The sequence below is a fragment of the bacterium genome, from assembly GCA_018814885.1.
Classification (GTDB): Bacteria; Krumholzibacteriota; Krumholzibacteriia; order LZORAL124-64-63; family LZORAL124-64-63; genus JAHIYU01.
Genome location: JAHIYU010000072.1, coordinates 1 through 57,671 on the forward strand (window position 1 = coordinate 1; position 57,671 = coordinate 57,671).

Genomic DNA, 57,671 nt, shown 5'->3' on the forward strand with positions numbered 1-57,671 from the left:
CCTGCTGGTGGCCCTGCCGCCGGACGCCTCCGCCTGCGACGTGCGCGTGACAGCGGGCGCCGGCGAGATCGCGGACAGCCGCGTCGCCCATCTGCGCGGCCTGCCCGTGGTCTCGGTGCTGGCGCGGGGGCTCTCCCCTGACGCTGTCGTAACGGTCGCGCACGACGGAAACTGGTCCCGCGCCGCGAAGTCGCCCGTCCGCGCCCATTCCCGCGGCTTCGACGCGGCCCTCGGCGGACAGATCGCGGGCCTGCCGGCAGGTGAGAAGGCGACCGATGACGGCGTCTACCTCGTCGTCACAACGCCGGAATACGTCGACGCCTGCGCGCCGCTGCTGGACTGGAAGCGGGAGAAGGGCCTGCAGGTCCGGCTGGCCACCACCGACGAGACCGGCTCCGACAACGTCGCGATCCAGGCCTGGCTCCGCGAGGCCTACGCCACCTGGGAAGTGCCCCCCGAATACCTGCTCATATTCGGCGACGTGGACGACATCCCCGCCTGGAGCTTCAGCGCGAATGTCACCGACCTGCCCTACGCCCTGATGGACGGGGACGACTGGCTGCCGGATCTCCTGCTCGGCCGCATCCCCGTGGAATCGGTCTACGAGGCCCAGGTGGTGATCAACAAGACCGTCGCCTACGAGCGTGCGCCGTACCGCGTGGACGAGGGCTGGTTCACCCGGCAGCTGATGGTGGGCGGAAATTTCAGCTCGAGCACGCCCGTCAGCACGGTCACTTGGTGCGGCGAGCAGCTCCAGGAGCTGGGCTTCGAGCCCGCTACGCAGGTCTTGTTCCCGCCGCTGTTCAACGGCGTCTATCCCATCACCCAGGCCCTCGAGGCGGGCGTGTCGATCGTTGCCTACCGGGGCTGGGCCTACGGCATCGAGGGCTGGGAGCCGCCCCATTTCGTGATCGCGAACATCCCCGGCGTGAACAACGGCGCGATGCTGCCGGTGGTGATGAGCTTCGTCTGCCTCAACGGCGATTTCTCCAACGACGAGGACTGCTTCGGCGAGGTGTTCCTGCGCCAAGGCACGCCGACGGAGCCCCGCGGCGCGGTGGCCTTCATCGGCAACGGCGAGCACTGGTCGCACACCCGCTACAACGACGCCATGGCCATCTCCTTCTTCGAGCGCATCGTCGATCCCGGCGTGACCGACCTGGGCGCCCTGATGCTCGCGGGCAAGCTGCGCTTCATGGACTTCTTCCCCCACGAGATGAGCTTCGCTGAGCACGGCGAGGAGTCGGTGGAGTTCTACTTCCACATCTACAACCTGCTCGGCGATCCCGAACTCGAGTACTGGCGCGGCGCACCGGCGGAGATGACGGTCGCCCACGACGCCGGCTGCTCGCCCGACGCCTCCCGCTTCGTCGTCACCGTCGCCGAGGCCGACGGCACGACGCCATTGGCCGGTGCCCGCGTCGGCGTGACGCAGGACGGCGTGCTGGTCGGCTCCGTCTTCAGCGACGCCGACGGCTTCGCCCACGTGCCCCTGTCGGGCCTCGCGGACGCGGCCCCGCTGACCGTGACCGTGACCCGCACGAACCGCTTCGCCCGTCAGTCCGCGGTGCTCGTGCAGCAGCCGGAGGCCTACCTGACGGTCACCGGCCTGACCTGGACCAGCGAGCCGCCCTACGGCAACGGCGACCAGGTGGTCAACCCCTCCGAGGTGCTCACCGTCTACCCCGAGATCACCAACGCCAGCACCCTGACCTCACACGTCGCGACCCTGACCCTCGCGATCGACGGCCCGGCCGGCGTCGACCAGGCCTCCTTCGCCCTGCCCGCACTCGCCGGCGGCGAGGTGTACCAGACCGGCGGCGACGAATACTTCTTGTTCGGCCTGCTGTCCCAGGCCGACGACGGCGCCAAGCTCCGCCTGCGGATCGACGCCGCCCACGACGGCCGGGTCGACACATCCGAGTGGGTCCTGACCGTGGGCGGTCCGACGATCTCGGCCGAGGCGCTCGCCGTCGGCGGCGACGGCTACCTGCGCCAGGGCCGGGACAACGAGGTGGTACTCACCGTCCGCAACGCCGGAGGCCTGTCCCTGGTCGGCGGCCACGCCCGGTTGAACCTGCTGACGCCCGACGTCGGTAGCGTCGTCACCGGGCTGGTCGACCTGCCCGACGTGGCGCCGGGCGCGACCGCCGCGGTCGTCGCGCCCTTCGTCCTGGCCATCGACGGCGACGTGCCCACCGGCAAAGGCGTCACCGTCGAGTTCGTGGTCTCCGACGACGCGGAGGCGTACCAGGCGGAGCTCCACGGCGAGCTGATCGTGGGCGACGTGGATCCCGGCGCGCCCGTCGGCCCCGACGCCTACGGCTACTACGCCCTCGACAGCGCCGACATCGACTACCCGGCGGTGGTGCCGGCGTACCGCTGGACGCACCTTAATCCCGCCTACGGCGGCGCGGGCGTCGAGGTGCCCTTCGCGAGCGACAACGCCTTCGCGGCGGTGGGCCTGCCCTTCGCCTTCCGGTACTACGGCCAGACCTACTCGGGGCAGATCAGGATCAGCGAGAACGGCTGGATCAGCTTCGACACCAGCGACGAATTCGAGTTCTACAACTGGCCGCTGCCCAGCAGCCACGGCAACCATTCGGTCGTCGCGCCCTTCTGGGACAACTTCGATCCCACGCTGGAGGGCACCGGCGGCGTCTTCACGCGTCACGACGCCGCGGCGGGGACCTTCACTGTGGAGTGGAGCAACATGCTGCACTACCTCTCGACGGTGGACGACGTCGATCCGCCCGTGGACGACGCGCAAACCTTCCAGCTCGTGCTGTTCGACCCCGCCGTCCACGCCACCCCGACCGGCGACGGCGAGATCGAGTTCCTGTACCGGCAGGTGATCAACGCCGACCATCTGCGCCAGTTCGCGACGGTCGGCCTGGAGAGCCCCGACGAGACGGACGGCCTGGAGCTGACCTACGCGGGCCTCTATGCGCCGGGCGTGGCGCCCATCGGGCCCGGCCTGGCCGTCAAGCTGACCACCAAGCCGCCCGTATACGATCCCTTCGCGGTAGAGACGTTCACGGCCGAGCGGTCTGCCGCGGGCGCTACCCTCGCCTGGAGCGTCGTCGACACGCGGCCGGTCACGGGCTGGATCGTGACGCGGCGCGACGCCACCGGCGAGACCGTGCTGACCGCCGAACCGCTGGCGCCGGGCGCGCGCGAGTTCCTCGACGCCGGCGGCACCGGCGAGGGGGAGACCGCCTACCGGCTGATCTCGCTGCACCCCTACGGGCACCGCACCGACGCCGGCACGACGACCCTCGAGGCCACCGCCGGCGGCGAGGGCCGGGTGCGCTTCTCGCTGTTCCCGGTACAGCCCAATCCGGCGCGGGGTGACGCGCGCATCGGCTTCGCCCTGCCGCAGGGCGGACCCGTGATGCTGCGCGTATACGACGTGGCCGGACGCCTGGTGCGCGTGCTGCTCGACGGCGAGATGCCCTCGGGCCCCTCGCAGCTCACCTGGGACGGCCGCACGGCAGACGGCCAGGAGGCCGCGGCCGGCGTGTACTTCACCAGGCTCGAGAGCGCCGGACGCGTGCAGACCCAGAAGCTGCTGCTGGTGAGATAGGAGCGCGAGACGTGAGGTTCATCCTGTTCTTGCTGGCCGTGATCACGATCCTCGGGCTGTGGGAGATGGCGCGGCACCGCTACATGCGTCGTCGCATACCCCTGCGCATCCACGTGAACGGCAGCCGGGGCAAATCCTCCGTTACGCGCCTGATCGCCGCGGGCCTGCATGCTGGAGGACTGCGCACGTGCGCCAAGACCACCGGTTCGGCGGCGCGCTTCATCCACGTCGACGGCAGCGAATCCCCGATCGTGAGGCACGGTTCGCCCAACATCCGCGAGCAGCTGCGCGTCTTCCGGCAGGCGGTGTCGGAGAAGGCCGAGGCGCTGGTGATCGAGTGCATGGCGGTCAGGCCGGACCTGCAGTGGACCTGCGAGCACCGCATCGTCGGCAGCACCCACGGCGTGGTCACCAACGTGCGTTCCGACCACCTGGAAGTGCAGGGCCCCCGGCTCGAGGACGTGGCGCGCGGCCTGGCGGGCACCATCCCATGCAACGCCGCCTTCTTCACGGGGGAGGAGACCTTTGCGCCCTATCTCGAGCAGCAGGCGCGGCGGCGCGGCTCCCGCTTCCAGCGGACCGTCCCCTCCACGGTGAGCGAGGAGGATCTGGCTCCCTTCACCTATGTCGAGTTCGCGGAGAACGTGAGCCTGGCTCTCGACGTCTGCGAGGCGGCCGGCGTGCAGCGGTGCAAGGCGCTGGAGGGCATGTGGAAGGTGCGCCCCGACGTGGGCGCCCTCGACCGCGTGCGCATCGACGTGCCGGGCAAGGAGGTCCACTTCGTCAACGCCTTCGCGGCCAACGATCCCGAATCCACGGCGCGGATCTGGGAGCACCTGGGCCTGTCGAAGAGCCCCGAAGCGGCGATCGTGCTCTACAACAACCGGGCGGACCGCATGCGGCGCGCCCGCGACCTGGCTCCCCTCTTCGGCGACACGATAACCGCCCGCCGCTACGTGCTGGTGGGCGAATCGACGGCGCAACTCTCCGATCTCTTCGGCCGGCGCGTGCCGCGCGACAGCGTCGTGGACCTGGGCGGGCTGGACGCGGCCGAGGCCTGGCGCAGACTCGTCGAGATCTGCGGCGAGCGGGCCACCGTGGTGGGCGTCGGGAACATCGGCGGGGCGGGCATGGCCCTGCTCGATCTGCTGAGGGAGAAGGAGGTGGCGCCGTGATCATCCAGGCCATCGGCTTGGGGCTCGTGGTCAGCCTCGTCTTCTCTGAGATCATGGGCGTGGCGGCGGGCGGTCTCATCGTGCCGGGGTACATCGCCCTTCACCTGCACCAGCCGCTGCGCGTGGCGGGCACCATCGTCGCTGCCATGCTCACCTACGGCACCGTCCAGCTGCTGAGCCGGTTCATCCTGCTCTACGGCCGGCGCACCCTGGTCTTCAGCGTGCTGGTGGGCTTCGTCTTCGGCTATCTGACGCGCTACGTGCTGGTCTTCAACGCCATGCTCGATACGGGGCTGGACGTGTCGATCGTGCAGTCCATCGGCTACATCATCCCCGGCCTGATCGCCTACTGGATGCATCGCCAGGGCGTGATCGAGACGATCAGCACGATGATCATGGCGGCTTTCCTGGTCCGGCTGGCGCTGGTCCTGGCACACGGAGGCAGGCTTGTTGACATGGCTATCGGCTAGCCGCCGCCCCCTGATCCTGGGCGGCCTCGCGGTGCTGGCGCTCCTGCTGCAGGGGGTGCTCGAAAGGACGCGTACGCCCGTCAAGCAACGAGACTATGAGCTCAAGATGGCCGCGGCCGAGAAGGCGTATGCGGCCTATCTTGCCGTCAGACGCGACCGGCAGATGGATAACGCGACGGTGGAGCTGGAAAGCGATCCGGCCGGTACTGGGCTGATTGGCCCCGAGGAAAGCAAAATCACCAACTCGCCAGGTGATCTGGTTGCCAAGCAGACATGCCTGAATCCTAACTGGGCGGCGGTGATCGTGGACATGTTCCGACACGCCGGCCTGAAGGCGGGCGACTCCGTGGTCATCGCCGTCACGGGCTCGTTTCCCGGCCTCAACATCGCCGTCTACGCTGCGGTGGAGGCCATGGAGCTCCTGCCGGTCGTCATCACATCGGTGAGCGCGTCCCATTGGGGTGCCAGTGATCCCTTGTTCACCTGGCTCGACATGGAAAAACTCTTCATCAAGGAGGGGGTCTTTGACGTGCGATCCGCCGCTGCGACACTCGGCGCCAGCGACGACATGGGGCGGGGCCTCACCCCGACAGGGTGCCAAATGGTCCGCGCCGCCATCGACCGCAACGATATTCCCTTACTTGCCTCGAGAGATATCGAGGATGCTATAACGGTCCGCATGGCCTTCATCGAGGAGTGCTTGGATGGACGCCGCTGTCGGGCCTATGTCAACGTGGGTGGCGGTGTGGCAAGCCTGGGTGCCACACGGAACAAGCATCTTATTAAACGCGGGTTGTCCACGACTCTCGGAGTGAAAAACTGGCCGCGAAAGGGGTGCATGGTCCGGATGTCGGACAAGGGTGTGCCGGTGATTCACCTACTGAATATCAGCGACCTGGCCCATGATTATGGACTGCCGCAGCCACCGGACTATGATTACTTGGCGACCCCCGGCGAGGGGGACATATTCAAGCGCGACAGCTACCGCTACTCGCTGGTGGCCGTGTTCTTCCTGGTCTATGCCGGACTATGCGCCGTTGTTCTGGCGCCGGAGGTCCGCCGCAAATTGCTTCCCCCCTTTGGCTTCGTCAGACGTGTAGGAGATGTGAAATGACCTCTCGCCTTGTTATTGCGAGCCGTCTATCCGCCGCCGTGGCTTGCTTTACGCTGCTCTGCCTTTCGGGACCCGCAACGGCTGCCATGCGTTGGCGCACCTTGGAAACCACGGTCGACCTGGGCGAGACGTGCCTGACAGTGGATGGGCGACAAGTGAACTACAAGCGTCTGGATCCTGAGGAACCTGTCGTCATTAGAATTCGCGGACCGCGGAAGGTGAAGATCATCTGCCGCTACCTCTTCGAACCGAACGAACAGGGGCGTCGCGGCTTCACCCTGCACGTGGCGATAGACGGCGCTCAGATATTGAGCAAGGTGTTCCGCGGCTCGCGGCAGAACGATGTGTTCCTTTGCGGCGAGGAAGCGACCCCCGCCGGCGACTTGCGGCGCGCCTATGTTACGGTTGGCGATGGGTGGCACGAACTGGGGGTCACCGCCATCGCCACGGAGCAACAGGGAGCGGTCGTCGCGCGGTTCTTTCGCGAGACCAAGACCCCGCCTGCAAAATTGGTCTCGTATGCTCCTGAGCAATACGCCGGCGTGACGCAAATACAGTTCGAAAGCGGCAACAGCTTCTCCTATTACACCTTCACGCCCGAGCTCCCGCTGACTTGTGAGGTGACTGGCCCCACCAAGCTCACCGTCTGGACGAGGCTCGATTTCGACCACACCATGCATAAAAGTCAGCCCTACACCTTGGAGGCCGTGATCGACGGTGACCCGTGGCAGACCTTCCACTACAACGCGAAGAAGGAGGAAGCCGCCGTGTACACGGACCGTCCGGACGTCCTGCCTGGCAAGCGCATGACAATGGAACTGCCGCTGGGCAAGGGCCGGCACCGCGTGGAGATCCGCTGTGTGCGGCCCGAGGGCTGCTGCGTGACCGCCATGATCCGCATACCCGCGAAGGACGTCAGGTAGGATAGACATGCACTTAATCACCAACAGGGGGATGATCCCGGGACTGCTGCTGTTGGCGGTGCTGCTGCTCGAGACGTCCCCGTCCGTCGCCCAACAGCCGCCGGCCGGGACCAGCGCCCGGGGCCAGGGACTGGCCGCCCCCGAGTCGTTGCAGAAGAGCCCGGGCCGGAAGTCGTCGGGCGAGAAGAAGAAATCCAAGTGGAAGACCAGCGTGACCGTCGGTCTGGAGACGATCTACGACGACAACTTCCTGCGCTATTCGGACGACTACCTGGACGACTTCCACGCGGGAACCTACCCCTACAAGTTCCAGATCGACCGCCAGGACACGCACATCCTCGCGCCCAGCATAGACATGTACGCCCAGCGCAGGCTGATCTCCTGGGGCGACACCCGCTTCCGCTTCAATTTCAAGCGCTGGCAGTACATCCAGGGGCAGATCAAGTCCAACATGGACTTCGACTACTATGTCCGGCAGTACCTGCCCGGCGGCCGCAGCGTGGAGCTCTGGTACAACTACGCGCCCGAGCAGTACATCCGCGAACTGTCGTACCGGACGCCGCTGCAGCCCCCCAGCGATCCTCTCGAGTGGGGCGAGTTCCGCTACACGCGCAACGTCTTCGGCCTGATCTGCAGGCAGAAGGTGCGCAGCAACATGAACCTCAAGCTGCTCCTGAACCGGTCCCTGCGTTATTACAACCAGGCGTTCATGGAGAACGACATCAAGGACCTCGGTCTGCGCGGCACGCTCTACTGGGACGTGCACAAGGCCTGGCGCGTGACCATGGACTACGGCTTCTCCGACGCGCCCGCCCGCGGCGCCAACGAGGTGGGGGAGACGCTCGAGACCAGCGACGACTCAGATCCCTCCTACAAGCGCGACCTCTACCAGATCGACGTCGGCTGGGCGCCCAAGTGGGCCGAGCGATACTTCGACAAGGTCTCCCTGAGCGGCCAGTACCAGATCTACTGGTTCACCTCGGCCAAGAGCCTCGCCGACGACCCCTACCACGTGGGGCGCAAGGACATGGTCTACGCGGTGCAACTGGATTTCGACCGCGAGCTCAACAAGCAGGTCGATCTTAAAATCGGCGTCAAGTACACGCGGCGGACGGTAGAGTCTCCCTGGAAGGGCGACATCGCCGAGGACAAGGACTACAACCAGCGCCGGTACTGGATCGGCCTGACGTACAAGTTGTAAGGAGCCGGAATGACGAAGCGCGACATGATGAGGTTTCCCGTGCTGGTGGCGATCGCGGCGTTGCTGGGAGGTTGCGGCGCGGCCGACCTCTACGTGGCGCCCGAGTCCCCCTTCCACATCGTCGGCAGGGTGCCCCTGCCCAGCGCCAACGAAGGCGTCGCCGCCCTCGGACAGTACGCCTACGTGGCCGGCGGGCAGGCCGGGCTGCACGTGATCGACATCTCCGATCCCGGCGACCCGCGGCTGATCGATACCATCAACACCACCAAGTACGCGGGCAGCATCGAGTTGATCCGCACCTTCGCCGACCAGACCCTGCTGGACATCGCGCTGGTCGTCGAGGGCACCGAGGGCATCACGACCTACGACGTGACCGATCCGTTCGACGTGGTCTCCTTCAACCAGGGCACCACGGCCGTGGACGGCAACCGCATCTTCGTCGAGGAAACGGACGATCCCGACGAGCCCTTCGTCGTCTACCTGGCCGAGAGCTGGAAGGGCGTGCGCATCTTCGAGTCGACGCCCGATTTCCCCGGCGTGCTGGCGTACAACGGCGTCTTCGCGGGCACGCAGGGCTACGCCATGGGCATCGCCGCCAAGGACGGCTACGCCTACGTTGCCGACGACGAGATGGGCCTGGCGGTTCTCGACGTGCGCGAGCGCGTGCTGGGCGCCGTGCGGCTCGTGAGCTGGTGCGACTCGCCGGGCAACGCCCTCGACGTGGCCGTCGACGGCGACTACGCCTACGTGGCCGACGGCACCGAGGGCATCGCGATCTACCGCATCGACGGCGGCGAGACGCCGGTCAAGCTCGCCCAGCTCGACCTGACCGCCTACAGCCGCTCGATCGTGGTCGCCCGCGGCTACGCGCTGCTCTGCGCCGCCGACGGCGGCGTGCACGTGGTGGACGTGCGCGACCCGGAAAACCCCGCCTACGCCGGGACCGTCGAGACGGGCTACGCCTCCGATCTCTGCATCGCCCCCTCCGGTCACGTGCTCGTGGCCGACCGCCAGCAGGGCATCCTGGTGCTGGCGGGACCCGACCTGTCCAGCGACACCCGCGCACCAGCCCCCGTGACGACACTCGCCGGCGCGTTCCTGAGCTCATCCTCGGTCCGCCTCACCTGGCAGGCCACCGGCGACGACGGCTACTACGGCACCGCCAGCGCCTACGAGATGCGCTACGCCCAGACCGCCATCCTGGACGAGGCCGACTGGGAAGCGGCGCAGCCCGTCGCCGGACTGCCCGCCCCGACGGACGCGGGCAGCGAGCAATCGGCCGACGTGACGGGCCTGCTGCAGGAGACCACCTGGCACTTCGCCCTGAAGGTCCTCGACGAGGAAGGACACGTGTCCGACCTGTCCAACGACGCGGCCGTGACCACCCCCTCCGGCACCTTCCTGAGCGGCGCCGGCGTCGAGCCCGACTTCGGGACCCTCGCCACGGAATTCACCTTCGAGGTGACCTACTTCGACGACGACGGCGACGAACCGGTCACCCGCGACGCTGAGATCGACGGCCTGGTCTCGGCGATGGCCTACGTGTCGGGCGAGCCCGAGACCGGCTCCCTGTATCGCCTGGCGACAACTCTCGCCGCCGGCGTCCACAGCTACCGCTTCCTCTTCGACGACGGTCAGGGCAACCTCGCGACCGCCGAGCCGGCGGACCGGCCCGTGGTCGGCACGGCCGCTTTCGTCATGGGCAGCCCGGGCGGCGAGACCGGTCGGCGCTACGACGAGGTCCAGTTCGAGGTCGCGCTGACCCGCGAAATCGTGGTCGCGCCCGTGGAGGTGACCCAGCTCGCCTGGAACGCGCTCATGCCCGTGAATCCCTCGACCTTCGTGGGCGACGATCTGCCGGTGCACAACGTCAGCTGGTTCGACGCCATCGACTACTGCAACGCCCTGTCCGACCAGGACGGCCTCGTCCTCGCCTACACCGTGGACGGTCCCTACGTGACCTGGCATCGCGGCGCCGACGGCTGGCGCCTGCCCACCGAGGCCGAGTGGGAGTACCACTGCCGCGCCGGCACCGCGACCGGCCTCTACAACGGCGAGCTCACGGAGGTCCACTGCGGCGCCGACGCCCTCCTGGACGCCGCCGGCTGGTACTGTGGCAACGCCGACGCGCCCCGAGCGAAGCAGCAGAAGGCCGCCAACGCGTTTGGCATGTACGACATGCTGGGCAACGTCCGCGAGTGGTGCTGGGACTGGTACGGCCCCTATCCCGAGGGACCGGTCCTGGACCCCGAGGGCCCCGCCGACGGCGAGCAGCGCGTAGTGCGCGGCGGCAGCTGGCACTACTACGCCCGCGACTGCCGCAGCGCGGCCCGCGGCACCTTCTATCCGACCTCGGCGGACGACTTCGTGGGCTTCCGCGTGGTGCGGACCCCGGATTAACGAGAGGAAGGCGCGTGGCAGAGAAGCAGCGCTTCGAGTTCATCGACCAGTTCCGCGGGCTCGTCGGCGTCATGATGGCCCTCGGTCACAGCAACTACTACTTCAACTCGGTGTGGCTCAGCCTCGATCCGCTGGACCCGTTCTTCGGCACCGCCGGTCAGTTCTGGCTGCGCTACATGGGATACCTCTGCGCGCCGGGATTCCTGATGATGAACGGCGCGATGGTCTACTACGCCTACTGGCGCCGCATCAAGAACGGCGTCCGGGACGGGCGCGCCCGCTGGGACTTCGTGCAGCGCGGGCTCTTCCTGATCGCCGTGCAGCTCGTGTGGGTCAACGCCAGCTGGAGCGGCTTCACCCGGCTGCGCCTGGACCACTTCGGGATCATCGCCACCATCGGCGCCTCGATGCTGCTGCTGATCCTGATGGTGCGCTGGCGCTGGCAATGGCGCCTGGCGGCGGCGGCCGCGCTGTTCGCGGTCCATTTGCTGCTGCTGCGCATCCCCTACGATCACGCCTCCTGGACCCACATCCCCATGCAGCTCTTCGTGGACGCCGGCGACTACAACAAGTACCCGATCATCCCCTGGTTCGCCCTGGCGGTCGGGGGCAGCGTCATGGCCCACTTCTGGTTCGAGGCCTGGCGCGACAATGCCACCCGCGCAAACCGCAGCATGCTCATCGGCGCGGTCCTGGTGCTGGCGGCCTGGGGCGTGCGCTGGTGGGGCGGCGGCTACGGCAACATCTTCCCCCACGGCGAATTCCTGAGCTGGGCCTTCCTGCTGGTCCAGAAATACCCGCCCAGCCTGGCGCACCAGCTGTGGTTCGCGGGCGCGGTCATCTTCATGGTGGGCCTGTTCTGCCGCATGGGCATGTACACGAAGCTCCTGCGGCCTTTCGCCATCGTCGGGCGCGTGCCCATGTTCTTCTACGCCGTGCACATCCCGCTGCTGGCCATCTTCACGCGTCGCTTCGGCGTCTACTACCGCGAGGGGGAGGTGCTGGCTTCCTTCGTCGGACTGGTGGGGTTGCTGGCGGTCATGATGCCTCTTGCGATCTGGTTCGGGGGGGTCAAGCGGCGGTCGCGGAACTGGTTCATACGCATGATTTGAGCCCTCACGCCCTTGCCGGGGACGCGCGCCGGTCACCTCCTGTGACCGGCGCGCTCGACTTTCGGGGCGCTCCGCCCTCCATGGTTCCGCGCCCCCTTCAGACGTCCCGGCAAGGGCGTGAGGGCTCGAATCATCCATATGAACAGATCCGGGCCCCACCAAACGTCCCGGCCGGCCGGCACGGGATCAGAGCGTATCCACGCGCCGTGCCCTCATTCCACACCCGGCCCTTCGGCGGGCTTGTCACATGCAATTTATGAGTACAGTATCGTCGGACACCCGAACGAGGAGCCGAGATGCGCATCCTGATCACACTCGCCCTGCTCGCGGCGCCGCTGTGGGTGGCGGCCGCCGACCTCTCAGACCTCGCCTGGCTGGAAGGCGAATGGCAGGGCTATTCGCTCATGGGCGAGACGTCCAACGTCAACCACAAGGAGTTCCGCTTCGCGCAGGCGGGCCGCTACCTCGTCGAGCGGACGCTGGCCATGTTCCCGCCCGCCGAGCCGTCGACCGACTACGAGACGCACCAGGACATGACCGTGTTCTATGCGATCGGCGGTGAGCTGCGGTCCAAGGGGTTCTTCGCGGAGGGCTTAGTGCAGTCGTCCGCGGTGACGGTGGACGGACCCAGGGTGATCATCGAGAGCACCGAGGTCGAGGGCGGACCCCCCGGCATGCGTGCCCGCCTGGTCTACGAACGCGCGGGCTACGATCGCTTCACCGGCGTCTTCGAGGTGGACTGGTCCGGCGGCGGCTACGAGTGTTATCAGACCTACGAATTCTCGCGCCTGCGCTGACGACTCAGCGGTACAGCCGCTTGACATCGCCCCAGGCGCTGCGCTCGTCTCCCGCGTCGCAGTCCGTGTCGTCGTAGGTGATGACGCCAGTGCCGGTCATGGCCGTGCGGTCCAGGACGCAGCACTGCAGCAGTACGGTGCTGCTGCCCGTCACCAGCCCCGCCTTGCCGTCGGGAGCCGCGTTGCCTTCGAACAGGACGTCCGTGGCGACGACTAGCGCGCCGAAATCCAGGTAGAGACCGCCGCCGGCCCCGGTGGCGTCGTTGTAGACCAGCTCGCAATCGCCGAGACGCGTCAGCGTACCCTTGCAGGCGATGGCGCCGCCGACTCCGGCGCGGTTGCCCGTAAAAACGCACTTGTCGAGCAGCGGCGCGTTGTCGCCGCCCGTGGCGTGGAAGCCGCCGCCCCAGCCGCCGGCGCGGTTGTTCGTGAAGATGCAGCCGCGCAGCACCGGATCCGCGAGGCGGCTGCAGAAGCCGCCGCCGGACCCCGCGTCGGCCACGTTGCCGGCGAAGACGCACCGCTCCAGCAGGGGCGCCGATTCGTTGCAGTAGAAGCCCGCGCCGTCGAGGCCCGTGATGCAGCCGATGAAGACGCAGTCGCGGAAGGCCACGTCGGCGTGGTTGCAGAAGACGGCGCCCGCGGCCGCATCCATCCCGTTGGCGAAGGTGAGGCCTTCGACCGCCGTGGCGGCGGAGAGCCCCTCGCAGGAGAGGATGCGTCCCCGCCAGACGGCATCCACGGTCACGCAGTCCGCCTCGCCGGTCGTGCTGCGCAGCACGACGCCTTCGGTCATCTCGAGTCCGGGTTCGGGGTAGACGCCGCAGGAGACCAGGACGGTGTCGCCGGCGGCCGCGGCGGCGAGACCGGCCCCGATGGTGGGCAGCTCGTCCGGCACGCGCCAGGTGCGGGCGGTGGACGGTGCGGCGGCGGCGCATACGATCATCCAGATCGACAGCAGCGGCCACGCCTGTGCCGGCACGGCCAATAACCGGTTGCGATCGCTTCCGTCTTGCCTTTTTCTGGATGTCATACCACGACCCTTACCCGGGAGACCGACGATGCCCGCGATTACCAGCATGCCTCCGGAGATGCTCGCCTTCCTGTCCGACCTCGAGCGGAACAACCGGCGCGAGTGGTTCCAGTCCCAGAAGTCGCGTTACGAGATGACCGTGAAGGAACCGGCTCTGGGATTCGTCGCGGACTTCGCCCCGCGCCTGGCCAGGATCAGTCCCCACTTCGAGGCCGATCCCCGCCCGGTCGGCGGCTCGCTGTTCCGCATCTACCGCGACACGCGGTTCAGCCGCGACAAGACACCCTACAAGACCCACGTGGGCATCCAGTTCCGTCACGCGCGGGGCAAGTCGGTCCACGCCCCGGGCTTCTACCTCCACGTGGACCCCTACCGGCCCTTCGCCGGTCTCGGCGTCTGGCATCCCGACGGACCCACGCTCGCGTCGATCCGCGACGCCATCGTAGCAGATCCAGACGGTTGGCGGAAAGCCGCACACGGCAAGGCGCTGCGCCGGGTCTGGGACGTCACGGGCGATACCCTCAAGCGCCCCCCGCGCGGCTACCCGCAGGATCATCCCTTCGTCGAGGATCTCAAGCTCAAGGACTTCACCGCGATCGCCGCCCTGACGCCCGACGACCTGACCGCGCCGGATTTCGCGCGCGACCTGGCGGCTCTGTTCCGCAAGGGCGCCCCGCTGATGGGCTTCCTCTGCCGGGCCGTGGGCGTGGCGTACTGATCCGCGCCGGATCTCACTTCATGAGGGTCACGCGCCGGGTGGCCGTCCCGCCGGCGACGTCGCGGAACCGGATAAGGTAGACGCCGCTGGGCGCCCGGTGTCCCGCGTCGTCCTCTCCCCGCCAGGTCATCGCGCCGTGGAGCGCCCGGGTGTCGCGGTCGTAGAGCCTGCGCACGAGGCGTCCGCGCGTGTCGAAGACGGTCAAGGCGACCGGGCCGGGGCGCGTCGCGCGCCAGGTGATGCGGGTCTGGGGATTGAAGGGATTGGGATAGACGGTCAACTCGGGTCCCGCTCCCGCGTCGGGAAGCTGCGGCTCCATTTCCACGGCGACGGCATGCCTGTCGTCGGCGAAGGCGATGTCGTCGACAAAGAAGCCCTCCCCGCGCACCGCGGCATCGGAGGCGAAGACGAAGCGGAAGGTGACCGCGTCCTTGTCCCGGTCCGAGAGGTCGAACACGGCGCCCCGCCAGTCGCGGATCACCCCGGACCAGCCGGGCCGGGAGCCCAGGGCCGAGACGCTGTCGTGGGTGTAGCCCGTCATCGGCTCCAGCAGGACCCATTCATCGTCGACCAGCAGTTCCAGGTTCACGCCGTCGAAACTCGATTCCGTGGAACACCAGTAGTGGAAGCTGAGGCGGAGCAGGTCCGTGTCCGGGTACGTGTAGGTGGCGGATGTGAGGGTGGCGTAGGCGTTGTTCAGGTATTGACCATCCAGGCCCACGGCCCAGCACCTGTGGGGCGAGAAGGCGGACTCGGGTCCCTGCGTCGGTACGCCCCAGGCCCAGTGGAGGCCGAAGGCCTGGTACCCGCCGGACATCGTGAACGACTCCACGGCGGGGGGTACGCGCACGTATTTCGTGTTGAAGCCGGTCTCGGTCGCCACGGGCGTGATGATCTCGGCGTGCGCACCGTGCCAGGGCTTGTGGTCGTAGAGGATCGTGACTTCCTTGCCCGCGGCCAGGCCGGGCATGTCGTACGCCCCGTTCTCGCGCGTATAGGCGGGCAGGATCGGCTTGCCGGGCACCCAGACGCGGATGCCGGCGAGCTGGAGCGTGTCCATCCCGGCCACGAGCCCGGACAGGGTGACGTGTGGCAACCTGTTCAGGGAGATGTCCCGCGTCTGGTCGACGCCTGGCGTCACGTACGTCTCGATCGAGGCCATCTCGTAGAAATACTCGTCGAACTCGAGGGTCATCGGTCCGGCCGGCAGGTTGATGCTGTACAGACCGTCGGCGCCGGTGGTGATCCTCCGTTCGTGTTCCGGGAGAACGATGATTGCGTAGGGGATCGGCAGGCTCGATGTGCTGTCGGTGACCCGTCCGTTGAGGTTGCCGACGGAAATCGAGGCGAGCGACCAGGCGGCTGCGATGTCGGGGCGCGGGCCCACGTGTTGGGTGTCCGGCAGGTAGGGAGTGCCTGTCACGGTGAGCACTTCCCGCATGACTTGGGGATTCAGCGAGAAGCCGAGTTGCGCCCTGGCCATGCCCTGCATGTCGGCCACGGCGCCGGCGATGATGGCGGACGCGCTCGAGGTGCCGCTGAACGAATCGGTGTACCACTGCTCTTCGGGGAACCCCTCGACGGCTCCCTGCAGGTCGCCGTAGGCGCAGGTCGCGACCTCGCGGCCCCAGCAGTGTAGATCCAGGCGTTGTCCGTAGTTGGAGAACCACTCCGGTTCCAGGTCGGGGCGGGCGGCGCCGCACATGATGGCCCCGGAATTGCGATAATCGGGATCGAAGAGCGGACGGTATGCGGGGCCGTCCAGATCCTGCTGCCCGTTGCCGCCGGCCTCGCAGACGATCCGTCCGGAGGCGGTGGCGATGAGAATGGCGTCGAAGTTGTCCTGCCAGTACTCGACGGGCACGTAGCCGTATTCGCCGATGCCGGTGGCGTTCGGTCCCGGCGCGTGCAGCTCGATCAGGATGATGTCGCCGCCGGCGATGATCTGGGCGGCCTTCAGGATGGCTTCGGGCAGGGATTGCGAGAAGATGGACGCGCCGCCGATCTGGCACGACGGAGCCACGCCCCGCACGCCGGAACCGTTGTCGGCGCCCCTGATCACTCCCTGCACGGCCGTGCCGTGATTGCGCCAGCTCTGGTCGTCGAACGGCGTGCCGCTGGTGTAGAAGGGGCTCGTCAGATCCTCGTGGTTCCACAGCCAGGACAGCTCGACGTCCACGACCTTGACGTTCTCGCCCCGGCCGCCCGGCGTCTGCGCCACCGCGAGGGCGCCGATCCCCTCGGGCGGCGCGCCCAGATAGCCCTGCAGGAGCGAGTAATCCTGCGAATCGACGGCGTCCGGGGCGGCGTAATGGGAGTCGTCGTGATCATCATCGGAAGCGGGAGGCGTGTAGATTCCCGTGAACGCGTCGAAGCCGAGCGTGGCCGGCACGTAAGATGGTTCCAGGTAGGCCGTCTCCACGGACGGGTCCGCGAGCAGCCTCTCCACTATCCGCAGCAGGGAGGCGCGGTCCCTCGCGTCCGGCTCGATCACGCCGTAGGTGTTCAGGTCCGGCAGGTCGAGGCCGGAGCGGGCCTCCGCCGCGGCTCGCAGGGCATCGATGTCCGCCGGCTCCGTCCGGAAACGACGGCGCAACGTGCTGCCCGGCGCAGCGTTCTCGATCAGGCGCGCGATCCTGCCGGCGGAAGTCTTGTCCGTGGCGGCGACGCCGTCGCCGGTGACTGTGATTCGCGCGGTGTCACTGAATTTCACGATCACGCGGCCGCTGGGCGCGGCCGTCTGCATGCCGGGTATTCTCTGCTTGGGCACGGCCCTGCGCGCCAGCGGCGCCGCCGCCACGGACGCAGCGGCGAGCGTCACCGCCAGCAGGAGGGTGATCGGTGCTGTGCGCAGGGTCATCGTTTCTCCGGGCGTAGCGGTCCGTAAATCGACCGCTGGAAACAACCTCCGCTTGTGGTGATCTCGGCAGCGGTGTTATCACTATACTGACAAACGGGCACGCTTGGCAAACCTGTTGGGGCCCCTGCCGGGCCGGTTCCCGGGGTCGCTCGACTCGGTTGCGTGTCGCGGAACCCGCTCTTTGTTACGTATCTGGTCCTGTCTTCGTTACACGACTCGGGAGGTTGCATCGCATGCAGAACCGCCAGAAGCTGCCCGCCCTCAGGGCGTTGATGAAAAAGCACGGCGCCGACGCCTACTACGTGCCCAGCGTGGATCCCCACCAGAGCGAATACGTGCCGGCCTGCTGGCAGCGACGTGTCTGGCTGTCGGGCTTCACGGGATCGGCCGGCGATCTGCTGGTCACCGCCCGCAAGGCCGGCCTGTGGACCGATTCACGCTACTTCCTGCAGGCCGAGGCGCAACTGGCCGGCAGCGGCATCGAGCTGTTCCGGATAGGGCTGCCCGGCGTGCCGACGCTGCTGGCCCACGCCTGCCGGGTGCTGAAGAAGGGCCAGACCCTCGCCGTCGATCCGCAGGTGATGTCCCTGGATGCCGCCGACAGCTTCGCGGGCGCCCTGTCCGAGCGCGGCATCGAGGTCAAGTACCTGGCGCGAAACCTCGGGGACGCCCTCTGGACCGGCCGGCCCGCGCCCTCGGACGCGCCGGTCAAGCTTCACGGCCCGCGGTACAGCGGCGAGAGCACCGCCTGCAAGCTCGATCGCCTGCGCGCCGCCATGAAGGAGCACGGCGCCCGGGCCCACGTGATCGGTGCGCTGGACGTGATCGCCTGGCTCTTCAACATCCGCAGCCGCGACATCGAGTTCACGCCCGTGGTCATCGCCTACGCGATCGTCACCGAGCGGGGCGCCACCCTCTACCTGGATCAGCGCAAGGTGGGCAAGTCCGTGCGCAAGGGGCTCGGCCGCAGCGTGAGGATCAAGTCCTACGAAGCGGTGGCCGACGATCTGCGCGCTCTCGGGCGCAGGAAGCTGCCGGTGCTCGTGGATCCCGCCACGACCAGCAAGTGGGTCTGCGACCTGCTCAAGAGCTGCGACCTGGTACGCGCGACCTCGCCGATCGTCGCCATGAAAGCCATCAAGAACGAGGTGCAGATGGGCGGCATCCGCGCAGCCCACGTCCGCGACGGCGCCGCCATGGTCAAGTTCCTCGGGTGGCTCGAGACCGCCGTGCCGTCTGGCGGCGTGACGGAGATCTCGGCCAGCGATCGCCTGACCGAGTTCCGCGCCGAGCAGCCCGGCTTCCAGGACAACAGCTTCGGCCCCATCAGCGGCTACGCGGCCCACGGCGCCATCGTGCACTACAGCGCCACGCCCGAGAGCGACGTGCCCCTGAAGCCCCGCGGCGTCTACCTGATCGACTCGGGCGCCCAGTACCTCGACGGCACCACCGACATCACGCGGACCGTGGCCCTCGGCCCGGTGCCCAGGCGGGCGAAGACCATGTTCACCCTGGTGCTCAAGGGCAACATCAACATCACCCGCACGCCCTTCCCCCAGGGCCTGTCCGGCCAGCGGCTGGAGATCCTGGCCCGCCAGGCGCTCTTGCTGCACGGCCAGAACTACGGCCACGGGACCGGCCACGGCGTGGGCCACTACCTGGGCGTGCATGAGGGGCCCATGAGCGTCTCGCCCCGCGACACGGCCAACGTGCCGCTGGCGCCCGGCCAGCTGCTGAGCATCGAGCCCGGCCACTACGAGGCGGGCAAGTTCGGCATCCGCATCGAGAACCTCTGCCTGGTGGTGCCCGACCCGAAGCACACCACCGAGGAGACGGCATGGTATCGGTGGGAGCCGGTCACGCTCTGCCCCATCGATCTGTCGATGATCGACAAGGATCTGCTTGATCCCGTCGAAGTCGACTGGCTCAACGCTTATCACAAGCGGGTCTACAAGAAGCTGGCGCCGCTGCTGGATGGATCACACCGCAAGTGGCTCAAGAGGGCCACCCGGTCCATCTGATGGGCGGGCACCGAAGAGTGTGTGTGGCGCCTGATGCGTCGAAAGGCATTCACGCCGGATTAGGCGCCCCACACACCCTTCGGTGCGGCATAGATGAAACGAGGGCTGCTTGAGCCACTTGGGCGAGTTGCTTGCTGTAACGGCGGCCATCTTGTGGGCGTTTGGTGGGACGTTGTTCGGGATGGCGGGGAGGCGTAGCAGTGCGCTTCTCGTCAATGCCATTCGGTTGCCTTGCGGGGCGTTGCTGCTGTGGCTCACCTGGGTCTTGATGACCGGGACCTTGTGGCCCGAGGGTGTCGGGTGGCGGCAGCACCTGTGGCTGGGGTTGAGCGGGGCGATCGGTCTGGCGATCGGCGATTCGTTCTACTACAAGGGCATCATGCTGGCCGGGCCGCGGCGCGCATCTTTGATGCTGGCCGCTACGCCGGTGGGGGCCTCGTTGATGGCTTGGCCCGTGCTGGGCGAGACGCTGGACGTGCTGGCGGTGGCGGGCATCGCGGTGGTTATCGGAGGTATATCCCTGTCGGTGCTGGGCAAGGATACCGGCGCGGGCGAGCACCGCGACCTGCCCCGCGGGCAGATCTACCGGGGCCTGGCCTGCGCCCTGGTCTGCGCGGTCTGCACGGCGATCGGCAACGTGCTGGCCAAGCTCGGCATGCCCGGCGACACGCCGCCGCTGGCGGCGACGCTGGTGCGCGGCCTGTGGGCGGTGGCGGGCATGGCGCTTTTCGTGGCGGGACGACCCTCGGTGTGGTCCGGCCTGCGCGGTCTGCGCGAGAGCCGCGCGTGGCGACCGCTGTCGGTGGCGATCCTCATCGGCCCGTTCATCGGCATGTGGGTGGCGGTGTCGGCGCTCAAGTACACCGAGGCCGGCGTGGCGTCGGTGCTGATGAACACGGTGCCGATCACCGTGCTGCTGCCGGCCTGGATGTTCCACCGCGACAAGCCGTCGCCGGTGTCGTTGCTGGGCGTGGTGGTGGCGTTGGCGGGGGGGGCGATGCTGTTCTTGCGGTGATGTCCGGAATGCCGAACCGGCAAGGTGGACGGGGTTATCGCGAAGGAGAATCGTCCAGGAGGGGACAGGAATATCATGGACACCTCGCGCTGGGAGATCGCGTTCGTCCTGTTGACCGGCCTGGGCCATTATCTGCTGGCCGGCTGGCTGCATTTGCAGCTGGTATACATCGTCGGGGCCTGTGTTTTCTGGACAGGGTTCGTGGCGGTGCGAGCGGCCGCGGCCCCTGCGGTTCTCGCAGAGTGGGGATTCACCACCCGGAATCTCGGCCGAAGCCTCGCGCTGCTGATGCCGGTCACGCTGCTGACGGTGTCCGGCTTCGCCGTCTACGGGATGTTCACCGGGAGCATGGTGATGCATTGGCATATCGTGTTGATCTGCCTGCTCTATCCCGTCTGGGGGCTCGTCCAGCAGTTCCTTGTCGTAGCCCTGCTGGCCGGCAACATCAAAAAGCATACCCGGATCCCGGAGCGGGGAATCGTCCTCTTGACGGCTCTGGTCTTCGCCGGGGCACATGTTCCGTCCCTTCCTCTCGTCGCCGCCGCGTTCTTCTTGGCTGCGGTCACCACGACCGTCTATTTCCGCACCAGAAACCTGTGGGCCTTGGGCCTCTTTCACGGCTGGTTCGCCACGGGCCTGTACTTCTTCGCTCTCGGTCAGGATCCCTGGAAGGAGGTGGTATTCGCTCGCCTGTGGCCGTAACCTTTCGCAATGGTCCCCTGTCCCGGCTGGTGTGGATACCGAGATGCAAAGAGACGACTACCAACAGGAATGGCTCACTCTCGACAACGCGGCCAGGATTTACCCCGCGTCCCTCTCTGAGTGGTCTCCGGACGTGTACCGGATCTCCGTGACGTTCGGGGCGCCCATTCGGGTCTCCGCGCTCGATTCGGCCCTGCGGACGGTGTTTCCGAGGTTTCCCTACTTTCAGGTCCATCTCCGGCGGGGTCTGTTCTGGTATTACCTGCAGCGTGACGACGAGATCCCGGAGCTGTGTCCCATGAGCGGCGTTCCTGTCTCCGTGATGCCCATGCAAAGAGGAAGCTGCCACCTTCTCCGGGTGCAGGCCAGGGGGGCGACGATAGCGGTCGATTTCTCGCACGTCCTGACCGACGGTGCGGGAGCGCTGCGTTTCCTCGGAACCCTGGCGACCCAGTATCTTCGTCTGCGGGGCGTTCGTGTCACGCGCTGGGAGCCATTCCTCGATCCCGATGAACCGCCATCGCCGGGTGAATACGAGGATGCCTACAACAAGTATTTCGACAGGGGCTTGCCCGGGCCGTCGAGACTGTCAGCGGCCTATCATCTTCCCGGGGAGGCCCAGTCGCGTTTCCGCGTCATCACCGGACGAATGCCGGTCGGTGACATGCTCGCCCTGGCCCGCGGACACCGGGTCAGCCTGACCACCTATCTGGTCGCTCTGTACATGCACTCGCTGGCGCAGGTCCGCGATTCCGGCACGGACAAGGAGGGGAAGACCGGAAGCGGGATTCTGCGTGTCGAGGTGCCCGTCGATATGCGCCGACTCTATCCCTCCGAAACCATGCGCAACTTCTCGCTGTTCGTCTCCCCGGAGATCGACATGGGTCTTGGCGCCTACAGCTTCGATGAAATCGTCCAGAGGGTTCACCACAGCATGAGCATGCAGGTGGACCGGAAGGAGCTGGCCCGGCAGATCGCCCGCAACGTGCGCGCCGAGCGGAATCCGTTCATTCGGATCATGCCGCTCTTTCTCAAGGACCTGCTGTTCTCGTACGTGCGGGAGCGGATCGGCGAGAGTCCGTATTCCGGCGTGATCACGAATCTCGGCCGGATCGCGGTGCCCGAGGGCATCGATACGCACGTCGAGTCATTCGGTGTCATGCTGGGGCCGAATCCGCGGATGAAGAAGAACTGTGCGGTGCTCAGCTTCCGGGACGATCTGTACATCAACTTCGGAAGCGTGATCGAGAGCCGGGATCTGGAGAGGTTGTTCTTCGCGCATATGGCTCGGGCTGGCGTGCGTGTGATCGTGGCCGAAAGGAGCAGTGACACATGAATCTCTGCAAGCACTGCGGTGTGGAGGTCGAGGAGGATGCGCGCTACTGTCCCCTGTGCCGCAATCCGTTCCGGCCCGGGATGGACGGCGAGAAGAAGGAACCGGCGCCACCTTCGCGCGATCCGCAGAAGGCGAATCGGCGCATCCGCCGCTGGCTGCTGGAGGTTCTCTCCCTGCTGGCCGTGACCGGCGCCCTCGTGGTGTTCGCGGCGGACTTCATCTCCGGCATGTCTCTCTCCTGGGCACACTACCCGCTGGCCTCGATCGCGTTCCTGTGGCTTTCGGCCGTCCTGCTGATACTCTGCTCATCCCGCGCATGGATCTACCTGCCGGCCGAGATCGTTGCCGCCGGCCTGTTCATCTTCATGCTGGACCGGTTCACGCCGGGACCGGCCTGGTTTCTTCCCCTGGCCCTGCCTGTTCTGCTCCTGATCGGGACGGTTCTCGCACTCACTCTCACGATCGTACGGAAACTCGATCTCTCACCCTTCGCGACCATCGCGACGGCGATGCTGGCCGCCGGGGCATTCGCCGTGGGGCTCGAACTGCTGCTCAACCGCTACTTCGATCACCGCTGGTTCGTCAGCTGGTCTGCCTTGGCATGCGTGTGCATGTTGCCCCTCGTGCTGCTCCTGCTTTACCTGCGGAAGTGGCTCAAGGAGAGACAGGCGGAGATCCGGAAGATGCTTCATATGTAGGGCGCGTGAATCGACCCTCCTGGACATCCCGGATGTGCTATGCCCAGTAGAGGTGTTGGGATGATCCGCGCGAGTGACGGAAAGAGAATCGACCCCGTCCTCGCCAGGAGAACGGGGCCATGATCAAACTCGAGCCGCCGGGCCGTCAGGCCCGATCGACCGCGTTTACCATTGGGAACCGCTGCGCGGTTCGCGCGGGCGCGCCTCGTTGACGTTCAACGCGCGACCTTCGACTTCCTTGCCGTTGAGGGCCTGGATGGCCTGCATGGCGGCGTTGTCGTCGGTCATCTCCACGAAGCCGAAGCCCCGGGAGCGATCGGTGTCGCGGTCCATGACTACCTTGGCGCTCATGACTTCACCGTGCGGGGCGAAGACGGCGGCAAGATCGCGGTCGTTGCTGTTGAAGCTGAGGTTACCCACATAGATCTTCTTCACAAAACACTTCCTTGGAACGTGCGGGGATCGGCTTCGTATCCATTATCGGTTCTTTGGGCCGTATCCCAACAAAAAGGGACTGGCGGGGTCGCCAGTCCACAGGCCCAAGTTAAGGGATCTTCCAGGCGGCGCAAGGCGTATCTTATTTATTTTCAAACAATTTTACGAGACGCCCGCCCGTTGCGGAGCTAACGTGTTGGTGTCAAGCAAGACCGGCGATCCAGATCGGAGCCTACCTTGAACATCCTGCTGGTGGAGCCCCGCACACCGGAAACCTTCTGGAGCCTGCGCCACGCGCTGCGCTTCGTGGGCAAGCGAGCGGCCAATCCCCCCCTCGGGCTGCTGACTGTGGCCGGTCTGCTGCCGCGCGACTGGTCGTACCGGCTCGTGGACCAGAACACCAACGACCTCGCCGACGCGGACATCCGCTGGGCCGACTACGTGCTCGTCAGCGCCATGGTGATCCATCGCGACGAGGTGAGCGAACTCGTCCGGCGCTGCCGCGCTGCCGGCAGGCCGCTGATCGGCGGCGGCCCGTTGTTCCATGCCGAGGCCGATGACGATCTGGGTGTCGAGCACGTGGTGGTGGGAGAGGCCGAGGAGTTGGCCGCCGAGCTGGCCGCCGACATGGACGGTGGCCGAGTCAAGTCGCTCTACCGGGCGCCGCGGTTCCCCGACCTCGCGCTCACGCCGCCGCCGCGGTGGGATCTGGTCGATCTGCGCCACTACGCCACTCTGTCCGTGCAGTCGTGTCGCGGCTGTCCATACGATTGCGAGTTTTGCGACGTGGTGGCGCTCAACGGCCACAAGCCGCGCCACAAGTCGGCGGTCCAATTCATCGCCGAATTGGAATGCTTGCGTACCAAGGGGTGGCGCGGACCCGTGTTCATCGTGGACGACAACTTCATCGGCGACAAGCGGCGTTGCCGCGAACTACTGCACGCCCTTGTCGACTGGCGGACGCGCACGGGTGCACGCATGACTTTCCTTACCGAGGCCTCGGTCAACATGGCCGGCGAACCCGAGTTGCTGGAGCTCATGGTCGCCGCCGGCTTCAAGAAGGTCTTTCTGGGCCTGGAGACGCCCAGCACCGAGAGCCTGCGCGAGTGCCGAAAGCTGCAGAACCTGCGCGGCGACCTCGCCGAGAGCGTGCGGACCATCCAAGAGGCCGGCCTGGAGGTCATGAGCGGCTTCATCGTGGGCTTCGACAGCGACGAGACGGACATCTTTCAGCGCCAGTTCGAGTTCATCCAGAACGCCGGTGTCGTTACCGCCATGGTGGGTCTGCTGCAGGCGCTGCCACGCAGCCGCCTTTATCGGCGGCTGGCCGGCGAAGGGCGGTTGCGCAGCGTCAGCCGGGGCGACAATACGAGCGCCGTCTTCAATTTCGCGCCGCGACTTGATCCCGAATTCCTGGTGGAGAATTACCGGCGTCTCATGTGCCGGCTCTACGAGCCGCGCAACTATTATCGGCGCATTCGCACTTTTCTCGCCGCGCATCGCATGCGCGGACCGCCTGAAGTGCTGACGTGGCGGGATGTAGGAGCGATCTTCAAGTCGTTCTGGATCATAGGCGTCATCCACCGCGGCCGCCGCGCCTACTGGCACTTCCTGGCTGCGACGCTCGTGCGTCACCCCGGTCAGATCGGCGTGGCCATCACGCTCGCCATCACGGGCCATCACTTTCGCCTGGTGGCTGCGGGGCTTTAGGTCGCATTTGCGTGATCATGATCCTCGTGGCAATCACGGCGCTCGCGTGTCCATACGCTCCATGGTATTCCGACCGGCTGGGGCGTCGGCAGTTACCTGAGCCGGGCATTCTGGCGTCCGTTCTTAACACCATCTCAGATCCGGGTTCTATGTGCGTCCCACCCGTGGAGAGTGCTAAAACCCGACTCGTGGATCCAAGGCAGTCTTGAAATCGAAGAGGGTCTGCCCGGGCGTCTCGGCAAGTACGATCTGGCTTTGCATCCGGACAAGGCCTGGCTGGTGGACTTCCTGCGACATGACCGGGGAAACCCGGCAATAACGATCACAGCAACGACTGGACTAACAGTGGTGGCCCGACCACAGGGGAACGCCCTCTGCGCGGGGAGAATGATCCCCAGGGTGTGCTATACTGTCGCCGAAACCAGATCAGTCGCTACGAACCGGTTCACGGTCTGAGTGCAGAAAATGGAAGCCATGGCGTCGGTCGGAAACTCGCATGTTGCCAAGCTGAGCCGGAAAAAGCGTTTCCTTTATTCCGTTACCTTGGTCGTCATTCCCGTGCTTGCGCTGGAACTGGGATTGAGAGCTGTATTCGCCTATCACGAGGGGTCCAGCATCCTGTTCTACGGCACCAGCTTCTATCGCAATCAGATGAACGGGGATCCACATTTGGAAACCATGAACCACCGGGAAGCTTACTGGAAGTATTATCCTCACCAGCAAAGATATACACGAGACAAGGAGACCGGGAAGCGCATATCCATCACGATTAATAATCATGGCTTCCGGGGTGAGGATTTCTCCGTTCAGAAACCGCCTCACACGATACGCATCATCACCCTGGGGGCCTCGTCAACGTTCGGTTTTTCCGATCGGGATGAAGAGACTTACCCTTGTTACATGGAACAGATGTTGAATAGTCAATGTGATGGAGCCGATCGCTACGAGGTCATAAACCTCGGCATACCTCACCTGAAGTCCGATCAGATCCTGGCGCTGTTCCTGGGCGAGGGACTGGCGCTACAGCCTGACGTGGTCACGTTTTACGAGGGGGTGAATGACAGTTGGGACAGCCCGGTCAGGTGGAGGGTTTTGAAGAACTCGGTCCCAGGTATCCGAAATCGTGCGCGGCGTTTCCCCATCCCGCATCGTTTCTACCTTGTCTTGCGGGATCATTTCATGGTCATCCTGCTCGCGGATCAGCTGTTCAGGAACCGTGACATGCGATTCACCGATGATGATTTCGAGGCACACGCCAAGGGTAAGAGTGATTACTTCGTGCAGAATCTAGCCGGGATCCGCAAGGCGTGCCTGCAGAACGACATTCTCTTCATCGTCGCGAGCCAGCAGGCGAAATCGTTCATCGTCGATCGGGATGACATACGCGGAATGACCTACGAGCAGGAAGGGGGAATAGTGGGGAGAAAGCTCGCCCGGGAGCACCACATCACGGACCATGAACTCTACTTCTTGACCCACACGAAAATCATGCAGGCTGAAGCGGAATGGGCTCGAGCCAACGCCGTGCATTACGTCGACATCATCAGGACCCTGGATCAACGCCGGGATGTGCTGCTGAGCTGGGTGCATCTCAGCGCCGAGGGCAATCGTCTCGTCGCGGAAGCCCTCACGTCCGAAATCATGGAGCTCATGTGCCAGGAAGCCGACACGCTGAACCGAAAGACGCATGGCAGCCAGCTTCCATGATGTCCCGGTCGAATTGAACATGCCCTGGCTTCGCGGACACCAGACCGCGCCGGGTTCTGATCCGCTTGACGATGCGCGGCCGTCACTGCCGATGCAGATGCTCCGTGTCGTAGTGGACGCTCAGGGCGTCGAGCGCCGTCCGCAGGGCCGCCACGTAATCCAGGCTCGTATTCTGCTTCGTCTTCATGGCGGCGGCCATAACCGCGTGGTGGTCGGCCAGCCCGGCCAGGTAGGCGTCGCGGCCCTCCTGCCCGGCGGCCACGGGCTTGACCTTCTGGGTCAGGAAGTACTCGGACACGACGGAGATGATGTTCGACGCGTGCTCCTCCTTGGTGGCGACCCAGCGGGCGAGCTGGTTGGCGCTCTGGACTTCGATATTTCCCGCCAACTCCGCCATCTGGGCCATGGCCTTCTCGATGGTCGCGGCGTCCTCGTACATGCGGGCGATGCGCGCGGCGTCGTCGTAGATGCCGCAGGGCACCTGGCAGTGCGCGCTCGCGAGGCCGGGGGCGGCGGCGAGCAGGACGAGGGCGAGCAGGATCGTCACGGTCGTTCTGGACATATTCTTCTCCTTCATCTCGGAATTGCGCCGGATGGTACGGTGGCGGTCACAATGTAGGCCCAAGCCGGTTTCCGGCCAGGGATCGTCGTGCGGGGTCGTCGCTGCCGCGCGCGCCGGGCGCGCGCCAGTTGCGCCGGCGGGTATGACGGTGCTTCTTTGCAGCTGATCTTCCAGCCGCGCAGGGATTCACGGTCTCGCGGGTACAGAGACGTGCCGCTTCCTGCTCGGACCCGGCTCCCCGATTCCGGAGTAACGATCATGTCGAGAACCAGCCTCACGATCGCCCTGCTGACCGCCCTCGGTCACGCCGGCGGCGCGGCCCGGGCCCAGATCGAGTTCGACTTCGGCTTCCTGGCCGGGGCCAGCCTGAGCACCATCTCCGGCGACACCGGTCTGATCTTCGCGGGACCGGAGTTCGACGACTTCGACAACCTGACCGGCGATCTCGACGGGGCCAAGCTGGGGATGACCATGGGTGTCTTCATGGCCGCGAACATCGACCGTGATGTGAGCGTCCGCATCGAAGCCCTCTACAACGAGCTGGGCGGCAAGGGCTCGTACGCGGGCTCGACATTCATCGACGGGCTGGGCGACACCGATCTCTCGGGCAACGTGTCGATGAAGACGGCCTACCTGGAGTTCCCCGCGCTGGTACTCTTCCCGCTGCCCGTCCTGCCGCCGCAGCAGTGGCGGGGGATGCTGGGCATGGCGATCTGTTTCGCGGCGACTTCCGAGCTGCGGGTCGATTCGGCGATCAACGGCTACGCCTACTCGGATCCGCTGTCCTACGACGACCGCGTCCAGGACGTGACGTATCACGGAATCGTGGGGCTCGAGTACACCGCCTACGTGAAGGAAACCCCCTTCCTGCTGGGCTTGCGCTACGAGATCGGACTCAGGAGGTTCGACACCGGCATCGGCGGCGACCCCGACCAGGAGTACATGCATCGGAGCTTCGTCGCGACGCTGGGGATCCCCTTCTGAGTCGCCGGCGGTTCGCCGCTCCCGCCCCGACGTCCGGTTTGCCATGATCCCGTCCGCTTGCTAGGATGGTGGCCGCCATCACTCGCGGTCGAGACGAGCCACCACCCTCCGGAGCGACGAAGCGCATGCCATCCCAGAGCAGGACCGGGACCGCCGCGGCCCGGACCGTCATCTTCCTGGCCGGTTTCACCTTCCTGCTCTACGAGGTCAGCTGGCACCGCCTGCTGTCTCTGGTGCTGGGCGCGACCGTCACCGCCGCCACCATCGTCCTGGCCGCCTTCATGGCCGGCTTCGGGGCGGGAGCCTACATCCTGGGCCGCGCCGCCGACCGCCGGCCCGGCCAGGGACGGATGCTCGCCGTCCTCCTCGCAGGCCTCGGCCTCTTCAACGCGCTCGACTACGTCCTGATCACCCGGACGATCCCCCGGCTCTACGCGTCGCTCGCGGGCGGCGGCCTGTCCCCCGGCGCGACAGAAACGCTGGTCTTCGCCTTCGCGGCGCTGCTGCTTTTCGTGCCGGCGTTCCTGATGGGCGGGGTCTTTCCGCTGATCAGCAAGGCCGCGCTCGGCGGCGGCGGGTCGATCACGACGATCCTGGGCCGGCTCTACGCCCTGGAGACACTGGGCAGCGCCGTCGGCGGGCTGGTGACGGGCTTCGTGCTGCTGGGCGTGCTCGGCCAGCGCGACACGATCTTCCTGGCGGTCGCCGCCAACCTGGCGCTGGGATCCTGGGTGCTCGCCTCCGGCGCGTTCGGCCGGGCGGCCGAGCCGGCGCCGTAGACCGAACCGCACAAGACCGGCCGCAAGGCGCGCAAGACGGTCAAGGCCGATCCCGCGGCGCTCAGGGCCACGGCCCTGGTCGGCGCCTTCGCCTGCGGTTTCTGCATCCTGGCCCTGCAGGTGCTCTGGCTGCGCATGTTCCGCATCTACCTGACCAACACCAGCTACACCTTCGCCCTGATCACGTCGCTGGTCATCCTGGGCATGTGCGCCGGCAGTTCGATTTTCGCTCGGCGCGGCCGGGGCATCGTGGATCGCCAGAGGTCCATGTACCGGGTCCTGCTGCTGCTGTGCGTCGCGACGGGACTGGGCCTGCTGCTGCTGGTCAAGCTGCCGGAAGTCCTGATGTTCCCCTTCCAGTCCGTGCTGGGCAGCCCGCTGGCGCGGGTGCTGCTGCTGCCCTGCGTCGCCGCCCTGCTGATCGTCTTCCCGCCCGCGGTCTGCTCCGGCTTCGCGTTCCCCCTGGCCTGCCGCATGTACACCGCGGGCCGCGGCAGCATCGGCGGGGACGTCGGCGTCGTGCTGATGGTCAACACGGCCGGCGCGGTGCTCGGTCCGGTCGCCGCCGCCTTCGTCCTGCTGCCGACCCTCGGCGCCGGCCTGTCGGTGCTGCTGGTCGTCGCACTGCTGGCCGGCGCGGCCCTGTACTCGCTCCATCGCCGCAAGCCCACCCGCGGCGCGGACATCGCAAGGCCCGCGCTGGTCACCGTGCTGGCCGTGCTGGTCGTGGTGATCGTGGTGGGCCCGGACATCCGCATCCTGCCGCCCTCGTTCAGCCGCTTCGACCGCGACGTGCTGTTCTACCGGGAATCGGTCGAGGGCACGCTATCGGTGGGGCGGGACCGGGGCGCGCGCACGGAATCGAAGTACACCTTCGTCAACAACAGCGCCGTGATCGGATCGACCTACGACGCCATCAAGGTCGTCAAGATGGTCGGCCACTTCCCGTTCCTGCTGGGGCTCGACTGCCGGGACGTGCTGGTGATCGGCTTCGGCATCGGAGTGACCACCTCGGCCATCGCCTCGCATCCCGAGGTGGCGTCGATCACCTGCGTGGAGCTGGTGACGGGGCTGAAGGACGCGGCGGTCTACTATCGCGACCTGAACCGGAACGTGACGGCCGACCCGCGCCTGGAGATCGTCTCCGGCGACGGGCGGCATTACCTGCAGCGGACGCCCGACACGTACGACCTGATCTCCTGCGACCCGACCCACCCCATCCTGGGCTCGGGCAACCTCTACACGCGGGAGTACTTCGCCCTGTGCCGCGCGCACCTCAACCCCGGCGGCATGGTGTCGCAGTACCTGCCCCTGCACAAGCTGCGCACCGAGGAGCTGATGGGCCTGATCGCCACCTTCCGCGACGTCTTCCCCCACAGCACGGTCTGGCTCGGCCACTACCACGCCGTCCTGCTGGGCGCGCTCGATCCCCTCGCGGTGGATTTCGCGGCGTGGTCGCAACGGGTCGCGGCGCTCGGCCAGGACGCGCATTTCTACGTCGATCCCCATCACCTCGCGGCGACCCTAGTGCTGGACGGCGCCAGGATCGCCGAGCTGACACCCGGGCCCTGGCTCAACACGGACGACCGCTCCTACACCGAGTTCTTCGCGCCGGCGTGCCTGGACGAGGGGAACGTCGCCCGCAACCTGCGCTACCTGCTGGACAACCGCTGCGGCGTCGACGCGGTCTTCCGCGGGATCGGCGACTCCGGCCGCATGGAACGCTTCGTCGAGGGCAACCGTCTGCTGGGGGAGAGTCTCTACCTGAAGTTCGCCGGCGACGTCCGGGGCAGCCTGCAGGCCTTGCAGCGCGCCTGCGAAGCGAATCCGGAGGACCAGGAGTATCCGTTCCTGATCAAGCTGGATTACTGAGCGGGATCTACTTCACCAGGGAGATGAGCGCGGCGGACGACCCGGCGCGCGTCACCGCCCGCGCGAGATAGCTCCCGGACGGCGCCGTCCCGCCGCCGCCGATGTCACCGTCCCACACCAGGTCGATGGTTCCGGTGGTCGATACGTCGTCCCACAAGCACCGGATCATGCGTCCGTGCAGATCGTAGATGGCCACTTTCACGCGCGCCGGCGCGTCGATCCGCACCGGGATCGTCACCCGCGGATTCCCCGGGTTAGGGAACGGCGGCAGCAGGTTCACCATGCCCGCGACCGGCGGCGCGTCGCCGGCCCCCACGCTCGGATCGTCCCACCGCCCGACGTGCCGGCTGGGCAGACCCCCCGCGTACCCGAACGCGCCGCCGGCGAAGACGGCGCCGCCCAGGCCCGCCACCGCGCGCACCATGTCGTTCACGCCGTCGCCCAGGGGTCCCCAGCCGCCGCCGTCCAGCAGGCCGATGCGGTTCATCAGCGTGCCGCCGGAGCCGGTGATGTCGCCGCCGGCGACCAGGCGGCCGCTCCACTCGTCCAGGGCGATCACGAACGCCCCGTCCAGGCCGCCGCCGGGGGCGTACCAGGCGGCGCCGGTCCAGCCCGCGACCAGATGGCCCGGGGAGGAGAAGACGCCGCCCGCGACCAGGTCGTCGCCGTGGGGTGACAGGGCGTAGACGGTGCCGTTGGTCCCGGAACCGACGGGCGCCCACGCGACCCCCTCCCAGCACGCGAGGTTGGCGGCCGCGACGGCGCCGCCGCCGGGGTTGGTGATCGACGCGAAGGCGCCGCCCGCGTAGAGCGCGCCGCCGCAGGAAACCAGGGCGAAGACGTCGCCCGCGAACCCCGCGCCGGTGACCGCCGACCAGGCCAGCCCGTCCCACCGTGCCACGTAGCCGCTGCCGCCCGCGTAGAGGTCGCCGTCGTGCTCGGCGAGGGACAGGACGTATCCCCACGTCCAGGCCGCGGGCAGGCCCACCGGCGACCACTGCTGTCCGTCCCAGCTCGCGACGTACTCCACGGTAACGCCGCCAGCTTCGGTGAAGCGTCCGCCGGCGATCAGTTCATCCTTGTGGGAGCAGAGGGCGTCGACGCGGTTGTTCGTGCCCGTGTCCAGGTCGTGCCAGGCGGTGCTGTCCCAGCGCGCCACGTACCGGGCCGCGACGCCGCCCGCGTCGTTGAAGCTGCCGCCGGCGAAGAGGTCGCCGTCGTGCACGTGCAGGACGCGCACCACATCGTCGACGCCCTGTCCGGCCGGGGGGGCGGCGAACCCCTCCCACCAGCCGCACCGCGCGGCCGGGGCGTACAGGATGAGGGCGAGCAGTGCGACGGCGAATCTCATGGGGCTCCGTTTCGGGATCGCGTCGGGAGAGGATAGCATAGACCAGAGGCGCCGGGAGACGAAGGAAGGAAAGGGCGGGGTCAAATGTACGCGTTGCAGCGGGCGAGCAGTTCGCGCGCCGTGGCGAGCAGGGCCGCCCTCTCCTCCGGGGCCAGCCCGACGGCCGTCCTTATCCGGTTCAAGAAGTCGCCCGCGTTGCGCCGCAGGGCTTCGGGGGACGCCGGCAGCTGGGTCTCGTCGAACACGAAGGCCATGGTGCGGCGGGAATTGCGCATGCCCCGAGCGAGATGTCCGACCGCCTCGTCGTGGCGCCCATGGGCGATCTCGGTCAGCGTCTGGTAGATGAAGGCCTGCGGCACGGGCCCCCAGAAGAGCAGTCGGGGTCCCGCGTCGGCGAAGACCAGGGCGTCCAGGGGGACGTCCTCCAGGCGGCGTACCCAGGCCACGCCCCGCTCGCCGGCGCCGAAGACCTCGAGTCCGAGTTCACCGGCGAGCGCTGCGTACAGGACCGTCGGCAAGGGCAGATCGTCCGGCGCGGCGAGGCGGTCGCGCCTGCGGCCGGCGTCCTCGACCTGCAGGATGACGATCCGCCGGGACCGGTCGGCGTCGAACGAATCGAGGAGACGCAGCGCCTCGTGGGAGACGGCCGTGTGCAGGACCAGCGGGTCGGTGGGGTGCCCGTCGACGCCCCGGGCGGAGAGTCGGGCCTCGAACGCCGTCCAGCCCGCGGCCGCGGCGACGACCGCCAGGCACGCCGCCACGAGCGGGCGGAGTCGGCGGCGGACGCCCAGCAAGAGCTGGCCCAGCAGCAGAGCGACCGGCGCGAAGGCCAGGTAGGCCAACCGGGGTTCGACGCGGAATTCCACGGTCAGGACCGGGGCCAGGGACAGCAGGGCGGCCGCCAGCCAGGCGGCGGGACGCCTGTCGCCGGCGCGCCACCGATGCCGGGACCAGAACATCCAGAGGGTCCACACCAGCAGGCCGGCCGCGAGCGCGGGCAGGTTGCCGTCCGGCACGAAGAAGGGCCACGGCGTCGCCAGCCACCAGCCGAAGGTGACCAGGTTCATCGGCAAAGCGGACAGGGGGTCCAGCACGTAGCCCGTGCCCGCGCCGTGGGGGAAGCCGCGCCACAGCAGCAGGGACTCGCCCGCGGCGGCGGCCGCCAGCACGACCGCGACGACCAGACGCCGGCGACGGCGGTCCCGCGCCCCCCCCCAGGCGAGCGGCCCCGCGAACAGGGGCAGGCACAGCGCGTTCTCCTTGGCGAAGATCGCCAGCACACCGGCGAGGGCACCGATGAAGAGGGCCCCCTTGCCGCCGGCCAGCAGGCGCTCGACCGCCAGCAGCACCAGCGTGGCGCCCAGCAGTTCCTGCACGCCGGCGGCCCAGTAGAGGGGGGCGAACGCGAGGGGTGTGGCCGCGAACAGGAGTCCGGCCAGCAGGGCGGCCGGAGCGGACAGGCCGCAACGCCGGGCGATGCGTCTCACCAGGACGGCGGCGGCGGCGTGCAGCAGCAGCCGGGTCCAGGCCCAGGGGTCCGTCGCCAGGCCGAAGACGGGGTACAGCAATCGCCAGTACAGGACCTGGCTGACCGCGCGCGCGGGGAAGCCGTCGCCCCCGAGCAGGCCGGAGGCGCGGGCGAGCAGGGTCCAGTCGTCGCGGTTCCAGAAGGCGCCGAGGGCGGGCAGACGGCCCAGGACGGCGGCGGCCAGCACCAGCAGCGCGTCGCGTTGGGAGTCTGCGGCGACCGCGGTGCCGGTCTGGCGCGAATCCTGGATTCCGAAGCTGTCCGGCTTCTCCGGCAAGGTCACCTCCGACCATGACAAACCCGTGCGGTGTATGCTATCTTGTCGCCTCGGTCGTATCCGCTCGCACAGAGCGGGAATCTAACCCGGATCAATGACGAAGGGAAGCGGCGGTCGCGCGCGTTTCCCGTCGACGAGGTGAACCAGAAATGAAGCGTACCCACGCTCTTTGGACGATCGCGTGCCTCTGCAGCCTGGCCGTCGTGGGCGGTTGCGGCGAACGGGCGCCCGGACCGGTGACCATGGACGACGCGGAGCAGGAAGCCTGGGAGATCCGTCTGGTCGAGATGCGCATCGACAAGAACGAGCGCTTCACCGACCCGGAACAGACCCCGTTGATGGAGCAGGACCTGCCCGGCTTCGAGGGGCTCAACTACTACTACCCCGTGCCCGAATTGCGTTTCCGCGTGCCCTTCGTGGAGACGGCCGCCGCCGACACGGTGACGCTGGTCAAGCGCCAGGGCGAATCGGTGAGATACCTGCGCAAGGGCCACGTCGCTTTCAAGCACGAAGGGTCCGTCTACAAGCTCCAGGCCTTCGGCCCGGTGGGCGCCGCGCCGGACGGCGATTATCTCTGGCTGCCCTTCTACGACGAGACGTCGGGGGAGGAGACCTTCGGCGGCGGTCGCTACCTGGACCTCGAGGTCGACGACGAGGGCATCGCGGAACTGGACTTCAACTTCGCCTACAACCCCCTCTGCGACTACAACCACGAACGCTACAACTGCACCCTGCCGCCCGAGGAGAACCGCCTGGAGATCCCCGTGCGCGCCGGCGAGAAGCTCTTCCGCCTGGAGGAATGACAAGGACGCCGTGGAGGCCGTGCTGGACACGTTGGGCGACATCGGCGTCTGGATCGCCTTCGGGGTCTGGACGATGCTGCTGCTCTGCGGCGCGCTGATGACGATCCTCGGCCTGAGCGGCAACTTCATCATCGTCGGTCTGGGGCTCGTCCACGCGCTGGTGACCGGCTTCGATCCCATCTCCTGGCAACTGCTGCTGCTGCTGCTCGGCCTGGCCATCGTCGGCGAGGTGGTCGAATCCGTGCTCGGGGTCGTCTACGTGGCGCGCAAGGGCGCCACGCGTTACGGCGTGCTGGGGGCGTTCCTGGGCGGTCTGGCGGGCGCGGCGCTGGGCAGCGGCGTCGTGCCGGTGATCGGCACGGTCGTCGGCAGCTTCGTCGGCGCTTTTGCCGGGGCGGTGGCGGGGGAGTACCTGCGGGAGCGGCGGACCGACGCCAGCGTGCGCATCGGCTGGCACGCCTTCGCCGGCAAGATGCTGGCCAGCGGCTTCAAGTTCGCCCTGGCTTTGGCCATGATCGCGCTGCTGCTGCAGCGGGCGTGGCCGGGCTCGGCCTGATCACTCCGACGACACGCCCGCCGCCCCGTAGGCCATCTGCTCGGTGGCCGCGACGCCCCAGCCTTCCCTTCCCACGGCGATCAGCCCCAGCGACCAGTCCTCCGGGAAATTCGCCACACCCCTCTCGACCGCCTCCCGCGCCGACAGGCCGTCGGCCAGCCAGCCGTAGACCGTGCGGGCCATGGCCGCGCGGATGATCTCCTCGCCGTGCCCCGTGCAGGCCACCGCGCCCGCGGGGCCGGCGAAGCAGCCGCAGCCGTAGATGGGCACGTCGCCCACGCGTCCGTTCAGGGTGATCGAGGTGCCGCCGGTGGACAGGGTGGCCGCGAAGGAGCCGTCGGCGGCGCGGGTCACCGTGCCGACGGTGTCGAAGATGTCGCGGGGGGTCAGGGGCAGGCCGGTATCGGGGTCGGCCTCTTCGGCGGGCAGCGACGGCGGGGGGCCGGGGAAATTCCAGGCCCGCCGCCAGTCGAAGGTGTCGTAGCCGCCGCCCGCCTCGCCGCGCAGCAGCCTGGCGATGCGCTGGCGATACTTGGCTGCGGCCTGTTCGCAGGTGGGCGTCTCGTCGGCGAAGCCCATGGCGTGGGCGAAGCGCGTGGCGCCGTCGCCGGCCAGCAGGCGGTGCGGCGTGTCGAGCACCGCCCGCGCCACCAGGATGGGATTGCGCACGTGTTCGATCACCGCCACCGCCGCGAACGCGCCGTCGGAGGTCATCAGGGCCGCGTCCATCTGGATGGTGCGCCCGTCGAGGCGGATGTTGGCGCCGGTGCCGGCGTTCAGCAGCGGGTTGTCCTCCAGGACCAGGGTGCCGACCAGGGCGCCGGCTAGCGCGTCGCCGGTCGCCGCGGTCTCGGCCAGGGCGGCTCCCGCGGCCGACTGGATGTCCTCGGTCCAGGTCGAAGGCGACCCGACGCCGCCGTGGGTCACGGCGAGGGGGCCGTCGCGATCCTGCCCTCCGGCGAGCAGGACCACCTCGCGGCCGCCCGGATACCGGTCATCGTGGGAGTCGCCGCAGCCGCACAGCGACGCGGCGGTCGCCAGCAACAGCGAGAAGACGAACGGGCGGGGTCTCATGGGGTCTCCTACGGTTCGATGTTCAGGGCGAGGGTCAGGCTGGTCAGCGAGGCCCAAACTTCCAGGTCGCGCGTGGCGAAGGCGGCGTGCGAGATCTGAGGCGACAGCGAAAGCGCGCCGCCGAGGTGCAGTTCGTAGCCGCAGGCCAGCAGGTAACAGGTGCCGGTGTCGTGCATGATCTCCTGGCGGCCGCGTTCCAGGTAGTCGAGGCGGGCCGAGCCCAGGCCGTAACCCAGGCGTGCGAACAGGCCGCCTCGCCAGGGATGCCAGGTGACGGCCACGGCCGCGGTGATCAGATCGAGACGCGCCGAGGCGAGATCGTCGTCGGCCCGTCGCGACCAGGCGAGCAGCTCGACGCCGACGGTCAGATCGTCGAGCAGCCTGCAGCCGGCGCCCAGCTGCAGGGACGTGCCCGCCTCCCGGTCGTCCAGCCGCGGGATGCGGGCGTAATCGTCGTAGAGGCGCAGCACGTTGTCGGCCGTCCGACCCCAGCCCACGCCGGCTCCCAGCACGAACAGCACGCCGGGGCCGCCGTCCGCCTCGATCGGCGCGGGCGCGCTCCGGGCGAAGGACGCGATCGACAGCAAGATCATCAGCAGGCACGTGCGCATCGGCCGATGCTAGGCGGTGGGGCGGGGCGCGTCAATCGGCGCGGTCGACTCAGCGCCAGTTCCCGATGAGGATGAACGGCGCCCAGTAGTAAGGATGGGCGTAGTCGTCGCTGTTGCGCAGGGCGAGCTGGGCCTGCCGGAGCGCCTCGACCTTGGTCGTGCCGCCCTCGTGCAGGATGCGGTAGAGGTGCGTCATGAGCTGCGACGTGCTCTCGTCGTTGACCATCCACAGGCTGGCGATGACCGCCGCCGCGCCCGTCTGCTCGAAGTTGTAGGCCAGGCCGGCGATCTCCTTGCCCTCGCCGTGGTCGCCGACGGCCGTCTCGCAGGCCGAGAGCACGGCCAGGTCCACGTCGAAGAGTTCGAGCAGGACGATGTCGCGGAAGGTGAGGCGGGCGCTGTCGTCCTCGCCGGCCAGCACCAGGTAGGAAGCTTCGGGGCGATCGTTGAGCAGGACGCCGTGGGTGGCCAGGTGCAGGATGTTGTGGGTGCCGACCTCGTCGCGCAGCCGCGCCTTGGTGGCGTCCTCGCCGTAGACGGCCGTGACGGGCGCCGGCTGCCAGATCTCCTCCAGCTCGTTCACCTCGAGCTCGGCCCCGGCGAGCGTGCTGTCGGGGTTGCCGAAGGCGAGCAGGGCCGCGTCGGTCGGGACCGGCCGGCGCGATGTCAGCGTACCGGCCTGGGTCAGCACGCAGAGGCGATAGCGTTCCAGCAGGTAGCGCTCGCCGTCGTAGAGGGCGGCGAAGGGGATGTAGCGCAGGCGCCCGCTCGGGCTGACGATCAGGGTCTCCACGCCGATCAGGTCGCCGGCCAGGGGGTCGATCAGCAGGGCGTGCAGCTCCCGCGCCGGTATGCTGGGATCGATACGCTCGGCTGGCGGCGCAGGCATGCCGGCCAGGCGCGCCGTGCGCGCGGTCTCCCAGTCGTCGTCGGGATGCTCCAGCCCGGCGCGCATCTCGCGGATCAGCTCGTCGACGCGAGCCTGTGCCACGGGCACCTCGCGGTAGATCAGCGGATCCTCGTCCCCGCGCACCACGAAGACGACGATCCGGTCGGGCAGGACCACCGGCTCCACGAAGGCCTCGGTCACGAGCAGGCCGCGCCGGAGCTGGTTGAAGGACACCGGCTCCACCTCCAGACGCTCGTAGGCCTGCGGGTGGTCGCGGCGCAGGGAGCGCGTGAAGTCGTGGAAGTGCAGCTTCAGGGAATCGATCTCCGTCTGCCAGACCGTGACGAGCTCCGGGCGCTGCTGCTCAACGGGCCGGGCCAGCTCCTCGCGCAGGAGGCGCACGAGGCGGGTCTCGTGGGAGCGCAGGCCCGCGGCCTCGTCCACCAGTGCCTGGTCGTCGTCGTTGAGGCGGGGGCCGCCGGCGCCCATCTCCCTGGCCTCCGAGGACTTCATCAGGCCCAGGATCTCCCAGGCCTCCTCCTCGCGGCCGAGCTCCATCAGCACGTCGACCAGCTCGCGGTACACGTCCCCGTGCTTCTCCTGGAAGCCGCTGGCCACGTCCTCGTCTTCGATGCCCTGGCGCACCTGCTCCAGCGTGTCGATGGCCTCGCGGAAGGCGTCGACGGCGGGCTCGGGTTCGCCCCGGTCGCGCTGGATCCGGCCCAGGTAGAACAGGGGCTCCCACAGGAGGATCGGGTTGCGCATCTCGCGCAGCTGGGGGATGACCTCGCGCAGTCGCGACTCGGCTTCGGCGTGGCGGCCGCGCTTCCAGTCCACGGCGCCCAGCTTCGCGCCCATCTTCATGGTGGCCACGGTGGTGCCCATGGGTGCGGCGATCGTCAGGCCCTCCCGGATGGCCGTCGCCGCCTCGTCCAGCTCGTCCAGCTCGAAGAGCAGGTCCGCCCGGAAGATGTGCATGTCGATGATGCGCGGCGGCACGCCCACGCTCCGGGCCAGTTCCAGGCCGCGGTCGATCAGGTCCAGTGCCTCGTCGGTGCGGCCCAGTTCGTGGTAGCAGCGGGCCAGGTTGCCGGCGGTGATGGTCATGACGTCCACGTAGCCGATCCGCTCGCCGATCTCCAGGGCCTCGCGGAAGTGCTCCACGGCGGTTTCGCAGTCGCCCAGCTGGCGGTAGACGTCGCCCATGTTGTTGTGGGAGGCGGCCATGCCGTAGGGGTCGCCCCAGGCCTCGCGGATCTCCAGGGACAGGCGGTACAGGCCGAGGGAGTCTTCGTACAGGCCCTGGCCCCCGCGCGCCGAGCCCAGGGTGTTGTAGAGGTCGGCCAGCGCCCAGTCGTTGTCCTGTTCCTTGTAGATGTCGTAGGCGTCCTTGGCGGTCTGGAAGGCTATCTCCTCCTCCCCGTACAGGTGCTGCAACCAGGCCATGGCGCTCAGGATGCCCGCGACGCTGCCCTGCAGGTCGGCGGCCTCGGCGACGGCCATGGCCTCGGAGTAGGCGGCGACGGCCTCGTCGTAATCGCCGCGGGCGGCGTGGAGGCGCCCGAGTGCGGTCTGCGAGTCGGCGATGCCCGCCTGGTCCCCGGTCTCCCGGAAGAGGTCCAGGGCCGCGCGCATCCGCGCGAAGGCGTCGTCGATCCGGCCCGCATTGAACAGGCCCGTGGCGAGCATGGTCAGGGCCTGGGCCTCGTGCTGCTTGCTCGGCATGCTGCGGGCGATCTCCAGGGAGCGACCGGCGGCGGCGATGCCCGCCTCGTGGTCGCCGTCGAGACCGGTGTAGAGGTTGCTCAGGACGCGCCAGATGTCCGCCTGGCCGCCGAGATTGCCGGCAGCCTCGCTCAGGGCCAGCGCGGTTTCGAGTTTGTCGCGGGCGGCAGCGGTCTCCTTGCGGCCGATGAGGCTGTAGCCCCACCACTCCAGCACCTTGGCCTCGCCGCCGGTGTCGCCCGCGCGGTGGTAGTCCGCCAGGGCCAGGGCGTAGACGCTGTCCGACCGGGCGGGGTGCCCCATGCCCTCGTAGACCTCGGCGATCTCCAGCTCGGTCGCCGCGGCGTCCGCCGTCCAGTCGTCCCGGGCGAAGGTCTCCAGGGCCGAGCCGAGCAGCTCCAGGGCCCGGGGGTGGTTGCCCTTCTGGCGTTCGTCCTTGCCCATGCGCTTCAGCACGTCGGCCACGTCCCACCACTCCTCGCGGGCCTCGTGCACGGCCAGGGCCGACTGGTAGCGCTCCCGGGCGCTCGCGGCGTCCCCGAGCTGCCAGTAGATGGACCCGAGGTTGGTGTTGGCGATGGCGAGATCGCGGTCGGCGCCCAGTTCCGTGTAGATGCGGACCGACTCCAGGCGCTCGTCAACGGCTTTCTGCAGCTCGCCCAGGTTCCAGAAGCCGTCGCTCATGTCGTCGTGGGCCGCGGCGACCGTCGCCGCCCAGTCGAGTTCCTCGGCCACGTACAGCTCGAGGGTCCAGGCGTCGATGGCCTCGCGGTAACGGCCGACCGCTTCGTAGGCGTCGCCCAGCTCGGAGAAGGTGCCGCACCGGCGCTGGATGTCCATCAGGCCGCCGCGACGGGCGAAGAGCTCGGCGGCCGCCGTCAGGGCCGCCGCCGCGGGTTCGGTCCGGCCCAGCCGGGTGAGGCACTGGCCCGCGCCGCGCCAGGATTCGGCGGCCTCCGGGTCGACGAGGGTGTCCTGCAGGGCACCGTAGTGGTCCAGGGAGGCCTCGTAGCTGGCCAGGGCCTCCTCGTATTGCCCGTCGCTCTGCAGGACGTTGCCCAGGTTGTTGTGGGAGACGGCGCGGGAAACGGAGCCCGGCTCCGCGGCGGCGATCGCTTCCCGCCAGCAGCTTATGGACGCGCTCCATTCCTCGCGTCTCTGGTGCAGGTTCGCCTTGGCGCTCCAGTAGAGGTCCCAGAATCTTGGCACGTCGACGGCCTCGGCCAGCACGCCCATGGCGTCGATCACGGCCTCCTGTTCTTCCTCGCGCCACTCGGACTGGAAGCGCAGCGCTTCGGTGTACCACTCGTCGACGATCATCAAGTCGAGGGTGAAGTCGCGCTGCGCCGCCAGGTAGGCCAGGGCGTCCCCGCGCGCCATGTTCCGGGTCGCGTCCAGCAGTTCCAGCGACGAGGGGGGGGCCTCCGACAGGACCCAGTCGGCGAAGCTCTCCTCGACATACACGTTCCGCGCCGTGTACCAGCCGAAGTAGGAGGCCACGTACAAGAAGAAGATGCGGATGTCCTCGGGCGCGGTTTCGCCCATGACCTGTTGCGTGGTCTTGCCGGCGTAACGCCCCTGCTGGAGGGCCGCGTAGGCGTTCGGGTACTCCTCGACGGTCAGCCGCGCAGCCAGTTCCCGCACCGCGCGCGCGCAGGTGTCGAAGGTGCGCGCGTCGGGATCGTCACCGGTGTCGGCGATCACGTCGTGATAGTCGAAGAGCACGTTCTGGTCAAGATCGTGGAACACGATGGCCTTGCGGGCTATCTGCCAGGTCAGGTAGTCCCGCTCGGGGCGGGGGCGCTCGAGACGCATCTCCACCACGTCGCCCAGGCGGATGGTGTCGCCCTCGGCGGGAAAGAGCAGGACGACGGAGACCGTGTCGGCGACGGCGGTCAGCTCCGCCTTGCCCACCACGCGGGAGCCCGTGTCGGCGGCGCCCCGGTAGACGTCGCGCAGGCCGCCGAGGACCACGCCGTGGATTTCGCCGACCTCGATCAGGCCGAACAGGCCTTGCTCGTCTGGCTCCAGGTAGGTGATGGGGATCATGATGTCGATCTCGAAGGTCGCGACATCGTCCCCGGCGACGAGGCCGGCAGCCGGCAGGCAGGTGGCGAGGGCGACGAGCCAGGCAGCTGCACGTTTCCGGAGATCTCGTCCGCCAGCGATCATCGGTCCTCCTGTGCAGGTCCGTCGGTCACGATGAAGCTCACCGTGGCGGTGGCCCACTTGCCCGGCGCGACGCTCGTCGTGCTGCGTTCGCCCAGGGTAGCCGCTCGCAGCAGCTGTCCCAAGGGGGATTCGTCGTCGCGCGGCCCGGCGCTGCGGTTTCGTTCCAGGTCGCGGATGGCGTCGCGGTCCAGCAGCGGGCTGAAATCGGCGGGCTCGGCCGTGGCGATGGCCTTGAACATCTCGGCGCCGCTGGGTCCGTCGATGCGGAAGATGAACGGCGCCGGGATGCGCACCCACTGTCCGTCGGCGACGATGCGGTTGTCCTGGACCCGCAGTCCGGGATAGGGCCACAACGGCCCGATCTCGCCCTCGCCGCGCAGGTCCAGCACCGTCACGTAGGCGTCCAGGAAGCCGGTGTTGCGCAGCTCGAGCATGACGTGGGTGCCGGCCGGTATCTCCCGGAGGCCGCCGTCGCCCGGAGGCAGGTCCAGGTCGCCGAGCACCTCCTGGGCGTAACCGGCGGCGGCGAGGCGCACTTCCACCGGCGCCAGGCGCAGCTCGATGTCCACCTGGGCGTAGGGATCGTCGTTCTCGAGGCCGCTGACGAACCGCCAGCGCGATTCGCCCTCCAGGGCGCGCGCGATCCTTGCGGACAGCTCCGGGCCCACCGGTGCGGCCGCCAGCTCCGATCCGTCCCGCCGCTCGAGGCGGATGGCGTCGCCCGTGGGGGCGTCGAGGCGCACGTCCCAGCGCTCGGCGGCGCCGGGTCCCGTGTCCAGCAGGGGCAGGTCGGAGAGGGTCTCGCGCAGGCCGTCCCAGGACGCGCTCGCGTCTAGGGCCGACAGGTCCACCTTGAGCCGATTGTCGCCGTAGCTGTGCTCGACCTCGATGGCCCGCGCGGCGCGCAGATCCTCGATCGATACGGTCGCCTCCGGCGCCAGGGCGAGCTGAGCGTAGCTGAGATCGACCCGCGAGACGACGGCCTCGGCCAGCGGCGCGGCCGAGGCGAAGTCGCGGGTGCCGGCGGGGAAGAGGGCGTAGCGCGAGTCGCGGGTGATCCCCTGCAGGGAGCCGGCCTCCAGGAAGACGCCGCCGCCGGGGTCGCCGGTGACTGGGATGTAGGCCGGCGGCGTCACGCCCGCGCCGGCGAAGAGCAGCCGGTCGAGCTCGCCTTCGACCTGGGGCGTCTGTCGCCGGTTGCGACGCAGCATGAGGTCGCCCATGCGCTCGTAGAGGTCGCGGTAGGTGGTCGCGGCGTCAGCCTCCTGCGCGGCGGCGATCAGGGCGTAGGTGAACAGGCCCATCACGTTCCCGTCGTCGTCCTCCGTCTCCGCGGCGAGCTGTCCCTGGCTGGTGGCCGATATCACGACGTAGCCCCTGGCCGCGGGGTGGCTGGCCGGGGCGATGCCGCTGCCGCCGTCCGGGACGCCATCTGTCACGGGCGGCCGCCGCGACCCGCCGTCGTCCCCGGGCCACGACTGGCCCCTGACGAGCATGCGCCCGGCGCGCGTGGCGGTGCCCGAGTAGCAGCAGTCGAAGGTCAGGGTGACGTTGCCCGGATGCTTCTCGCTCAGGTCCTCCAGCAGCCGGGCGATCTCGTCGTCGCGGATGTTGCGCGAGCCGTCCCGCTTGGACACGTAGTCCGACGGGACCAGCGACTCGTCCAGGCCGTCCAGCTCGTCGCCGTCGTCGTCGGGCACGGTGGTGCCGTGGCCGGAATAGTGGAAGTAGACGATGTCGTCCACGCCCGTCGGCGCGATCAGCCACGCGCGGAAGGCGCCGACGATCGCTTCGTGGGTGGTTTTCTCGGGCGCGGACAGGATCTTCACGTCGTCGGGGGAAAAACCGAAGCGCCGGGTGAGCATGGTGGCGATCGCCGCCACGTCGGCGCCGCTGTGCAGGTCGGCCATGTCGTCTGGCCCGCCCCGCTTGTACTGGGAGATGCCAACGAGCAGGGCGCGCTTGCCCGGCTCGGCGGCGGCGTGCGGGGGGAAGCCCCGCGCGACGGCGGCAGAGGCCGCCGTCGCGCAGGCCAGCAGGAAGATCGAGAGGCGACGCGTCTTCATGACTGCGGCGATCCCTACGGCGACGGGGTCGCCCTGAGGGCCGCCTCGGGGTTCACCTTGCCGTGGCCCCACAGCTCGTTGGGCACCGCGCCGGTCTGCCGGTCGGAGGTGGCCGAACGAACGAGGATCTCTTTCACCGCCGCAGCGTCCAGTCCGGGATTCTTGTCCAGCATCAGCGCGACCAGCCCCGACACATAGGGCGCCGAGGCGCTAGTGCCCTCCCAGGCCAGGTGGAGGCCGTCGGAGGTGGTGTGCTCGCTGCCACCGGAAAGAGCCATCTCGCTGGCGGCGGCCTTGGCCGAGATGGCGAACCGGCCCGGCGCGACCAGATCGGGCTTGATCACGCCGTCGATGCGGTAGCCCGGGCTGCTGTAGTCCGAGATGCCGCCCAGTTCCAGGTTGTAACGGGTGGACGTGTCGCTCCAGTTGGTCCACTCGTTGCGGAAGTCGTAGGAGCCGACCGTGATCACGCCGTCGGCGTTGCCGGGCGAGCCGACCATCCGCGTGTGGACGGCGCCTCGCCCGAAGCTCGCCTGGAAGTACAGGGGCAGGTAGAAGTCGAAACTGCCGTCGACCACGTCCCAGGTGGTGCCGAAGGCACAGACCTGATAGCTGCCGGGCAGCACGGGCACGGCGACGACCTCGCGCTCGTTGCTGGCGTCGGCGAAGGTGATGGCGGCGAACCACTCGCTCAGATCGGTGGTCGCCAGGTTGTCGCTGACGACCATGCTCAGGGAGTCGTCGACGTTCTTCAGGTAGACCACGCCCGGATTGCCGTACTCGTCGGTCAGGAAGTTGTTCAGGCCGGCGATGGCGAAGCCCCAGTCGTCCTCGGCGTCGAAGTAGGCGTGGAGCTGTGTGGTTTCGCTGACGAAGAGCTCCACCGGGGCGCTCTCCACGTCCATCTGTCCCTCGGCGCGGGGGCCGAAGCGCCCGCTGGTGTGGAAGCTCATGCGGCCTTCGTTGCCTGCGGAGACGCAGATCACCACGCCGGGCTGCCGCACCAGTTCGTTGAAGAGTTGCTCCTCGGCGGCGTTGCCGTCGTGGGCGCTGCCGTGCCCGCCCAGGCTCAGGTTGATGACGCAGGGACGGCCCAGACCGCGCGCGGTCTCGGCGATCCACTCCACGGCCTTCACGTATTCGCTCTCGAAGGAGCCGTCGCCCGCGCGACAGATCATCAGGTCGGCCTCGGGCGCCAGACCCGCCCAGGTGCCGGCCGGCACGCCGTAGGCGGTGGCCAGTCCGTTGCCCGCGGCGATCGACGCGCAGGCCGTGCCGTGGCCCACCACGTCGACCGAGTTGCAGACGCCGCTGCCGGCGAGGGCGGCGTTCAGTTGATCCCGTGTGTAGAGGGTGCCCTGCTTGATATCGAGGTCCAGGCCCATGTATTCGATGCCCACCGGCGCCTCGTTGCCGATGGTGCCGCCGCTGTCGTCGTAGCTCGAATCCAGCATGTCCCAGAGGTACATGATGCGCGATTCGCCGTCCTCGTTCACGAAATCGCCGTGACGCCAGTCGATGCCGGAATCGACCACGCCGACGATGACGCCCTCGCCCGTCAGGCCCTGGTGGTCGAATCCGCCCTCGCCGCGCATGCCGAGCACCTTGTCGGCGAAGCTCGCCTTGGCGCGGGTCGGCGGTTCGGGAATGCGCGTGGGCTTGACGACGTCGACGTCCTGGACGGCCTCGATGCGGGCCAGCCGCAGCAGACCCGCCACCGGCACGTCCGCCATCACACGGTTCCCGTGCACGCTGTACACGGCGATGCCGGCGTTGGCCAGGGCGGAAACGTCGTGCCCGTCCGCCAGGGCGATGGAGACCCGCACCAGCGGCTGGGGATCGTCGCCCGCGATGCCGAAGATGAGGTCCAGCTGCTCGTCGCTGTACGCGAAATCCGAAGGATTGCGCCTGTCCCCGGTGAACTGCGCGTAAAGATTGCGCAGCTCCGGCGCGAGCTTGTCCAGTTCCGACTCGCCGCGGGTCAGGAAGGGGGTGGTCTTCAGGGTGTCGGTGGGGTAGGGGAACCTGTCCAGCCCCTTCGCTCCCCCGGCGCAAGCGCTGTCGAGGGACGGCGACACCAGGGCGGCGATCGTCAGGACGGCCGCCGCGGCGAAGATCAATCCGCGCCTCCCGCCGGACGAACGATGATGATTCGGCCTCATTGTCAACGACATGGTCTTCTCCTTAGCGATGTTCCAGGATCGATGGTTTCTGTCAGGCTAGCCGGAATCCAACATTTTGTCGTCCATTTCTGTCGAACTGAGTGTTTAGCTCGTTTCCTTTCCGGCACTCGCGGGCGCGGGGCGGGTCTGGGACCGTCGATAAATTTGATTTATCATGAACATGGCCGGTAAACAGGCCGGCCGTTGCCGAGTTCCCGCGTTGTGGACGGTCCGGCGGGATGCCATCTTACGGTCATGCGCGACGAAGTGTCCCGGGAATCGCGCGAGGATGCGGTCCTCGCCAGCCTCACGACCCGCCGTTACCTGCTGGGCATGGTTTTCCAGGGGGTGTGGTGGGCCGGCTACCTGCTGTTCCCCTTCGTCCTCGCCAAGTCCCTGCACGCGCCCGGAGCCCTGGTCACCCTGGCGGTGACCATGGACACCGCCGGCATGCTGTTGGCCCTGTACTGGGGACACCTGATGGCCCGCCGCGGCCGGCGGCGCTGGCTCCTGCGGGGCGGTCTCGGCGGCCGCCTGATCCTGCTGCTGACGCCCCTGGCGACCACTCCCGTCGCCTTCGTGGCGCTCCTGGCGGTCGTGCATTTCTTCGGCTCGCTGGTCTATCCCGCCGTCAACGGCATCCTGCAGGCCAACCTGCCCGCGGACAGGCGGGGGCGGGTCTTCGGCCAGGGCGCCCTGATCCAGAACCTCACGACGGCGGCGATCAGCCTCGCGGTGGGCGCCCTGCTGGAGCGGGATGCCGGGCTGTACCGCGCGATCTTCCCCGTCATGGGCACGTCGGGCTTCGTCTACCTCTGGATCCTCAGCCGCCTGCCGCGGCCCGCGGGAGATACCGCCGTGGATCCGCCGGCGGGCTTCGCCGACATCTTCACGGTGCCACGCCTGCCCCTGGGACCGGTCCGCTGGCGGAGGCTGGCGGCCGCGCTGGCGACTCCCTTCCGCCAGGCGCTGCAGACCTACCGGGAGGACCGGGCCTATCTCTGGTACGAGATCAACTTCATGATCTACGGCACGGCCTTCATGATGCTCAATCCCGTGGTGCCGCTGTACTTCACCGAACGCCTGGATCTGGGCTACGCGCAGATCACCAACGCCCGCGTCCTGATCGCCTCGCTGGGTGTGGCGGTACTGGGCCCGCTGACCGGACGCCTCATGGACCGCTTCCACCCGGTGCGTCTCTGCACGATCGCCTTCGCGGTGCTGGTCCTGTATCCGGCGGCCCTGGCCCTCGCGGGCCGGTTCTCCGTCCTGTCGCCGGCGGCGGCGGCCTATCTCGCCTTCGGCGTCTACGCCCTAGGCATGTCGGGGGTCAACGTCGCCTGGCACGTCGGATCGATCTCCTTCGCGCCGCCCGGTCAGGGGGGATACTACCAGGGCATACACGTGACCATGGTGGGCGTGCGCGGCGTGGTCGGACCGCTGGCCGGGTACGCCGTGCTGAGGCTGCTGGGCTACCTGGAGGTCTTCGTCGCGGCGGCTATCTTCTTCCTGCTGGCGTCGTTCTCGTCGGTTTTCCTGTGGCGGTGGATGAAACGAGCGGCGGACGCGTCCGGCGAGGTCTGACGGGTCCCGGTCATTCGTAGTCGAGGCGGCTGGGATCGTCGGCCGGCCGCTGCCGCGAGGACGTCCAGAGGTCCAGGAAGAGCCGATACACCCCCTGTCGATACAGGATCGATTCCGCGTAACGCACGGACATGTCGCCGCGATAATAGCCGTGCCGCGCCTGCGGATAGTGGATGCGCTCGCGCTTGCGCTTGAGCCCCACCTCCACGTTGTCGCGCCACTTGTTGGGATCGAGTTCGGCGTCCATGGCCAGCCGGCGCGCGTCGTTCATGTGCCCGAAACCGGCGTGGTACGTGGCCAGGGTGAAGTACCAGCGGTCCTCTTCGTCCAGGTATTGGTAGCTGCGGTGGATCTCGGCCAGATGGGCCACGCCCGCGCGTATGTTCGTCTCCGGGTCGAGGAGGGCGGCCGAGTCGGCGTCGGAGAACCTGGGCAGCAGCTGCATCAGGCCCACCGCGCCGGCGCCGCTGTGGGCGTCGGGGTCGAACCGCGATTCCTGAAAGATCAGCGAGGCCACGAGAATCCAGTCCAGCCCGTGGCTCGCGCTGACCTCGCGGATCACGTCGTCCCAGGGAGAGAGCCTTCCCGTGCGGTCGGGCCGGAGCTCGTCCTGACGATAGTAGCGCACCTGGCGCGGGTCGTTGAAATACCTGTCTTCGAGCACGCCGTAGGCCTGGCTGCGCTTGGCGCCGTCGGGCGACGGCCGGTAGTGACGTCTCAGGAAACGATCCAGCGCGGCCTTCAGGTCGGGGCTGTTGCGTCTGACGACCCAGCACTGGGCCACTTCCCCGGTCAGGGCCGGGCCCAACCGCAGGTCAGGATGCATGATGCGCGCGGCCTCCACCGCCCTGGCGCTGGCCACGGTGGCGGTGATCTGTCCGCTGGCGACCCGGCGCAGGAGTTCTTCCTCGCTCCACCTGGGCCTGGCCGTCACGATGCGCAGTTCGAGCCCCCGCTCGTCCCGGATTTTGCGGAGCAGGTCCACCATCGGGGAGCGGGGCTGCACGTGGATGACGAGTCCGTTCAGGTCGTCGAGCGACGTCATCTCGCCCGCCGACGCGTTGAGCACGACGTGCTCCCGGGTATGGGCATAGGCTCTGGTCAGATCGCCGCGCCGCTTGAGATCGTTGCTGGCGGTGAAGCCGCCGGACACCAGGTCGCCCCGACCCTCGTTGAGCAGTGTGAACGGCCCCTCGCCGGGACCGGGCGTGACGACCTCCAGCCTCAGGTTCCACTCGCGGGCGAAGATCGCCGCCAGTTCGTATTCGAAGCCGGTCTCCTCGCCGTTGAGCACGAGGTACGAGGGGGGGCCGGGAAAGGTGATGATCCTCAGCACGCCCTCGGCCTGGATGTTCGACAGGTCCCTGTTCAGCTGCGGCGTCCAGACGCGCTTCACGACGTCGCCCGCGGCGGGCAGAGTGCGCGCGTCATCGACGGGCTGCTGGCAACCGGCCACGGCCAGGCTCAGCACGGCCACGATCCCCGCTCGACGGGCGAGGGATCGACCGGCGCAGGTATGTTTCGTCGCGATGGTCTTCATGGCCCGATGTTAACGGCAGCGCCGAGCGCGGGGAAGGCCGGAAGTCGTTGAAATCCGTGATCAAATCGGGACAAATGTACGGTATTATATATACTGGTGAAGATTGGTCATGTGCTCGCATGGTCGCCGCGGCGGCATCCCATTGGTGTGCCCGGGGAAGGCTGCGGGCTGTAAGGTGTCAATTTGCAGGAGGTTGAAAATGCACCGCAGGTTCCTCACACTCGTACTCTTGAGCGCGGCTCTCGTCGTATCCGGCTCTTCTTTCGCCGGGGGCCACGAAGGTTACGCCTTCCTGGATCGTCTGGATGAAGCCCGTGAATCCGGCGCCCTCTCGGCGGACGAGGCTCTGCTCTACAAGTTCTATTACGTGTTCGATCAGGACAAGCTGCCTGTCGACTACCGCCCGGACAGCTTTCCGCCCCTGAAGTGCGCCACGCCCCTGATCCAGGAATTCGAGCAGTCCCGCGGCTCACTGCAGGACGCCACGGTCGCCTCGGTGGAAGCCATGCTGGCGCCCAAGGGCGGCGACAAGGCCACGTACATCAGTCCGTCCGGGATCTTCCGCTTCACCTACCTGACGACCGGCGGCGACGCCGTGCCGTCGACCGACACCAATCCCGCCAACGGCATCCCGGATTTCGTGGAGTGGTGTGCCGGCTATATGGATTATTCCTGGGATTTCGAGATCACCACGATGGGCTTCACCGCGCCCCCGCTGAGCCCCTACTACGAGATGAACTTCGAGAGCATGGGCGCCTACGGCTACACGCAAGTCGTCACCGGCACGAGAACGCGGATCACGCTCCACAACACCTTCCTGGGCTTCCCGGCCAATGACGACCCCGAGGGCAACCAGAAGGGCGCCGCCAAGGTCACCTGCGCCCACGAGTTCAAGCACGCCTCCCAGCGCGCCCAGTCCGGCTGGTCCGAGGGCGGCTGGGTCGAGCTGGATGCGACCTGGATGGAGGACATCGCCTACGACGTGGTCAACGACTACTACAACTACCTCTGGTCGGGCTGCGGCATCACCTCCCCGCAGCTGTCCCTCGACGACGGGGGCAGCGGCTCCTACGAGGACTGCATCTGGCAGCACTGGATGAGCGAGACCTTCGGCAACCAGATCATCATCGACTTCTGGAACTGGCGTTCGTCGCATACGTCCCAGTTGGTGCTGTCCTCGTACAACGCCATCCTGGCCACGTACGGCTCCTCGCTGGCGGAGGGCTACGGTCTATTCAGCGGCTGGAACTTCCCCACCAACATCCGTGCCCTGCCCGGGATCGGCTACGAGGAGGCCGCCGACTTCCCGAACAGCTCGGTAACCTCGCACGCCTCCTATCCCTACACCACGAACGGCACGCTGGACCACCTGGCCGCCAAGATGCTCTATCTCGGCGGGTTCCAGGCCGGCGAGCCGGGAACGCTGCACATCGCGTTCGACGGCGACGACGCCACTTCCATGCGGCTGGTCGCCGTGATCAGGAAACGGGATGGTACGGGCGTGTTCGAGCCGATTCCCCTGGACTTCTTCATGGACGCCGACGTGGAACTCAGCGTCCCCTTAGCCGAGATCTACACGGTCGGCATCGTCGCCTCCAACACAGCCCAAACGGGAACGGCCCGCCCCTGGTCGATCACCATCAGCAAGAACCTGCCCGACCCCCTGGTCGACCTGAGCAGCCCGACCCTCGACGCGGAGCTGGACATCGACGCGACCGGCATGCAGGGCCTGACCATCACCAACGTCGGCGCTGCGGGCTCGATCCTCGCCTACGACGTCGTCCTGATGCAGGATTCGCCCGTGGCCAAGACCGCCGCTCCCCGCAGCCTGTCCGTGCCCAGCCGCGAGCAGACCCGCGCCATGCCCGAACTGCAGCGGGGAGGCGAGCTCGCGCCCTCGCGCTACGCCGGCGACTGCGAGTTCGGCAACACCGACCTGGGCAGCGTCCAGGGCTATTACGGTACGTGGTGGTACGGCAACGAGGTCTATGCCTACCGCATCAACCCGGCGGACTACGACTGCAGCATCTGCGACGCCGGCTTCAACGTGCGGGCCATGCACATGGTGCTCTACCTCGAGCCGACCTCGACGCCCGGCATGGTGGCCCACCTGATGGAGGCCTCCGGCGACTGCACCACGCCCGGCGCGATCATCGACAGCTCCGCTCCGATGACCGTCTCCGGCATCGCGGCGGCGGGACTGTACATCATCGAGATCCCCTGCGATTTCGTCTGCTCCGACATGGGCGCCGAGTACTTCCTGGCCGTGGAGTTCACCGACACCAACGGCCCGGTGGGCATCGCCATCGACACCACGCCGCAGAGCTGCGTCTGCTACAACGACTGGGGTTCCGGCTGGGTGGACGTCGTGTCCCAGTACAGCTTCGCCGGCGACTTCTTCATCTATGCCGACGTGGACTGCTGCGGCGAACCCGACCCCGAGGTCACGGTGATCCAGCCCAACGGCGGCGAGTTCGTGGCCGTGGGCGCGTCGCTCGACATGAGCTGGACCGCCACGCTCCTGACCGACGTCAAGATCGACCTGAGCCGCAACAACGGCGGCGTCTGGGAGACGGTGCTGGCCACGACGCCCAACGACGGCGCCCAGTCCGACATCGCCACCGGACCCACCTCGAACCAGTGCCTGCTCCGCGTCAGCAGCCTCGACGACCTGTACACCGACGTCAGCGACGCGGTCTTCACCATCTACGACACGGTCCCCTGGCTGTCCGTGGACATCGACAACGGCGACCTGGGCCTGGGCGAGAACGACCTGCTGACCTTCACCTTCGACGCGACGGGACTGGCCGAAGGCGTCTACACCGGCTACGCGGTGTTCTTCAGCAACGCCGCGTCCTCGCCGGACGTGGTCACCGCCACCCTGACCGTCAACGACCCGGGCACCGCCGTGGGCGACTCGCCCCACGTCTTCGCCCTGAAGGGCAACTATCCCAACCCGTTCAACCCGTCCACCAAGGTGAGCTTCGCCATCCCGGAGGCCGGGCAGGTCACCATCGACGTGCTCGACCTGCAGGGCCGCGTCGTGCGTACGCTGCATTCCGGACACCTCGACGCCGGCTTCGCCAGTGTGGTCTGGGACGGTACCGACGTCGACGGCCGCCAGATGGCGTCCGGCACCTACATGGCGCGCCTGAGCGCCGCCGGCCGCACGGCCACCCACAAGATGACCCTGGCCAAGTAGACGGCCCCGGCCATCGCATCGGACGGCGCCCCCCGCGGGGGGCGCCGTTTTCGGTGACGCCCGGGCGTGCAGGATGTATCCTGTGGACCGTCCGACGCCAGTCCGGATCATTCACGGGGGGCCGCGCGACATGGAGGACATCCGCGCCTACACGGGCACGCTGGTGCTGGATCTGTCCCTGCCGCACGCCGCGAGCCTGAAGGACCGGCGCAAGAGCCTGCGTTCGCTGATCGACCGTCTGCTCCAGATGGATTTCGCGGTGGCCCAGATCGGCCCCGCGGACCTCGCGCAGCGCGCCTTCGTGGCCGTGAGCGCCGTCACCGGCAACGCCTCGAGGCTGGACGAGCGCCTCGACGAGGCGGAGCGCATCGTCTTCCAGTCGGAGTTCGACGTCCGCGTCCGGTACCGTGACACCGCGAGCTGGTCGGATTCGTCCCGCAGCTAGCCGTCCATTCCCGACACAGAAAGCCGAGCATGAAAGCGATCGATCTCAGCCATACCCTGTTTGCCGGCATGGACGTCTATCCCGGCGACGAGACCGTGCCCGCCATCGACCGCCTGTCCGATCACGGGGACGGGCAGCACCGCAGCTCTGCGTTCGGCATGGGGTGCCACACCGGTACGCACATCGACCTGCCGCTCCATTTCAAGGCGGGGGAGCCGGCGCTCGAGTCCTTTCCCCTGGAGGGCTGCTTCGGCCGGGCGCGCGTCTTCGCGGCGCCGCCGGGCCGGATCACGGCCGCCGCCCTCGACGGCGCCGACCTCTCCGGCCTCGACTTCGTGCTGCTGCGCACCGGCTGGGAACGGCACTGGGGCACGCCCCGCTACTACCGGGACTGGCCGTGGCTGGATCCCGGTCTGGCCGACCTGCTCGCCGGCGCCGGGTTGCGCGGCGTGGGCCTGGACAGCCCCAGCGTCGATCCGCTCGGGGCACGGGCCTCCCACGAGAGGCTCGCCGCGGCGGGGCTGGTCAACGTCGAGAACCTGGCGAATCTCGACCGCCTGCCGGATGAGGGTTTCCTGTTCGCGGCGTTGCCACTTAGACTCGAGGGGGCCGAGGCGTCGCCGGTACGCGCCGTGGCCCTGATCTGAACGACGGGAGAGGCCTTGCTGCTCGGACTGCTCCATTCGGCGCTCGGTATCGTCCTGCTGGTGGGCGGCGCCACGCTGCTGGTCAAGGGCAGTTCCAAGCTCGCCGACCTGCTGGGCGTGCCGCCGGTGCTGATCGGCCTGACGGTGGTCGCCTGGGGAACCTCGGTCCCGGAACTGGTCGTCGCCCTGGCGGCGGCGGCGCAAGGCAGCTCGGGGATCGTGCTGGGCAACGTGGTCGGCTCCAATCTCGCCAACACGGGCCTGATCCTGGGCCTGGCCGCCATGCTCATGGCGCCCCGGGTGGAGCGCCGCCTGTGGACCTTCGACGTGCCGGCGCTGCTGGCCTCGACGGCTCTGTTCGTCATCTTCCTGGCCGACGGCGACATCGACGGTCTGGAAGGGGGCGTGTTGATGGCGGTGTTCGGATTCGTGACCTTCATGACCGTGCGCAAAGCGTTCCTCCACCCCCGCGCGATCGAGCTTCCGGAGGAGCCGAAGCCCCTGGCCAAGGGCGTGACGGTCAATCTCCTGATCGCGGTGCTGGGCGTGGCGGGACTGGTGGTCGGCGGTCAGCTGCTCGTCAAGGCGGCGATCCGGCTCGCCGAGGCCCTGGGCGTCTCCGACATGGTGATCGGACTGACTCTGGTGGCCGTGGGTACGAGCCTGCCCGAACTGGCCACGACGCTGGTTGCCGCCGTGCGCCGCGAATGCGGTATCGCCCTGGGCAACGTGATAGGTTCCAACATCTTCAACCTGCTGGCCGTGTCCGGTCCGGCCGCCCTGATCCGGCCCATCGTCCTCGGCGAGGGCGGCGTGTGGCGCGAGACGGGGGGCCTGATCGCGATCACGCTGCTCCTGCCGCTCCTGCTGGTCGGACGCGAGCGGATGACCCGCGCCGGCGGTCTGGCCCTGCTGCTGCTCTACTGTGCGTTCATCACCTGGCGCATCGTCGCTTGAATCCGGGAGAAGGCATGCCGTCAAACAAGAATGACAAGCGGGGCGAACCGGTCGTCGCCAAGGCAGGCGATGCCAAGCCGGATTCCCGGGGGCTGGCCCGCAGGATCGCCAAGGCCGGCTACGCGACGCGCCGGCAGGCCGAGGAGATGGTACGCTCGGGCCGCGTGCGCGTGGACGGCAAGCGGCGTCTGGATCCCTACATGTCCATCGCGCAGGACCAGGAAATCCTGATCGATGGCGTGCCCATGGCCGAGGTCATCCGTTCGTACTTCGCCTTCTACAAGCCCGACGACATGTCCACCAATCCCACGGCAGGACATCGCACCCGCCTTCTGGGCGAGTTCATCCCGCGGGACGTGCCCGGTATCCGGGCGGCCGGACGTCTGGACGCCGGCACCACGGGTCTGCTGCTGCTCTCGAACGACAGCGCCTGGAACGCCGCGGCCGCCAGCGGCCACGGCTTCGACAAGGAGTTCCTGGTGACGGTGACCGGCGCCATCTCTGACGACCAGATCGAGGTCATGGCCGCGGGCGTGCAGCTGCCGCGCGTGGGCCACCTGCACCCGTCGCTGGTGCGCGTCGAGAGTCGTTTCGACCACAATACGGTCTTCCGCATCGCCCTGGGCGGCGGCAAGGTCCGCCAGATCCGGGCGCTGTGCGCGGCGATGCACCTGAAGATCGAGAAGATACACCGCGTGCGCATCGGTCCCGTCAAGCTGGGCCTGCTCAAGCCGGGCCGCTATCGCCCGCTGTCGAAGGCCGAGATCGAGGGGATCCGGGAGGGGGCGGGTAGTCGATGAGGGCGCATGGTAATAGCGTCCGCTCCGTCGCACCCGGTAAACCTGCCGAAACCGGTGACTTCCTCTTGAAGCGCAGATATAGACTCGTTTCGTCTTGGCTACCCGGTGATATCGATACGATGCTAGATTTCGGTTGTGGCAATGGCGCGCAGACGATCCTGTTTGCTGACCACGCCAGGAAAATCTATGGTCTGGATGTTTCTGAAAGTTATCTAAATGACTTCCGCAAGCATGCTCGTGAGTTGGGATTGGAGAACAGCCTGGAGGCAGTGCATTATGATGGTCGGAACATACCTGTTTCAGATGGCTCCATCGATTGTCTGACGACCTTCGAGGTGCTCGAGCACGTACCGGATGAAATGCATGCGTTATCTGAAATCTATAGAGTTCTTGCGCCCGGAGGCCTGCTTTTCATCACCGTTCCCAACCGATGGTGGATCTTCGAAACCCATGGCGCCGACCTTCCGCTTCTGCCCTGGAATCGTGTCCCATTCTTCAGCTGGCTACCCAAGCGAATTCATGATCGATATGCAAGAGCAAGAATCTATGGGCGCGATGAGATCGTGAGGGAACTGGTCGAAGCGGGGTTTCTGATCCGGGACGTCATGTACATCACCGCTCCAATGGATGTCGTCAAATGGCGCAGGCTCAGGGATTTTCTCAGAAAAACGGTTTTCAGGGGAGATACGACGAGAGTTCCCATCTTGGCGACAGCTATACTTGCTGTAGCCATGAAGCCCGAATAGGGTTTATTGTTGAAAATGTATCTCTAATAGGGTATTCTAATCACGATTGATCCTCGCCCATATTTATTGTCAGAAAGGAAAGCACTATGCGTACGATCATCTCGATCGGTCTTATGGTTTTCTTGCTCCCGGTTTTCACGGCGAGTGCCCTGCTGGCGACTACCATCGTCGTTGATCATGCTGGCAGCGGCGACTACACGACCATCGGTGAGGCGGTGACAGCCGCTCCCTCCGGTGCGGAGATCGTCATCATGCCAGGCACATATCCGGAGTTCGTGATCGTCGCGAAGTCGCTGACGTTCACAGCCAATGGCCTACCGGGCTCTGTCATCTGGGATGGTGAGAACAGCCACCGCATCCTCAAGGTGCGCACGCCGATCGCGGTCTCGTTCACTGGTATCGAATTCCGTGATGGCTTCGACCCGATCGAGGATGGATGCGGAGTCGCCATTCACATCGACACCGGAGCGGTTGTGACGATCGACCAGTGCCGTTTCATCAATAATCACGCGAGCTGGGATGGCGCCGTGTTTGCGGGCCTGAGTGGTACATCGGTCACGATCACCAACAGCCACTTCGAGGATAATTATGCCTATCATAATTGCCCCGCGGCCGGCGTGCTTCTCGATGCGGAAATGGTGATCGACAACTGCACATTCATCGACAATATCTGTTCAAACATCTCGGGAGCCGTCGCATCATGGCAAGCCGATCTCTCGGTTCAGCATTGTCTATTCGCGGGGAATACGGGTGGAACTGCGGGTGCAATCCTCGTGAGTGGTGGCGGTGGGGATATCTACAACAACACATTTCACGACAACCACGGCGGTAATGTCGTCCTCATCTCGACCTCCTCTCCTTATTCGTACCATCACAATATCATGACCATCAACACCTCGGGTGGGGGACTTTACATGTCCAGCGGTATAACCCACGGCTGCAACCTGTTCTATGAAATCGCTGGAGACGAGGTGTCCGGAGGCCTGGCACCCGACGAGATCGTCGCCGATCCGTTGTATTGCGATTATACCGTCGGGGATTTCAACCTGTGCTACATGTCTCCGGCCCTGCCGGAGAACAACGGTTGTGGCATGATGGGGGCGTTCTCCATGGGATGTACGACATGTGGGCCTATCGCCAACGAAGATAGGGCCTGGGGTGACGTCAAGAAGATGTACGACTGATCTCCGGTGCAATGGGATCGATAAAGGCGGCCGATATCTGGCCGCCTTTTCCTTGGCAGCTGCCTACAACCCCACCATCCCGTTGAACTCCCTGATCCGCTCGTCCCAGCCCTCGGCCTCGGCGAACATCTCCGGCCAGAAG

At 67.5% G+C, this 57,671-nt stretch carries 43 protein-coding genes (1 of these 43 running past the window's edge); 30 read left to right on the forward strand and 13 right to left on the reverse strand.

The annotated features are described in order from the left end of the window. The 9 genes from KJ554_04050 to KJ554_04090 form a co-directional block, all read left to right on the forward strand. The coding region (locus tag KJ554_04050; GenBank protein MBU0741510.1) for a hypothetical protein at positions 1-3,586 on the forward strand (3,586 nt) is incomplete at its 5' end. Positions 3,587-3,597: 11 nt separating this feature from the next. Beyond that, on the forward strand, positions 3,598-4,761 hold the full coding sequence (gene pgsB / locus KJ554_04055) for a poly-gamma-glutamate synthase PgsB (GenBank protein MBU0741511.1): 1,164 nt from the start codon (positions 3,598-3,600) through the stop codon (positions 4,759-4,761). A 53-nt stretch (positions 4,762-4,814) separates the two neighbouring features. Then, positions 4,815-5,231, forward strand: coding sequence for a poly-gamma-glutamate biosynthesis protein PgsC (gene pgsC / locus KJ554_04060; protein MBU0741512.1), 417 nt, complete (start codon positions 4,815-4,817; stop codon positions 5,229-5,231). Then, positions 5,209-6,345 carry a poly-gamma-glutamate system protein gene (pgsW, locus tag KJ554_04065; protein ID MBU0741513.1) on the forward strand — a complete coding sequence of 379 codons (1,137 nt, stop codon included), beginning with the start codon at positions 5,209-5,211 and terminating at the stop codon, positions 6,343-6,345. The genes pgsC and pgsW overlap by 23 nt, the downstream gene beginning before the upstream one ends. After that, positions 6,342-7,268, forward strand: coding sequence for a hypothetical protein (locus KJ554_04070; protein ID MBU0741514.1), 927 nt, complete (start codon positions 6,342-6,344; stop codon positions 7,266-7,268). Before pgsW ends, KJ554_04070 begins: the two co-directional genes overlap by 4 nt. 7 nt (positions 7,269-7,275) lie before the next feature. Beyond that, the gene (locus KJ554_04075) at positions 7,276-8,469 is read left to right on the forward strand and encodes a hypothetical protein (GenBank protein ID MBU0741515.1); all 1,194 of its coding nucleotides are present in this window, start codon (positions 7,276-7,278) and stop codon (positions 8,467-8,469) included. Between the two features lie 9 nt (positions 8,470-8,478). After that, entirely contained in the window at positions 8,479-10,869 is a 2,391-nt protein-coding gene (locus tag KJ554_04080; protein ID MBU0741516.1) for an SUMF1/EgtB/PvdO family nonheme iron enzyme, read from the forward strand. A 14-nt stretch (positions 10,870-10,883) separates the two neighbouring features. Next, complete coding sequence (locus tag KJ554_04085; GenBank protein ID MBU0741517.1) at positions 10,884-11,981, forward strand: DUF1624 domain-containing protein; 1,098 nt, start codon at positions 10,884-10,886, stop codon at positions 11,979-11,981. Positions 11,982-12,277: 296 nt separating this feature from the next. Beyond that, positions 12,278-12,778, forward strand: a complete 501-nt coding sequence (locus KJ554_04090; GenBank protein ID MBU0741518.1) for a hypothetical protein — start codon at positions 12,278-12,280, stop codon at positions 12,776-12,778. A gap of 4 nt (positions 12,779-12,782) precedes the next feature. Here KJ554_04090 and KJ554_04095 read toward each other — a convergent pair whose 3' ends face one another. Continuing rightward, positions 12,783-13,760 carry a right-handed parallel beta-helix repeat-containing protein gene (locus KJ554_04095; protein MBU0741519.1) on the reverse strand — a complete coding sequence of 326 codons (978 nt, stop codon included), beginning with the start codon at positions 13,758-13,760 and terminating at the stop codon, positions 12,783-12,785. A 97-nt stretch (positions 13,761-13,857) separates the two neighbouring features. On the opposite strand from KJ554_04095, the gene KJ554_04100 reads away from it, so the two are divergent. After that, on the forward strand, positions 13,858-14,529 hold the full coding sequence (locus KJ554_04100) for a DUF2461 domain-containing protein (protein MBU0741520.1): 672 nt from the start codon (positions 13,858-13,860) through the stop codon (positions 14,527-14,529). A gap of 13 nt (positions 14,530-14,542) precedes the next feature. Here the strand turns inward: KJ554_04100 and KJ554_04105 are convergent, their stop codons facing one another. Continuing rightward, positions 14,543-17,389: a S8 family serine peptidase gene (locus tag KJ554_04105; GenBank protein ID MBU0741521.1), complete on the reverse strand. Its 2,847-nt coding sequence runs from the start codon at positions 17,387-17,389 to the stop codon at positions 14,543-14,545. Positions 17,390-17,622: 233 nt separating this feature from the next. Here KJ554_04105 and KJ554_04110 point away from each other — a divergent pair, with 233 nt between their 5' ends. From KJ554_04110 to KJ554_04130, 5 genes are all read left to right on the forward strand, one after another. Beyond that, the gene (locus KJ554_04110; protein ID MBU0741522.1) at positions 17,623-19,410 is read left to right on the forward strand and encodes an aminopeptidase P family protein; all 1,788 of its coding nucleotides are present in this window, start codon (positions 17,623-17,625) and stop codon (positions 19,408-19,410) included. A 109-nt stretch (positions 19,411-19,519) separates the two neighbouring features. Next, positions 19,520-20,425, forward strand: coding sequence for a DMT family transporter (locus KJ554_04115; protein ID MBU0741523.1), 906 nt, complete (start codon positions 19,520-19,522; stop codon positions 20,423-20,425). Between the two features lie 75 nt (positions 20,426-20,500). Beyond that, positions 20,501-21,127, forward strand: coding sequence for a CPBP family intramembrane metalloprotease (locus tag KJ554_04120; protein MBU0741524.1), 627 nt, complete (start codon positions 20,501-20,503; stop codon positions 21,125-21,127). 43 nt (positions 21,128-21,170) lie between these two features. Next, positions 21,171-22,463 (forward strand): hypothetical protein, encoded by a 1,293-nt coding sequence (locus KJ554_04125; protein MBU0741525.1) that lies wholly within the window; start codon positions 21,171-21,173, stop codon positions 22,461-22,463. Further along, positions 22,460-23,161: a hypothetical protein gene (locus KJ554_04130; protein ID MBU0741526.1), complete on the forward strand. Its 702-nt coding sequence runs from the start codon at positions 22,460-22,462 to the stop codon at positions 23,159-23,161. Before KJ554_04125 ends, KJ554_04130 begins: the two co-directional genes overlap by 4 nt. A gap of 165 nt (positions 23,162-23,326) precedes the next feature. Here the strand turns inward: KJ554_04130 and KJ554_04135 are convergent, their stop codons facing one another. Then, positions 23,327-23,596, reverse strand: coding sequence for an RNA-binding protein (locus tag KJ554_04135; protein MBU0741527.1), 270 nt, complete (start codon positions 23,594-23,596; stop codon positions 23,327-23,329). A gap of 237 nt (positions 23,597-23,833) precedes the next feature. Between KJ554_04135 and KJ554_04140 the strand changes: the two genes are divergently transcribed. Further along, positions 23,834-25,306, forward strand: coding sequence for a DUF4070 domain-containing protein (locus KJ554_04140; GenBank protein ID MBU0741528.1), 1,473 nt, complete (start codon positions 23,834-23,836; stop codon positions 25,304-25,306). Between the two features lie 465 nt (positions 25,307-25,771). Further along, positions 25,772-27,013 carry a hypothetical protein gene (locus KJ554_04145; GenBank protein MBU0741529.1) on the forward strand — a complete coding sequence of 414 codons (1,242 nt, stop codon included), beginning with the start codon at positions 25,772-25,774 and terminating at the stop codon, positions 27,011-27,013. Between the two features lie 82 nt (positions 27,014-27,095). On the opposite strand, the gene KJ554_04150 is transcribed toward KJ554_04145, so the two are convergent. After that, complete coding sequence (locus KJ554_04150; GenBank protein MBU0741530.1) at positions 27,096-27,575, reverse strand: superoxide dismutase, Ni; 480 nt, start codon at positions 27,573-27,575, stop codon at positions 27,096-27,098. A 258-nt stretch (positions 27,576-27,833) separates the two neighbouring features. Here KJ554_04150 and KJ554_04155 point away from each other — a divergent pair, with 258 nt between their 5' ends. From KJ554_04155 to KJ554_04165, 3 genes are all read left to right on the forward strand, one after another. Continuing rightward, positions 27,834-28,559: an outer membrane beta-barrel protein gene (locus KJ554_04155; protein ID MBU0741531.1), complete on the forward strand. Its 726-nt coding sequence runs from the start codon at positions 27,834-27,836 to the stop codon at positions 28,557-28,559. A 125-nt stretch (positions 28,560-28,684) separates the two neighbouring features. Then, positions 28,685-29,338, forward strand: a complete 654-nt coding sequence (locus KJ554_04160; GenBank protein MBU0741532.1) for a fused MFS/spermidine synthase — start codon at positions 28,685-28,687, stop codon at positions 29,336-29,338. A 135-nt stretch (positions 29,339-29,473) separates the two neighbouring features. Continuing rightward, positions 29,474-31,210: a hypothetical protein gene (locus KJ554_04165; protein ID MBU0741533.1), complete on the forward strand. Its 1,737-nt coding sequence runs from the start codon at positions 29,474-29,476 to the stop codon at positions 31,208-31,210. A 7-nt stretch (positions 31,211-31,217) separates the two neighbouring features. On the opposite strand, the gene KJ554_04170 is transcribed toward KJ554_04165, so the two are convergent. Continuing rightward, on the reverse strand, positions 31,218-32,561 hold the full coding sequence (locus tag KJ554_04170) for a hypothetical protein (GenBank protein MBU0741534.1): 1,344 nt from the start codon (positions 32,559-32,561) through the stop codon (positions 31,218-31,220). Positions 32,562-32,641: 80 nt separating this feature from the next. Continuing rightward, on the reverse strand, positions 32,642-34,366 hold the full coding sequence (locus KJ554_04175; GenBank protein MBU0741535.1) for a hypothetical protein: 1,725 nt from the start codon (positions 34,364-34,366) through the stop codon (positions 32,642-32,644). Positions 34,367-34,515: 149 nt separating this feature from the next. Between KJ554_04175 and KJ554_04180 the strand changes: the two genes are divergently transcribed. Both KJ554_04180 and KJ554_04185 read left to right on the forward strand, forming a co-directional pair. Beyond that, positions 34,516-35,169, forward strand: coding sequence for a DUF1684 domain-containing protein (locus KJ554_04180; protein ID MBU0741536.1), 654 nt, complete (start codon positions 34,516-34,518; stop codon positions 35,167-35,169). A gap of 19 nt (positions 35,170-35,188) precedes the next feature. Then, on the forward strand, positions 35,189-35,725 hold the full coding sequence (locus KJ554_04185) for a DUF456 family protein (GenBank protein ID MBU0741537.1): 537 nt from the start codon (positions 35,189-35,191) through the stop codon (positions 35,723-35,725). Here KJ554_04185 and KJ554_04190 read toward each other — a convergent pair whose 3' ends face one another. The 5 genes from KJ554_04190 to KJ554_04210 are packed head-to-tail and all read right to left on the reverse strand — an operon-like array spanning position 35,726 to position 46,382. Beyond that, complete coding sequence (locus KJ554_04190) at positions 35,726-36,799, reverse strand: isoaspartyl peptidase/L-asparaginase (GenBank protein ID MBU0741538.1); 1,074 nt, start codon at positions 36,797-36,799, stop codon at positions 35,726-35,728. It abuts the gene before it with no gap. Positions 36,800-36,807: 8 nt separating this feature from the next. Beyond that, positions 36,808-37,410, reverse strand: a complete 603-nt coding sequence (locus tag KJ554_04195) for an autotransporter outer membrane beta-barrel domain-containing protein (GenBank protein ID MBU0741539.1) — start codon at positions 37,408-37,410, stop codon at positions 36,808-36,810. Between the two features lie 49 nt (positions 37,411-37,459). Next, entirely contained in the window at positions 37,460-42,196 is a 4,737-nt protein-coding gene (locus KJ554_04200) for a tetratricopeptide repeat protein (GenBank protein MBU0741540.1), read from the reverse strand. Continuing rightward, complete coding sequence (locus KJ554_04205) at positions 42,193-44,262, reverse strand: caspase family protein (protein MBU0741541.1); 2,070 nt, start codon at positions 44,260-44,262, stop codon at positions 42,193-42,195. The genes KJ554_04200 and KJ554_04205 overlap by 4 nt, the downstream gene beginning before the upstream one ends. Before the next feature lie 14 nt (positions 44,263-44,276). After that, positions 44,277-46,382: a S8 family serine peptidase gene (locus KJ554_04210; protein MBU0741542.1), complete on the reverse strand. Its 2,106-nt coding sequence runs from the start codon at positions 46,380-46,382 to the stop codon at positions 44,277-44,279. A gap of 297 nt (positions 46,383-46,679) precedes the next feature. On the opposite strand from KJ554_04210, the gene KJ554_04215 reads away from it, so the two are divergent. After that, a complete protein-coding gene (locus tag KJ554_04215; GenBank protein MBU0741543.1) occupies positions 46,680-48,008 on the forward strand; it encodes an MFS transporter in 1,329 nt (442 codons plus the stop codon). A gap of 10 nt (positions 48,009-48,018) precedes the next feature. Here the strand turns inward: KJ554_04215 and KJ554_04220 are convergent, their stop codons facing one another. Beyond that, positions 48,019-49,485 carry a transglycosylase SLT domain-containing protein gene (locus KJ554_04220; protein MBU0741544.1) on the reverse strand — a complete coding sequence of 489 codons (1,467 nt, stop codon included), beginning with the start codon at positions 49,483-49,485 and terminating at the stop codon, positions 48,019-48,021. 262 nt (positions 49,486-49,747) lie between these two features. Between KJ554_04220 and KJ554_04225 the strand changes: the two genes are divergently transcribed. The 7 genes from KJ554_04225 (at position 49,748) to KJ554_04255 (ending at position 57,529) form a co-directional block, all read left to right on the forward strand. Then, complete coding sequence (locus KJ554_04225) at positions 49,748-52,750, forward strand: T9SS type A sorting domain-containing protein (GenBank protein MBU0741545.1); 3,003 nt, start codon at positions 49,748-49,750, stop codon at positions 52,748-52,750. Between the two features lie 130 nt (positions 52,751-52,880). After that, entirely contained in the window at positions 52,881-53,195 is a 315-nt protein-coding gene (locus tag KJ554_04230; GenBank protein MBU0741546.1) for a DUF503 family protein, read from the forward strand. Positions 53,196-53,224: 29 nt separating this feature from the next. Then, positions 53,225-53,842: a cyclase family protein gene (locus KJ554_04235; GenBank protein ID MBU0741547.1), complete on the forward strand. Its 618-nt coding sequence runs from the start codon at positions 53,225-53,227 to the stop codon at positions 53,840-53,842. Positions 53,843-53,857: 15 nt separating this feature from the next. Further along, positions 53,858-54,799, forward strand: coding sequence for a calcium/sodium antiporter (locus KJ554_04240; protein MBU0741548.1), 942 nt, complete (start codon positions 53,858-53,860; stop codon positions 54,797-54,799). Between the two features lie 14 nt (positions 54,800-54,813). After that, positions 54,814-55,599 carry a hypothetical protein gene (locus tag KJ554_04245; GenBank protein MBU0741549.1) on the forward strand — a complete coding sequence of 262 codons (786 nt, stop codon included), beginning with the start codon at positions 54,814-54,816 and terminating at the stop codon, positions 55,597-55,599. 119 nt (positions 55,600-55,718) lie between these two features. Continuing rightward, positions 55,719-56,345: a class I SAM-dependent methyltransferase gene (locus tag KJ554_04250; protein ID MBU0741550.1), complete on the forward strand. Its 627-nt coding sequence runs from the start codon at positions 55,719-55,721 to the stop codon at positions 56,343-56,345. 86 nt (positions 56,346-56,431) lie between these two features. Further along, a complete protein-coding gene (locus KJ554_04255; GenBank protein MBU0741551.1) occupies positions 56,432-57,529 on the forward strand; it encodes a right-handed parallel beta-helix repeat-containing protein in 1,098 nt (365 codons plus the stop codon). Positions 57,530-57,592: 63 nt separating this feature from the next. Here the strand turns inward: KJ554_04255 and KJ554_04260 are convergent, their stop codons facing one another. Further along, positions 57,593-57,671 carry the 3' end of a pyridoxal-phosphate dependent enzyme gene (locus tag KJ554_04260; protein MBU0741552.1) on the reverse strand. 1,376 nt of this gene lie beyond the right edge of the window, so 79 of the gene's 1,455 nt are visible here — the last part of the coding sequence; its start codon lies beyond the right edge, outside the window; the stop codon is at positions 57,593-57,595.

What these genes read in the sequence shown, in the direction of transcription:
- KJ554_04160 (MBU0741532.1), top strand. Translation starts at nt 28,685, where the DNA reads ATGCCATCCCAGAGCAGGACCGGGACCGCCGCGGCCCGGACCGTCATC.
- pgsC (MBU0741512.1), top strand. Translation starts at nt 4,815, where the DNA reads ATGGGCGTGGCGGCGGGCGGTCTCATCGTGCCGGGGTACATCGCCCTT.
- KJ554_04230 (MBU0741546.1), top strand. Translation starts at nt 52,881, where the DNA reads ATGGAGGACATCCGCGCCTACACGGGCACGCTGGTGCTGGATCTGTCC.
- KJ554_04145 (MBU0741529.1), top strand. Translation starts at nt 25,772, where the DNA reads ATGGAAGCCATGGCGTCGGTCGGAAACTCGCATGTTGCCAAGCTGAGC.
- KJ554_04170 (MBU0741534.1), bottom strand. Translation starts at nt 32,561, where the DNA reads ATGAGATTCGCCGTCGCACTGCTCGCCCTCATCCTGTACGCCCCGGCC.
- KJ554_04070 (MBU0741514.1), top strand. Translation starts at nt 6,342, where the DNA reads ATGACCTCTCGCCTTGTTATTGCGAGCCGTCTATCCGCCGCCGTGGCT.
- KJ554_04125 (MBU0741525.1), top strand. Translation starts at nt 21,171, where the DNA reads ATGCAAAGAGACGACTACCAACAGGAATGGCTCACTCTCGACAACGCG.
- KJ554_04155 (MBU0741531.1), top strand. Translation starts at nt 27,834, where the DNA reads ATGTCGAGAACCAGCCTCACGATCGCCCTGCTGACCGCCCTCGGTCAC.
- KJ554_04245 (MBU0741549.1), top strand. Translation starts at nt 54,814, where the DNA reads ATGCCGTCAAACAAGAATGACAAGCGGGGCGAACCGGTCGTCGCCAAG.
- KJ554_04150 (MBU0741530.1), bottom strand. Translation starts at nt 27,575, where the DNA reads ATGTCCAGAACGACCGTGACGATCCTGCTCGCCCTCGTCCTGCTCGCC.
- KJ554_04090 (MBU0741518.1), top strand. Translation starts at nt 12,278, where the DNA reads ATGCGCATCCTGATCACACTCGCCCTGCTCGCGGCGCCGCTGTGGGTG.
- KJ554_04075 (MBU0741515.1), top strand. Translation starts at nt 7,276, where the DNA reads ATGCACTTAATCACCAACAGGGGGATGATCCCGGGACTGCTGCTGTTG.
- KJ554_04225 (MBU0741545.1), top strand. Translation starts at nt 49,748, where the DNA reads ATGCACCGCAGGTTCCTCACACTCGTACTCTTGAGCGCGGCTCTCGTC.
- KJ554_04120 (MBU0741524.1), top strand. Translation starts at nt 20,501, where the DNA reads ATGGACACCTCGCGCTGGGAGATCGCGTTCGTCCTGTTGACCGGCCTG.
- KJ554_04080 (MBU0741516.1), top strand. Translation starts at nt 8,479, where the DNA reads ATGACGAAGCGCGACATGATGAGGTTTCCCGTGCTGGTGGCGATCGCG.
- KJ554_04235 (MBU0741547.1), top strand. Translation starts at nt 53,225, where the DNA reads ATGAAAGCGATCGATCTCAGCCATACCCTGTTTGCCGGCATGGACGTC.
- KJ554_04100 (MBU0741520.1), top strand. Translation starts at nt 13,858, where the DNA reads ATGCCTCCGGAGATGCTCGCCTTCCTGTCCGACCTCGAGCGGAACAAC.
- KJ554_04180 (MBU0741536.1), top strand. Translation starts at nt 34,516, where the DNA reads ATGAAGCGTACCCACGCTCTTTGGACGATCGCGTGCCTCTGCAGCCTG.
- KJ554_04195 (MBU0741539.1), bottom strand. Translation starts at nt 37,410, where the DNA reads ATGCGCACGTGCCTGCTGATGATCTTGCTGTCGATCGCGTCCTTCGCC.
- KJ554_04165 (MBU0741533.1), top strand. Translation starts at nt 29,474, where the DNA reads ATGTTCCGCATCTACCTGACCAACACCAGCTACACCTTCGCCCTGATC.
- KJ554_04215 (MBU0741543.1), top strand. Translation starts at nt 46,680, where the DNA reads ATGCGCGACGAAGTGTCCCGGGAATCGCGCGAGGATGCGGTCCTCGCC.
- KJ554_04130 (MBU0741526.1), top strand. Translation starts at nt 22,460, where the DNA reads ATGAATCTCTGCAAGCACTGCGGTGTGGAGGTCGAGGAGGATGCGCGC.
- KJ554_04205 (MBU0741541.1), bottom strand. Translation starts at nt 44,262, where the DNA reads ATGAAGACGCGTCGCCTCTCGATCTTCCTGCTGGCCTGCGCGACGGCG.
- KJ554_04255 (MBU0741551.1), top strand. Translation starts at nt 56,432, where the DNA reads ATGCGTACGATCATCTCGATCGGTCTTATGGTTTTCTTGCTCCCGGTT.
- KJ554_04190 (MBU0741538.1), bottom strand. Translation starts at nt 36,799, where the DNA reads ATGAGACCCCGCCCGTTCGTCTTCTCGCTGTTGCTGGCGACCGCCGCG.
- KJ554_04110 (MBU0741522.1), top strand. Translation starts at nt 17,623, where the DNA reads ATGCAGAACCGCCAGAAGCTGCCCGCCCTCAGGGCGTTGATGAAAAAG.
- KJ554_04200 (MBU0741540.1), bottom strand. Translation starts at nt 42,196, where the DNA reads ATGATCGCTGGCGGACGAGATCTCCGGAAACGTGCAGCTGCCTGGCTC.
- KJ554_04250 (MBU0741550.1), top strand. Translation starts at nt 55,719, where the DNA reads ATGCTAGATTTCGGTTGTGGCAATGGCGCGCAGACGATCCTGTTTGCT.
- KJ554_04105 (MBU0741521.1), bottom strand. Translation starts at nt 17,389, where the DNA reads ATGACCCTGCGCACAGCACCGATCACCCTCCTGCTGGCGGTGACGCTC.